This is a genomic window from Paraburkholderia sp. 35.1, from assembly GCF_050436525.1.
GTDB classification, from domain to species: Bacteria; Pseudomonadota; Gammaproteobacteria; order Burkholderiales; family Burkholderiaceae; genus Paraburkholderia; species Paraburkholderia tuberum.
In genome coordinates, this window is the sequence record NZ_JBNDMJ010000003.1 from 1,492,516 (window position 1) to 1,550,186 (window position 57,671).

The 57,671-nt window shown below is 63.4% G+C and carries 47 protein-coding genes, 2 tRNA genes, 3 rRNA genes and 1 pseudogene (2 of these 53 only partly in view); 31 read left to right on the forward strand and 22 right to left on the reverse strand.

From position 1 onward, the window contains the following. Both OKW27_RS26955 and OKW27_RS26960 read right to left on the reverse strand, forming a co-directional pair. Positions 1-1,188: the 5' portion of a long-chain fatty acid--CoA ligase gene (locus OKW27_RS26955; RefSeq protein WP_090801981.1), read on the reverse strand. It extends 486 nt beyond the left edge of the window; only the first 1,188 of its 1,674 coding nucleotides appear in the window; it begins with the start codon at positions 1,186-1,188; its stop codon lies off the left edge, out of view. Between the two features lie 147 nt (positions 1,189-1,335). After that, positions 1,336-3,414, reverse strand: coding sequence for a molybdopterin-containing oxidoreductase family protein (locus tag OKW27_RS26960; RefSeq protein WP_429335357.1), 2,079 nt, complete (start codon positions 3,412-3,414; stop codon positions 1,336-1,338). A 187-nt stretch (positions 3,415-3,601) separates the two neighbouring features. Between OKW27_RS26960 and OKW27_RS26965 the strand changes: the two genes are divergently transcribed. Together OKW27_RS26965 and OKW27_RS26970 are read left to right on the forward strand one after the other, a co-directional pair. Further along, complete coding sequence (locus OKW27_RS26965; RefSeq protein ID WP_090801984.1) at positions 3,602-4,798, forward strand: M20 aminoacylase family protein; 1,197 nt, start codon at positions 3,602-3,604, stop codon at positions 4,796-4,798. Positions 4,799-4,801: 3 nt separating this feature from the next. Next, positions 4,802-5,160 (forward strand): annotated as a pseudogene (locus OKW27_RS26970) (IS3 family transposase); the annotation flags it as partial. A gap of 123 nt (positions 5,161-5,283) precedes the next feature. On the opposite strand, the gene rrf reads toward OKW27_RS26970, so the two are convergent. The 6 genes from rrf to OKW27_RS27000 all read right to left on the reverse strand — a co-directional run bounded on the left by rrf (position 5,284) and on the right by OKW27_RS27000 (position 11,915). Then, positions 5,284-5,397 (reverse strand): 5S ribosomal RNA (gene rrf, locus OKW27_RS26975). Positions 5,398-5,624: 227 nt separating this feature from the next. Next, positions 5,625-8,507, reverse strand: a 23S ribosomal RNA gene (locus tag OKW27_RS26980). Between the two features lie 348 nt (positions 8,508-8,855). Beyond that, positions 8,856-8,931, reverse strand: a tRNA-Ala gene (locus OKW27_RS26985). Positions 8,932-8,984: 53 nt separating this feature from the next. Beyond that, a tRNA-Ile gene (locus tag OKW27_RS26990) sits at positions 8,985-9,061 on the reverse strand. Between the two features lie 75 nt (positions 9,062-9,136). Then, positions 9,137-10,669: ribosomal RNA gene (locus OKW27_RS26995) — 16S ribosomal RNA — on the reverse strand. Together the 16S, 23S and 5S rRNA genes with 2 tRNA genes alongside form the textbook arrangement of a ribosomal RNA operon. Before the next feature lie 469 nt (positions 10,670-11,138). Further along, entirely contained in the window at positions 11,139-11,915 is a 777-nt protein-coding gene (locus OKW27_RS27000; protein ID WP_184036005.1) for an enoyl-CoA hydratase, read from the reverse strand. A gap of 135 nt (positions 11,916-12,050) precedes the next feature. Between OKW27_RS27000 and paaN the strand changes: the two genes are divergently transcribed. The 4 genes from paaN to paaK all read left to right on the forward strand — a co-directional run bounded on the left by paaN (position 12,051) and on the right by paaK (position 16,589). Then, the gene (gene paaN / locus OKW27_RS27005) at positions 12,051-13,751 is read left to right on the forward strand and encodes a phenylacetic acid degradation protein PaaN (RefSeq protein WP_429335358.1); all 1,701 of its coding nucleotides are present in this window, start codon (positions 12,051-12,053) and stop codon (positions 13,749-13,751) included. A gap of 166 nt (positions 13,752-13,917) precedes the next feature. Continuing rightward, positions 13,918-14,709, forward strand: coding sequence for a 2-(1,2-epoxy-1,2-dihydrophenyl)acetyl-CoA isomerase PaaG (gene paaG / locus OKW27_RS27010; protein WP_429335359.1), 792 nt, complete (start codon positions 13,918-13,920; stop codon positions 14,707-14,709). A 1-nt stretch (position 14,710) separates the two neighbouring features. Continuing rightward, positions 14,711-15,172, forward strand: a complete 462-nt coding sequence (paaI, locus tag OKW27_RS27015; RefSeq protein ID WP_090802007.1) for a hydroxyphenylacetyl-CoA thioesterase PaaI — start codon at positions 14,711-14,713, stop codon at positions 15,170-15,172. 112 nt (positions 15,173-15,284) lie between these two features. Beyond that, a complete protein-coding gene (paaK, locus tag OKW27_RS27020; RefSeq protein WP_429335360.1) occupies positions 15,285-16,589 on the forward strand; it encodes a phenylacetate--CoA ligase PaaK in 1,305 nt (434 codons plus the stop codon). Between the two features lie 178 nt (positions 16,590-16,767). Here paaK and mltA read toward each other — a convergent pair whose 3' ends face one another. After that, positions 16,768-17,886 (reverse strand): murein transglycosylase A, encoded by a 1,119-nt coding sequence (gene mltA / locus OKW27_RS27025; RefSeq protein ID WP_429335361.1) that lies wholly within the window; start codon positions 17,884-17,886, stop codon positions 16,768-16,770. Between the two features lie 16 nt (positions 17,887-17,902). Here mltA and OKW27_RS27030 point away from each other — a divergent pair, with 16 nt between their 5' ends. Next, the gene (locus OKW27_RS27030) at positions 17,903-18,076 is read left to right on the forward strand and encodes a hypothetical protein (RefSeq protein WP_167368587.1); all 174 of its coding nucleotides are present in this window, start codon (positions 17,903-17,905) and stop codon (positions 18,074-18,076) included. A 145-nt stretch (positions 18,077-18,221) separates the two neighbouring features. Here the strand turns inward: OKW27_RS27030 and apaG are convergent, their stop codons facing one another. Beyond that, positions 18,222-18,596, reverse strand: coding sequence for a Co2+/Mg2+ efflux protein ApaG (gene apaG, locus OKW27_RS27035; protein ID WP_184009102.1), 375 nt, complete (start codon positions 18,594-18,596; stop codon positions 18,222-18,224). A 329-nt stretch (positions 18,597-18,925) separates the two neighbouring features. On the opposite strand from apaG, the gene rpe reads away from it, so the two are divergent. From rpe to OKW27_RS27075, 8 genes are all read left to right on the forward strand, one after another. Continuing rightward, on the forward strand, positions 18,926-19,609 hold the full coding sequence (gene rpe, locus OKW27_RS27040) for a ribulose-phosphate 3-epimerase (protein ID WP_018420129.1): 684 nt from the start codon (positions 18,926-18,928) through the stop codon (positions 19,607-19,609). A 13-nt stretch (positions 19,610-19,622) separates the two neighbouring features. After that, positions 19,623-20,339, forward strand: coding sequence for a phosphoglycolate phosphatase (locus tag OKW27_RS27045; RefSeq protein WP_184065695.1), 717 nt, complete (start codon positions 19,623-19,625; stop codon positions 20,337-20,339). A gap of 376 nt (positions 20,340-20,715) precedes the next feature. Next, a complete protein-coding gene (locus tag OKW27_RS27050; protein WP_429335362.1) occupies positions 20,716-22,341 on the forward strand; it encodes an anthranilate synthase component I family protein in 1,626 nt (541 codons plus the stop codon). 13 nt (positions 22,342-22,354) lie between these two features. Beyond that, positions 22,355-22,972, forward strand: a complete 618-nt coding sequence (locus OKW27_RS27055; RefSeq protein ID WP_090802015.1) for an aminodeoxychorismate/anthranilate synthase component II — start codon at positions 22,355-22,357, stop codon at positions 22,970-22,972. 19 nt (positions 22,973-22,991) lie between these two features. Further along, on the forward strand, positions 22,992-24,023 hold the full coding sequence (trpD, locus tag OKW27_RS27060; protein WP_090805481.1) for an anthranilate phosphoribosyltransferase: 1,032 nt from the start codon (positions 22,992-22,994) through the stop codon (positions 24,021-24,023). Positions 24,024-24,041: 18 nt separating this feature from the next. Continuing rightward, entirely contained in the window at positions 24,042-24,827 is a 786-nt protein-coding gene (gene trpC / locus OKW27_RS27065) for an indole-3-glycerol phosphate synthase TrpC (protein ID WP_429335363.1), read from the forward strand. Between the two features lie 62 nt (positions 24,828-24,889). Continuing rightward, positions 24,890-25,516 carry a CYTH domain-containing protein gene (locus OKW27_RS27070; RefSeq protein ID WP_429335364.1) on the forward strand — a complete coding sequence of 209 codons (627 nt, stop codon included), beginning with the start codon at positions 24,890-24,892 and terminating at the stop codon, positions 25,514-25,516. A gap of 85 nt (positions 25,517-25,601) precedes the next feature. After that, a complete protein-coding gene (locus tag OKW27_RS27075) occupies positions 25,602-26,417 on the forward strand; it encodes a uracil-DNA glycosylase (protein WP_429335365.1) in 816 nt (271 codons plus the stop codon). Positions 26,418-26,543: 126 nt separating this feature from the next. Here OKW27_RS27075 and OKW27_RS27080 read toward each other — a convergent pair whose 3' ends face one another. From OKW27_RS27080 to OKW27_RS27100, 5 genes are all read right to left on the reverse strand, one after another. Continuing rightward, on the reverse strand, positions 26,544-27,140 hold the full coding sequence (locus OKW27_RS27080; RefSeq protein ID WP_429335366.1) for an FMN-dependent NADH-azoreductase: 597 nt from the start codon (positions 27,138-27,140) through the stop codon (positions 26,544-26,546). A gap of 192 nt (positions 27,141-27,332) precedes the next feature. Continuing rightward, on the reverse strand, positions 27,333-29,123 hold the full coding sequence (locus OKW27_RS27085; RefSeq protein WP_429335367.1) for a M61 family metallopeptidase: 1,791 nt from the start codon (positions 29,121-29,123) through the stop codon (positions 27,333-27,335). A 146-nt stretch (positions 29,124-29,269) separates the two neighbouring features. Further along, positions 29,270-29,995, reverse strand: coding sequence for a DsbC family protein (locus OKW27_RS27090; RefSeq protein ID WP_090802025.1), 726 nt, complete (start codon positions 29,993-29,995; stop codon positions 29,270-29,272). Positions 29,996-30,200: 205 nt separating this feature from the next. Continuing rightward, positions 30,201-31,373: a UbiH/UbiF family hydroxylase gene (locus OKW27_RS27095; RefSeq protein ID WP_429335368.1), complete on the reverse strand. Its 1,173-nt coding sequence runs from the start codon at positions 31,371-31,373 to the stop codon at positions 30,201-30,203. 236 nt (positions 31,374-31,609) lie between these two features. After that, positions 31,610-31,978 (reverse strand): hypothetical protein, encoded by a 369-nt coding sequence (locus OKW27_RS27100; RefSeq protein WP_244144941.1) that lies wholly within the window; start codon positions 31,976-31,978, stop codon positions 31,610-31,612. 268 nt (positions 31,979-32,246) lie between these two features. Between OKW27_RS27100 and ychF the strand changes: the two genes are divergently transcribed. The 7 genes from ychF (at position 32,247) to OKW27_RS27135 (ending at position 41,503) form a co-directional block, all read left to right on the forward strand. After that, on the forward strand, positions 32,247-33,341 hold the full coding sequence (ychF, locus tag OKW27_RS27105; protein ID WP_184009123.1) for a redox-regulated ATPase YchF: 1,095 nt from the start codon (positions 32,247-32,249) through the stop codon (positions 33,339-33,341). A 721-nt stretch (positions 33,342-34,062) separates the two neighbouring features. After that, positions 34,063-35,388 carry a sn-glycerol-3-phosphate ABC transporter substrate-binding protein UgpB gene (gene ugpB, locus OKW27_RS27110; protein ID WP_429335369.1) on the forward strand — a complete coding sequence of 442 codons (1,326 nt, stop codon included), beginning with the start codon at positions 34,063-34,065 and terminating at the stop codon, positions 35,386-35,388. A 72-nt stretch (positions 35,389-35,460) separates the two neighbouring features. Beyond that, the gene (ugpA, locus tag OKW27_RS27115) at positions 35,461-36,345 is read left to right on the forward strand and encodes a sn-glycerol-3-phosphate ABC transporter permease UgpA (protein ID WP_429335370.1); all 885 of its coding nucleotides are present in this window, start codon (positions 35,461-35,463) and stop codon (positions 36,343-36,345) included. Further along, positions 36,342-37,187 carry a sn-glycerol-3-phosphate ABC transporter permease UgpE gene (ugpE, locus tag OKW27_RS27120; protein WP_090802035.1) on the forward strand — a complete coding sequence of 282 codons (846 nt, stop codon included), beginning with the start codon at positions 36,342-36,344 and terminating at the stop codon, positions 37,185-37,187. The genes ugpA and ugpE overlap by 4 nt, the downstream gene beginning before the upstream one ends. A gap of 50 nt (positions 37,188-37,237) precedes the next feature. Next, a complete protein-coding gene (locus tag OKW27_RS27125) occupies positions 37,238-38,326 on the forward strand; it encodes a sn-glycerol-3-phosphate import ATP-binding protein UgpC (RefSeq protein WP_184065664.1) in 1,089 nt (362 codons plus the stop codon). 231 nt (positions 38,327-38,557) lie between these two features. Further along, positions 38,558-40,222, forward strand: a complete 1,665-nt coding sequence (ettA, locus tag OKW27_RS27130; protein WP_429335371.1) for an energy-dependent translational throttle protein EttA — start codon at positions 38,558-38,560, stop codon at positions 40,220-40,222. Between the two features lie 156 nt (positions 40,223-40,378). Continuing rightward, a complete protein-coding gene (locus OKW27_RS27135) occupies positions 40,379-41,503 on the forward strand; it encodes a DUF748 domain-containing protein (RefSeq protein ID WP_429335372.1) in 1,125 nt (374 codons plus the stop codon). Positions 41,504-41,517: 14 nt separating this feature from the next. On the opposite strand, the gene OKW27_RS27140 is transcribed toward OKW27_RS27135, so the two are convergent. The 3 genes from OKW27_RS27140 to OKW27_RS27150 are packed head-to-tail and all read right to left on the reverse strand — an operon-like array spanning position 41,518 to position 44,286. Continuing rightward, on the reverse strand, positions 41,518-42,141 hold the full coding sequence (locus tag OKW27_RS27140; protein WP_090802041.1) for an HAD family hydrolase: 624 nt from the start codon (positions 42,139-42,141) through the stop codon (positions 41,518-41,520). Positions 42,142-42,174: 33 nt separating this feature from the next. Next, complete coding sequence (locus OKW27_RS27145; protein ID WP_429335373.1) at positions 42,175-43,989, reverse strand: aminopeptidase P family protein; 1,815 nt, start codon at positions 43,987-43,989, stop codon at positions 42,175-42,177. A gap of 18 nt (positions 43,990-44,007) precedes the next feature. Then, positions 44,008-44,286, reverse strand: coding sequence for a hypothetical protein (locus tag OKW27_RS27150; protein ID WP_429335374.1), 279 nt, complete (start codon positions 44,284-44,286; stop codon positions 44,008-44,010). Between the two features lie 229 nt (positions 44,287-44,515). Here OKW27_RS27150 and OKW27_RS27155 point away from each other — a divergent pair, with 229 nt between their 5' ends. From OKW27_RS27155 to OKW27_RS27185, 7 genes are all read left to right on the forward strand, one after another. Next, positions 44,516-45,226, forward strand: coding sequence for a response regulator transcription factor (locus OKW27_RS27155; protein ID WP_090802046.1), 711 nt, complete (start codon positions 44,516-44,518; stop codon positions 45,224-45,226). A 79-nt stretch (positions 45,227-45,305) separates the two neighbouring features. After that, positions 45,306-46,592, forward strand: a complete 1,287-nt coding sequence (gene hemA, locus OKW27_RS27160; protein ID WP_429335375.1) for a glutamyl-tRNA reductase — start codon at positions 45,306-45,308, stop codon at positions 46,590-46,592. 121 nt (positions 46,593-46,713) lie between these two features. After that, positions 46,714-47,796: a peptide chain release factor 1 gene (gene prfA / locus OKW27_RS27165; RefSeq protein ID WP_429335376.1), complete on the forward strand. Its 1,083-nt coding sequence runs from the start codon at positions 46,714-46,716 to the stop codon at positions 47,794-47,796. Between the two features lie 10 nt (positions 47,797-47,806). Beyond that, complete coding sequence (prmC, locus tag OKW27_RS27170; protein ID WP_429335377.1) at positions 47,807-48,694, forward strand: peptide chain release factor N(5)-glutamine methyltransferase; 888 nt, start codon at positions 47,807-47,809, stop codon at positions 48,692-48,694. Between the two features lie 112 nt (positions 48,695-48,806). Beyond that, entirely contained in the window at positions 48,807-49,118 is a 312-nt protein-coding gene (grxD, locus tag OKW27_RS27175) for a Grx4 family monothiol glutaredoxin (protein ID WP_018420101.1), read from the forward strand. Between the two features lie 40 nt (positions 49,119-49,158). Continuing rightward, the gene (locus tag OKW27_RS27180) at positions 49,159-49,761 is read left to right on the forward strand and encodes a UbiX family flavin prenyltransferase (RefSeq protein WP_090802052.1); all 603 of its coding nucleotides are present in this window, start codon (positions 49,159-49,161) and stop codon (positions 49,759-49,761) included. Between the two features lie 134 nt (positions 49,762-49,895). Further along, positions 49,896-50,681, forward strand: a complete 786-nt coding sequence (locus OKW27_RS27185) for a DODA-type extradiol aromatic ring-opening family dioxygenase (RefSeq protein WP_429335378.1) — start codon at positions 49,896-49,898, stop codon at positions 50,679-50,681. A gap of 117 nt (positions 50,682-50,798) precedes the next feature. Here OKW27_RS27185 and OKW27_RS27190 read toward each other — a convergent pair whose 3' ends face one another. Then, the gene (locus OKW27_RS27190; RefSeq protein ID WP_429335379.1) at positions 50,799-52,394 is read right to left on the reverse strand and encodes an APC family permease; all 1,596 of its coding nucleotides are present in this window, start codon (positions 52,392-52,394) and stop codon (positions 50,799-50,801) included. A 429-nt stretch (positions 52,395-52,823) separates the two neighbouring features. Here OKW27_RS27190 and OKW27_RS27195 point away from each other — a divergent pair, with 429 nt between their 5' ends. Continuing rightward, a complete protein-coding gene (locus tag OKW27_RS27195; protein ID WP_007180251.1) occupies positions 52,824-53,027 on the forward strand; it encodes a cold-shock protein in 204 nt (67 codons plus the stop codon). A 133-nt stretch (positions 53,028-53,160) separates the two neighbouring features. On the opposite strand, the gene OKW27_RS27200 is transcribed toward OKW27_RS27195, so the two are convergent. After that, positions 53,161-54,411 carry an Hsp70 family protein gene (locus tag OKW27_RS27200; RefSeq protein WP_429335380.1) on the reverse strand — a complete coding sequence of 417 codons (1,251 nt, stop codon included), beginning with the start codon at positions 54,409-54,411 and terminating at the stop codon, positions 53,161-53,163. A 188-nt stretch (positions 54,412-54,599) separates the two neighbouring features. Between OKW27_RS27200 and OKW27_RS27205 the strand changes: the two genes are divergently transcribed. Next, positions 54,600-56,093, forward strand: a complete 1,494-nt coding sequence (locus OKW27_RS27205; RefSeq protein ID WP_429335381.1) for an MFS transporter — start codon at positions 54,600-54,602, stop codon at positions 56,091-56,093. 103 nt (positions 56,094-56,196) lie between these two features. Here the strand turns inward: OKW27_RS27205 and OKW27_RS27210 are convergent, their stop codons facing one another. Together OKW27_RS27210 and OKW27_RS27215 are read right to left on the reverse strand one after the other, a co-directional pair. Beyond that, entirely contained in the window at positions 56,197-56,814 is a 618-nt protein-coding gene (locus tag OKW27_RS27210) for a nitroreductase family protein (protein ID WP_090802060.1), read from the reverse strand. Between the two features lie 169 nt (positions 56,815-56,983). After that, a protein-coding gene (locus tag OKW27_RS27215) for an MFS transporter (protein WP_090802061.1) crosses the window boundary here: on the reverse strand, positions 56,984-57,671 show its 3' portion. 596 nt of this gene lie beyond the right edge of the window; 688 of the gene's 1,284 nt are visible here — the last part of the coding sequence; the start codon falls outside the window, past its right edge; its stop codon occupies positions 56,984-56,986.

The window sequence follows — 57,671 nt, forward strand, 5'->3', positions numbered from 1 at the left end:
GTCGTCGCGGATCGAGACTTCGGTCGACGGCAGTGGCAGGCCGATCGTGCCGTTGTATTCGGTGGCGGTGACCGGATTGCAGGTCACGCACGGCGACGTTTCCGAGAGCCCGTAGCCCTCGACGATCGGCGTGCGCGTCAGCTCGAACCAGCGCTTCGCGACCGCCTCCTGCACCGCCATGCCGCCGCCGTTCGCGGTCAGCAGCTTCGAGAAGTCGAGCTTATGGAAGTCGGGGCTGTTCAACATCGCGTTGTAGAGCGTGTTGACCGCGGGAATCGTCGTGATCGCATACCCCTCGAGCGACTTGATCATGCCGGGGATATCGCGCGGATTCGGAATCAGCACGCCGAGACCGCCGGTGCGGATCGTCAGCAGCCCGCACACGGTCAGCGCGAACACGTGATACAGCGGCAACGCGACGACCGTAATGAACTGATCGATATCCGTGCGGTTCGCGCGCACCGGATTGAGCCAGACCTCCGACTGCAGCACGTTCGCGATCAGGTTCCGGTGCAGCAGCGTCGCGCCCTTGGCCACGCCGGTGGTGCCGCCAGTGTATTGCAGGAACGCGATATCGTCGGGCCCCTGCCGGACCGGCTTGAACGTCAGACGTGCGCCCTCCGAGAGCGTGTCGTTGAACTTGACGTGCCCAGCCAGGCTCCACGCCGGCACCATCTTCTTGACCTTGCGCACGACGAAGTTCACGAGCGGGCCTTTGATGCCCATCAGGTCGCCCATCGCCGCGACGACCACATGCTTGACCGCCGTATTGCGCACGATTGCTTGCAAGGTCCCCGCGAAATTCTCGAGCAGAATGATCGCCTCAGTGCCGCTGTCCTTCAGTTGGTGCTCGAGTTCGCGCGGCGTGTACAGCGGATTCACATTCACGACCACATAGCCCGCGCGCAGAATCGCGGCGAGCGCGACTGGATACTGCAGCACGTTCGGCATCATGATCGCGACACGCGAGCCGCGCGTGAGCCCTTTCGACTGCAGCCACGCTGCAAGATTGCGCGAAAGTTCGTCGAGTTCACCGTAGCTGATCTGCTTGCCCATGCACACGAACGCCGGCTTTGCGCGGTGTTCGCGAAAGGCTTCCTCGAGCAACTCGGCCACCGACGAATAGCGTGTCGGGTCGATCTCTGCTGGAACGCCGGGCGGATAAGATTTCAGCCAGATTTTCTCCATGCAGCGTCTCCTGAATTATTTTCGAATGGTCGTGCTAAAAACGCATCGTAGCATGGGCATATTGCGGCCAATGGGCAAAGCGATGAGGTTAGACGGCAGCCTCGAACTTGCGAGGCTGGGCGCCAGCTTCAATGTGCGGCGCGGCTTTCAGGCCCGCTCGACGTCGACGAGACAGTCGTAAAACGTCGCCGAACCGCCGAAATCGGTGAGTGCCTGGCTCGTCAACTGGTTCGCGTTGCGGCCGTCCGGCGCGAGCTTCTTCCACCAGATCGACAACCCGACGACCAGGCCTTCGCGCGCCCGGTCGGTCACGCGGGCACGCGCTTGCATCGAGCCGCGGTCGTTGAAGATGCGCACCTGATCGCCGTCGCCGATGCCGCGCGCGTGCGCGTCGGCAGGGTGGATGTCCAGATGCGGCTCGCCTTCCGTCGCGCGCAGACTCTCGATGTTGACGAAGGTGCTGTTCAGGAAGTTGCGCGCGGGCGGTGAAATCATCGCGAGCGGATAGCGGACCGCCAGTTCGGGCGCGCCGTCGGCCGATTCGTAGGGCGGCAGGTAGTCCGGCAGCGGGTCGAGGCCCTGTTGCGCAAGGCGCTCGCTGTAGAACTCGCACTTGCCGGATGGCGTGCGAAAACCACCGTCGGCAAATGGCGCGTCAGGCACATTGAGACGGGCCCAGCCGGCTTGCTTCAGCATCGGCCAGTCGACACCGTCCAGCGTCTTGTCGTCCCAGCGAAATGCGGCTTGCGCGACGGCTTCGTCGCTGTCGAAGAGCGCCGGTTCCGTCATGCCCATGCGGCGCGCGAGGCTGCGGAAGATCTCGGTATTCGGCCGTGCGTCGCCGAACGGCGCGATGGCGGGCAGGTTGACCATCACGTGCGTGTGACCGTACGACTTGTGCACGTCGAGATGCTCGAGCTGCGTCGTGGCAGGCAACAGCAGGTCGGCATAATCCGCGGTGTCGGTCTGGAAATGCTCGAGCACGATCGTGAACAGATCCTCGCGCCCAAAACCCGCCGCGACGCGTTCGGAGTCCGGTGCGACCGCGACCGGATTCGAGTTGTAGACCACGATCGCCTCGACCTTGGGGCCGAACGTCGCGTCGCCCGGATGCAGCAACGCGTCGCCGATCGCATTCATATTGATCACGCGGCTCGGCTTCGACGGCCAACCCGGCATCAGGTCGGGACGCTGCAACGCGTGCGAGTCGACCGGTGCCCAACCGCTCGACGACAGCAGCGCCCCGCCCGCGCGCTCGCGCCATGCGCCGGTCAGCGACGGCAGACACGCGATTGCGCGCACTGCATTGCCGCCGCCACGCACCCGCTGCAGACCGTAGTTCAAGCGAATCGCGGCTTTCCGCGTGCTGGCGTAAAGTCGCGCAAGATCGGCGATTTCCTCTTCTTCGACGCTACAAATTTCACTAACCCGAGACAATGGATAGCTGAGCGCACGCACCTTCAAGTCGGCGAAGCCCAGCGTGTGCGCCGCGATGTACTCCTGATCGAGCAGATTCTCGGTAATCAGGACGTTCATGATGCCGAGCGCGAGAGCGCCGTCTGTGCCTGGCTTTAGCGCGATGTGTTGATGGCATTTCTCCGCGGTCAGCGAGCGATACGGATCGATTGCGATCAGCCGGGCGCCGCGACGTTTGGCTTCCTGCGCGCGCGTCCAGAAATGCAGATTCGATGCGATCGGATTCGCTCCCCAGATCAGGATCACCTCGCTCTCGGCGAAAAACTCGGTGTGCATACCGATGCCGGCGCCGTACGTGTATTTGAGGCCGGCAGCGCCGGCCGCCGCGCAAATCGCGCGATCCAGCTGCGAGGCGCCGAGCTTGTGGAAAAAGCGTTGCGCGATGCTATCGCCCTGCACCAGGCCCATCGTGCCCGCGTAGCTGTAAGGCAGAATCGCTTCCGGCGCGCGACGGACAATCTCGCCGAGGCGGCTTGCGGCAAGGTCGAACGCTTCGTCCCAGTTGATTGGCTCGAAACGGCCCTCGCCCTTGCGGCCGACACGCTTCATGGGCGTCGTCAATCGGTTCGGATGGTATACACGCTCCGCGTAACGACTGACCTTTGTGCACAGCACGCCCTGAGTCGGCGGATGGTCGGGATCGCCGGCGACCTTGATCGCCCGTCCATTGTCGATGGTCACGCGCATCGCGCAGGTGTCGGGGCAATCGTGCGGGCACACGGCGCGCGCGAATTCGGTCGGAGCGTTCATCGGCAATGTGTCCTGGCGAGCAGTAAGCGGTCGCGCAAAGTGGAATTTTATTACGTCTATAGGCCGCCGACCTCGGTGGCGCCACCAAAAATGCCTTCGGCGTAGAATGAATTATCCGCAGTGCCCGGGCCGACGTGGTCCGCGGCGATCTCATGCTCGTCAAGCACAAACGCATAATCACTCAATCATGAAACTCATCCCCGAAATTCAGGCCGCTCGCGGCGAAATCCAGACCCTTCGACGAACCATCCATGCCCACCCGGAGCTGCGCTACGAAGAGACGGCGACTGCTGATCTCGTCGCGCGTTCGCTCGAGTCCTGGGGCATCGAGACCCACCGTGGTTTCGGCAAGACGGGCGTGGTCGGCGTATTGAAACGAGGTAACGGCTCGCGCGCGATTGGTCTGCGAGCCGACATGGACGCGCTGCCGATCCAGGAGCTCAACAGCTTCGATCATCGGTCGACGAACGACGGCAAGATGCATGCGTGCGGGCACGACGGGCATACGGCGATGCTGCTCGGTGCCGCGCACTACCTGGCCAAACATGGTGCTTTCGACGGCACGATCGTGTTCATTTTCCAGCCGGCTGAAGAGGGCGGCGCCGGCGCGAAGGCTATGATCGACGACGGCTTGTTCAACAAATTCCCCGTGGACGCCGTGTTTGGCATTCACAACTGGCCGGGCATGCCGGCGGGCCACTTCGGCGTAACCGAAGGCCCGATCATGGCGTCGAGCAATGAATTTCGCATCGAAATCAAGGGCGTCGGCTCGCATGCAGCGCTACCGCACAATGGCCGTGATCCGGTCTTTGCGGCGGTGCAAATTGCCAACGGGCTGCAAAGCATCATCACGCGAAACAAAAAGCCGCTGGATACTGCGGTATTGTCGATAACGCAGATACATGCGGGCGATGCGGTCAATGTGGTACCGGACGACGCTTGGATCGCGGGGACCGTTCGGACCTTCACTACAGAAACGCTCGACCTGATCGAGTCACGCATGCGCAAGATCGCGCACAGTACGGCCGAAGCATACGATTGCTCCGTTCAGGTCCAATTCCACCGGAACTATCCCCCGACGATCAACAGCAGCGAGGAAGCGCGTTTTGCGGCGTCGGTCATGAAAGAGATCGTTGGCGCGGAAAATGTCGATGACGCGGTTGAACCGACCATGGGTGCCGAAGATTTTTCGTTCATGCTGTTGGCGAAACCGGGTTGCTATGCGTTTTTGGGCAACGGCGATGGCGGCCACCGCGAGGCGGGCCACGGCGCGGGCCCTTGTATGCTGCACAACGCGAGTTATGACTTTAACGACGAGTTGTTGCCGGTGGGATCGACGTATTGGGTCCGACTGGCGCAGAAGTTTCTGGCGCAAGGGAAGTAGAGAGTTGATGCGTCGGAGCTGAGGGATGCGCTGAAGCAAATCATGGAACTCCAGCAACTGCTCGGCAAAAAGACAATGGAGAACGAGATTCTCCGTGAGGCGGTGGAGGTGGCGAAGTCGCGAAAATGGATTGCGCGCTCAACCTCATTGCCGGGGGACGAGCAGTGAAGCAGGTCTGCGACGTTCTCGGTGTAGCGCGCTCAAACCTGGCGTCAAGGCTTGCACGTCCAGCCGACTGGCAGGATGGACGCAGCGCCAGGAAGACGGACGATGCCGGGCTGGTCGAAGAAATACGGCTGACCGTCACTGACCTGCCGAGCTATGGTTATCGCCGGGTCTGGGGTATATTGCGTCGGCAGCGGGAGAACCAGTTGAAAAGCGTTGAGGCGGGCGGAGGCGTCGCTTGCTTCAATGCTGTTTGTTAATTTTGGCCGCGTAAACGCAAAAACCCCACCGCGGCGGGTGGGGTTTCTGACTGGGGGGGAGCCTGACGATTACCTACTTTCACACGGGCAATCCGCACTATCATCGGCGTGGAGTCGTTTCACGGTCCTGTTCGGGATGGGAAGGGGTGGGGCCGACTCGCTATGGTCATCAGGCATGACGGGTTGCTGCGTCGCAGGGTTGAAGTCAACCGGTCGCGCCACAGCCAATCGGGAAGAAGCGTAAAGGATTCGAGTGTGGGGGGTTGTGTTGTTTCTGGCACAACACTGAATCCCAACCGGGCGTTTCTGTGAGCTCCCGCGGGAGGTCACACAAATCCCCTTCGGGGATCGGACCCGCGTAAGTGCTGAAGCACTCACGCGGGTCGAGACACACCTGTTATAGGATCAAGCCTTACGGGCAATTAGTATCAGTTAGCTCAGTACATTACTGTACGTGCACACCTGACCTATCAACGTCCTGGTCTTGAACGACCCTTCAAGGGGCTCGAAGCCCCGGGGATATCTCATCTTAAGGCGAGTTTCCCGCTTAGATGCTTTCAGCGGTTATCTCTTCCGAACATAGCTACCCGGCGATGCCACTGGCGTGACAACCGGTACACCAGAGGTTCGTCCACTCCGGTCCTCTCGTACTAGGAGCAGCCCCCTTCAAATATCCAGCGCCCACGGCAGATAGGGACCAAACTGTCTCACGACGTTTTAAACCCAGCTCACGTACCTCTTTAAATGGCGAACAGCCATACCCTTGGGACCGGCTACAGCCCCAGGATGAGATGAGCCGACATCGAGGTGCCAAACACCGCCGTCGATATGAACTCTTGGGCGGTATCAGCCTGTTATCCCCAGAGTACCTTTTATCCGTTGAGCGATGGCCCTTCCATACAGAACCACCGGATCACTATGACCTGCTTTCGCACCTGTTCGACTTGTCAGTCTCACAGTCAAGCACGCTTATGCCATTGCACTATCAGCACGATTTCCGACCGTACCTAGCGTACCTTCGTACTCCTCCGTTACACTTTGGGAGGAGACCGCCCCAGTCAAACTGCCTACCATGCACTGTCCCCGACCCGGATCACGGGCCAAGGTTAGAACCTCAAACAGATCAGGGTGGTATTTCAAGGACGGCTCCATTGAGACTGGCGTCCCAACTTCATAGCCTCCCACCTATCCTACACAGACCGGTTCAAAGTCCAATGCAAAGCTGCAGTAAAGGTTCATGGGGTCTTTCCGTCTAGCCGCGGGGAGATTGCATCATCACAAACACTTCAACTTCGCTGAGTCTCGGGAGGAGACAGTGTGGCCATCGTTACGCCATTCGTGCAGGTCGGAACTTACCCGACAAGGAATTTCGCTACCTTAGGACCGTTATAGTTACGGCCGCCGTTTACCGGGACTTCAATCAGGAGCTTGCACCCCATCATTTAATCTTCCGGCACCGGGCAGGCGTCACACCCTATACGTCCACTTTCGTGTTTGCAGAGTGCTGTGTTTTTATTAAACAGTCGCAGCCACCAGTTTATTGCAACCCTTTCACCCTTCTGGCGCAGGCCAGTCAGGCTATGAGGGCGTACCTTATCCCGAAGTTACGGTACCAATTTGCCGAGTTCCTTCTCCCGAGTTCTCTCAAGCGCCTTAGAATACTCATCTCGCCCACCTGTGTCGGTTTGCGGTACGGTCACTGTGAAACTGAAGCTTAGAGGCTTTTCCTGGAACCCCTTCCAGTTGCTTCGCCACCGAAGTGGCTCGCCTCGCACCCTTGAATTCCGCGCCCGGATTTGCCAAAGCGCCTTCTCCAATGCAAGGACCGGGACTTCCAACACCCGGACAACCTTCCGCGATCCGTCCCCCCATCGCATTTCACAATGGTGCAGAAATATTAATCTGCTTCCCATCAGCTACGCATTTCTGCCTCGCCTTAGGGGCCGACTCACCCTACGCCGATGAACGTTGCGTAGGAAACCTTGGGCTTACGGCGAGGGGGCCTTTCACCCCCTTTATCGCTACTCATGTCAGCATTCGCACTTCCGATACCTCCAGCACACTTTCCAGTGCACCTTCGCAGGCTTACGGAACGCTCTCCTACCATGCACATTACTGTGCATCCGCAGCTTCGGTATATGGCTTAGCCCCGTTACATCTTCCGCGCAGGACGACTCGATCAGTGAGCTATTACGCTTTCTTTAAAGGGCTGGCTGCTTCTAAGCCAACCTCCTGACTGTTTTAGCCTTCCCACTTCGTTTCCCACTTAGCCATATTTGGGGACCTTAGCTGGCGGTCTGGGTTGTTTCCCTCTTGACACCGGACGTTAGCACCCGATGTCTGTCTCCCGTGATTGCACTCTTCGGTATTCGGAGTTTGCTATGGCGTAGTAATCCGCAATGGACCCCACAACCATGACAGTGCTCTACCCCCGAAGGTGATACACGAGGCACTACCTAAATAGTTTTCGGAGAGAACCAGCTATTTCCAGGTTTGTTTAGCCTTTCACCCCTATCCACAGCTCATCCCCTAACTTTTCAACGTTAGTGGGTTCGGTCCTCCAGCACGTGTTACCGTGCCTTCAACCTGGCCATGGATAGATCACCTGGTTTCGGGTCTACACCCAGCGACTGGACGCCCTGTTCGGACTCGCTTTCGCTACGCCTGCCCTAATCGGTTAAGCTCGCCACTGAATGTAAGTCGCTGACCCATTATACAAAAGGTACGCCGTCACCCCTTCGCAGAGGCTCCGACTGTTTGTATGCATGCGGTTTCAGGATCTGTTTCACTCCCCTCCCGGGGTTCTTTTCGCCTTTCCCTCACGGTACTGGTTCACTATCGGTCGATCACGAGTATTTAGCCTTGGAGGATGGTCCCCCCATCTTCAGACAGGATTTCACGTGTCCCGCCCTACTTCTCGTACACCCAGTTCTTCCATGCTGTTTTCGTCTACAGGGCTATCACCTGCTATGGCCGCACTTTCCAGAGCGTTCGACTAACAATACAGATAACGTGTACCGGCTGATCCCATTTCGCTCGCCACTACTCTGGGAATCTCGGTTGATTTCTTTTCCTGCGGTTACTTAGATGTTTCAGTTCACCGCGTTCGCCTCACGCAGCCTATGGATTCAGCTACGGATACTCCATTAGGAGTGGGTTTCCCCATTCGGACATCTCCGGATCAATGCTCGTTTGCCAGCTCCCCGGAGCTTTTCGCAGGCTACCGCGTCCTTCATCGCCTGTGATCGCCAAGGCATCCACCACATGCACTTGTTCGCTTGACCCTATAACGGGTGTGTCTCTGTGTCGACCCACGCTAGCGCTTTAGCGCTTACGTGGGTCCCATCCCCGCAGGGGATAGACGCACTCGCTACAGGTTGAGTATTCGTGTTGCGCCGTATTCCAAAGCAATCTTTCGATCACCTTTAAAATACATCGATACAATCACAACCCTGATTCACCTACTCCGCACCCATCTCCAGGTGCCTTTCGTGAATCTCTTTACTACTTCTTCCTGATTGTTAAAGAACGGCAGCCGGTATGAAGCCTGTGCCTCATACCGCTCTGACTGGCTCAATCGCCAATGCAAAGTACTCAGCATCACTTCGTGCTGAACCCTTGGCATTGAGGATTGGTGGAGGATGACGGGATCGAACCGACGACCCCCTGCTTGCAAAGCAGGTGCTCTCCCAGCTGAGCTAATCCCCCAGTCTCACAGATACTCCAGCGGCCCCAGCCCTTCAGCTCACCAGACAAGACACTGGTGGGTCTGGATGGATTCGAACCATCGACCCCCGCCTTATCAAGACGGTGCTCTAACCGGCTGAGCTACAGACCCCTGAGCCTGTCTGCGTTTCTTCTAACCACAGCCGATAAGCGTGAGCACTTGAGTGCAATGAATGCACAGCTCTGGAAAGGAGGTGATCCAGCCGCACCTTCCGATACGGCTACCTTGTTACGACTTCACCCCAGTCATGAATCCTACCGTGGTGACCGTCCTCCTTGCGGTTAGACTAGCCACTTCTGGTAAAACCCACTCCCATGGTGTGACGGGCGGTGTGTACAAGACCCGGGAACGTATTCACCGCGGCATGCTGATCCGCGATTACTAGCGATTCCAGCTTCACGCACCCGAGTTGCAGAGTGCGATCCGGACTACGATCGGTTTTCTGGGATTGGCTCCACCTCGCGGCTTGGCAACCCTCTGTTCCGACCATTGTATGACGTGTGAAGCCCTACCCATAAGGGCCATGAGGACTTGACGTCATCCCCACCTTCCTCCGGTTTGTCACCGGCAGTCTCCCTGGAGTGCTCTTGCGTAGCAACTAGGGACAAGGGTTGCGCTCGTTGCGGGACTTAACCCAACATCTCACGACACGAGCTGACGACAGCCATGCAGCACCTGTGTTATGGCTCCCTTTCGGGCACTCCCGCCTCTCGGCAGGATTCCATACATGTCAAGGGTAGGTAAGGTTTTTCGCGTTGCATCGAATTAATCCACATCATCCACCGCTTGTGCGGGTCCCCGTCAATTCCTTTGAGTTTTAATCTTGCGACCGTACTCCCCAGGCGGTCAACTTCACGCGTTAGCTACGTTACCAAGCCAATGAAGGCCCGACAACCAGTTGACATCGTTTAGGGCGTGGACTACCAGGGTATCTAATCCTGTTTGCTCCCCACGCTTTCGTGCATGAGCGTCAGTATTGGCCCAGGGGGCTGCCTTCGCCATCGGTGTTCCTCCACATCTCTACGCATTTCACTGCTACACGTGGAATTCCACCCCCCTCTGCCATACTCCAGCGCTGCAGTCACCAATGCAGTTCCCAGGTTAAGCCCGGGGATTTCACATCGGTCTTACAGCACCGCCTGCGCACGCTTTACGCCCAGTAATTCCGATTAACGCTCGCACCCTACGTATTACCGCGGCTGCTGGCACGTAGTTAGCCGGTGCTTATTCTTCCGGTACCGTCATCCCTCACGGATATTAGCCACGAGGTTTTCTTTCCGGACAAAAGTGCTTTACAACCCGAAGGCCTTCTTCACACACGCGGCATTGCTGGATCAGGCTTGCGCCCATTGTCCAAAATTCCCCACTGCTGCCTCCCGTAGGAGTCTGGGCCGTGTCTCAGTCCCAGTGTGGCTGGTCGTCCTCTCAGACCAGCTACAGATCGTCGGCTTGGTAGGCCTTTACCCCACCAACTACCTAATCTGCCATCGGCCGCCCCTTGAGCGCGAGGTCCCGAAAGATCCCCCGCTTTCCTCTCCCGAGCGTATGCGGTATTAATCCGGCTTTCGCCGGGCTATCCCCCACTCCAGGACACGTTCCGATGTATTACTCACCCGTTCGCCACTCGCCACCAGACCGAAGTCCGTGCTGCCGTTCGACTTGCATGTGTAAGGCATGCCGCCAGCGTTCAATCTGAGCCAGGATCAAACTCTTCAGTTCAAACCTGTTACTGTGTTCGGGCTCTCTCGAACCCGGTCGCTCACTCAACGTACTGACGATGATTGATCCGTCTTTCGACAGACAAACCTTCCTCTAATACTGTGTGAGGCTTCTGATACTTCTGCCTGACAGCAGACTCCGGAGAATCCGCCGCCGCATTCCGCATCAAGCGCCCACACTTATCGACTGTTAGTTTTTAAAGATCGGTCCGCCAAACCCGCCGCGCCTGAACCACCACTACCCGGCACCGCTTCGTTTGCGTCGCTGCGTCTGCAGCAGAGAAACGAGATTATGGAGAACTTCCACCGGATCGTCAACAGGTTTTTATCACTCGCCTAACCTGCCCACGCCGCCGAAGCCCACGCCATCAAAGGCTTCCCGCTTCTCCGCACCCCGGCGTCCGGAGCACGAAAGTGCGGAATTCTAGTCGCCGACATCGGGACTTGCAAGCGATATTTTGACAAGCGTATTAACGGTGCTTGAAAACCGGTTTGCGCTTCTCCACGAACGCGGCCATGCCCTCTTTCTGGTCTTCGGTGGCGAAGAGCGAATGGAACAGGCGGCGCTCGAAATGCACGCCCTCCGCGAGCGTCGTTTCAAAGGCTCGGTTGACCGACTCCTTGACCATCAGCACCGCCGGCAGCGGGAATTCCGCAATGGTGGCGGCCGCGCCGACCGCTTCGTCAAGCAGCGATGCCGCCGGGATCACGCGCGAAACCAGTCCGGCGCGCTCCGCTTCGGCGGCATCCATGAAACGGGCGGTCAAACAGAGGTCCATCGCCTTCGCTTTTGACACCGCCCGCGGCAAGCGCTGCGTGCCGCCCGCGCCCGGCATGATCCCGAGCTTGATTTCCGGTTGACCGAACTTCGCCGTGTCGGCGGCAAAAATGATGTCGCACATCATCGCCAGTTCGCAGCCGCCGCCGAGCGCGAAGCCCGCCACCGCGGCAATGATCGGCTTACGGATCGAGCGAACCGTTTCCCAATTGCGCGTGATGTAGTCGCCCTTGTAGACATCCATATAGGAGTACGACGCCATCATCCCGATGTCCGCACCGGCCGCGAACGCTTTCTCGCTGCCCGTCACGACGATTGCGCCAATCGACTCGTCGCCGTCGAACTCGCGCAACGCTGCGCCTAGTTCGTCCATCAGCGCGTCGTTCAGTGCATTCAGAGCCTTCGGACGGTTGAGCGTAATCAGTCCGACCCGTCCCCGCGTCTCAACCAGAATGTTTTCGTAAGCCATGCCGCCTCCATAAGGGTTAATCGCACGCGAAAAACGCTTCGCGCATCGTCTGTGGTGATGCTACCATTCCCCAACCAACCGGTCGGTCAATTATTCGACAGGTATTTCCCCAACGTACAGCCGAGCCTCTTTGCCATGACACATCCGCTATTCACCAAGCACGAAGACACGCTGCACAAAGCGCTCGCCGCGCTCGAAACGCGCGGCTACTGGAGCCCGTTCGTCGAGATGCCCAGTCCGAAAGTGTACGGGGAAACAGCCAACGCGGACGGCGAAGCCGCGTTCAAGGCGCTTCTAGACAAAACGTTCGACCTGGACCAACCGTCGACGGGAGAGACCGTCGGCGCAGAGGTTTCGCCGTTCGGCTTCCAGCTCGGCGTGCGTTACCCGAAAGCCGACCCGAGCGCGCTCATCGCCGCATCTGCCGCGGCGCAACGCGATTGGCGCGCCGCCGGCCCGCAGGCATGGATCGGCGTGAGCCTCGAAATCCTCGCGCGCCTGAATCGCGCCAGCTTCGAGCTCGGCTACAGCGTGATGCACACGACCGGTCAGGCGTTCATGATGGCCTTCCAGGCAGGGGGCCCACACGCGCAGGATCGCGCGCTCGAAGCGGTCGCGTATGCCTGGGATCAACTGCGCCGTATTCCCGCCGACGCGCACTGGGAAAAGCCGCAAGGCAAAAACCCGCCGCTCGCGATGCACAAGCGCTACACCGTCGTGCCGCGCGGCATCGGCCTCGTGCTCGGCTGCTGCACATTCCCGACGTGGAACGGCTATCCGGGCCTGTTCGCCGATCTGGCCACCGGCAACACGGTGATCGTCAAGCCGCATCCGGGCGCGATCCTGCCGCTCGCGCTGACCGTGCGCATCGCGCGTGACGTGTTGCGCGAAGCGGGCTTCGATCCGAACGTCGTCACGCTGCTGGCCACCGCCCCGAACGACGGCGCCCTCGTCCAGCAACTGGCCCAGCGCCCCGAGATCAAACTGATCGACTTCACGGGCAGCACCCAGAACGGCACCTGGCTCGAGCGCAACGCGCACCAGGCGCAGGTCTACACCGAAAAAGCTGGCGTCAATCAGATCGTCATCGACTCGGTCGACGACATCAAGGCGGCCGCGCGCAACATCGCGTTCTCGCTGGCGCTGTACTCAGGCCAGATGTGCACCGCGCCGCAAAATATCTACGTACCGCGAGACGGCATTCGCACCGCGGAAGGCACGCTCAGCTTTGACGATGTCTCCCAGGCGCTTGCCGGCGCGGTGCAAAAGCTCGTCGCCGATCCGGCCCGCGCCGTCGAACTGCTCGGCGCGATCCAGAACGAAGGCGTCGCGCAGCGCATCGACGAAGCCGCCGGGCTCGGCCGCGTTCTCGTCGCGAGCCAGACGCTCGACCATCCGTCCTTTCCGGGCGCTCGCGTGCGCACACCGCTCGTATTGCAACTCGACGCCTCGACCGACCGCGCCCAGTTCACGAGAGAATGGTTCGGGCCGATCTCGTTCGTCATCGCGACGGACTCGACCGCGCAGTCACTCGACCTCGCTGGCGACATTGCTGCCGAGCACGGCGCGCTAACGCTGGCGGTCTACAGCACGGACGACGCCGTGCTCGACGCCGCGCACGAAGCGTCGATCCGCGGCGGCGTCGCACTGTCGATCAACCTGACCGGTGGCGTGTTCGTCAACCAGTCCGCGGCTTTTTCGGACTTTCACGGCACCGGCGCCAACCCGGCCGCGAATGCCGCGCTTGCCGATGCCGCTTTCGTCGCCAACCGCTTCCGCGTCGTTCAAAGCCGCGTTCATGTTGAACCGAAAGCGGCGCCCGCGGTAGCTGGCTGAACGGCATAAGAAGGCTTCAGCACAACGCACGACTTCGTCCTATGCCGTTCGGCGGATGGACCGAGTCGTGCGCTCTGACTAACATCAGACATCGGATCGGCATCACGCGCCGACGCTAGTCGAGCGACCGTGCCCATCGGCCAAAGAGAGTTTGAGGAGACACCCCATGTCATATGAAGCGATCCGGCCGGACATCGACTCATCGAGCCACGTCGCCACCATCACGCTGAACCGCCCGGACAAGCTCAACAGCTTCACGCGCGCGATGCATCAGGAACTCGGCGCGGCACTCGACCAGGTCGAAAAGTCCGGCGCCCGTGCGCTCGTGCTCACCGGCGCGGGACGCGGCTTCTGCGCCGGCCAGGATCTCGCCGACCTCGATTTCACGCCCGGCGCGATGACCGACCTCGGCGCCGTCATCGATGAATACTTCAATCCGTTGATCCGCCGTCTGCAAGCGCTACCGTTTCCGGTGATCGCCGCGGTCAACGGCACGGCCGCCGGCGCGGGCGCCAATCTCGCGTTGGCCTGCGACCTGGTGCTCGCAGCTCGCTCCGCGAGTTTCATCCAAGCGTTCGTGAAGATCGGCCTCGTGCCGGATTCGGGCGGGACGTGGTTCCTGCCGCAACGCGTTGGCATGGCACGCGCGCTCGGCCTCGCGATCACCGGCGACAAGCTCAGCGCCGACACAGCCGAAAGCTGGGGCTTGATCTGGCAAGCGCTCGACGACGCCGAACTGGCTCCGGCCGCGGCAAAACTCGCGGCCCAGCTTGCCCAGCAACCGACGCGCGCGATCGCCGCGATCAAGCAGGCGATGCGTGCCGGCACAACGCAAACGCTCGACCAGCAGCTCGATCTCGAGCGTGATCTGCAGCGCCAACTAGGCGCCTCGCACGATTACGCGGAAGGCGTGCAGGCATTTATCGAAAAGCGCGCGCCGCGCTTCGAGGGGCGTTGAGATGTCCACGCAAACCACCCGCCCCGACCAGATGACTGCCGACGAACTCGCCCGCGCGACAGCTGCCGCGATGTACGAAAACGACGCCTGCAGTCGCGCGCTCGGGCTCGAGATTCTCGAAGTGCGCCCCGGCTATGCGCGGCTGCGCATGGCGGTGCGCGACGACTTCCTGAACGGCCATCAGATCTGCCACGGCGGCCTGATCTTCACGCTCGCCGATTCGACCTTCGCGTTCGCCTGCAACACCTACAACATCAATACGGTTGCCGCCGGCTGCTCGATCGAATACCTCCGGCCGGTTTACGGCGGCGACGTTCTGAGCGCCGAAGCGGTCGAGCAGACATCGAGCGGGCGCACTGGCATCTACGATATTCGCGTCACGAATCGCGCCGGCGAGACCGTCGCGATGTTTCGCGGCAAGTCGGCGCAAATCAGGGGCAACCTGATTCCCACCGGCGACTGACATTGAGCGGCGGCAAGCCAGAGCCGCCCTCGCGGACAACTGTCTGCGTGGCTCTCTGACGCCAACGCGTTACATATCAAACTCAGATACTGAGGCAGCAAGGAGACATTCGATGAGCACCGCTCTTCCGCTCGATCCGATCGAGACCGCCAGCCGCGACGAGCTCGCCGCGCTCCAACTTGAACGGCTCAAATGGTCACTCACCCATGCGTATGAAGATTCGCCGGTGTACCGGCGCAAGTTCGACGAAGCCGGTGTTCATCCGGGCGATGTCAAGTCGCTCGCGGACCTCGCGCGCTTTCCGTTCACGACGAAGAAGGATTTGCGCGACAACTATCCGTTCGGCATGTTCGCGGTGCCGCCGGAGCAGATTTCGCGAATCCATGCATCGTCTGGGACGACCGGCAAGCCGACCGTCGTCGGCTATACGGCGCGCGACATCGACACGTGGGCGAATCTCGTCGCCCGTTCGATACGCGCCGCCGGCGCGAAGCGCGGCGACAAGGTGCACGTGAGCTACGGCTACGGCCTCTTCACGGGCGGCCTCGGCGCGCATTACGGCGCCGAGCGCGCGGGGCTCACCGTGATTCCGTTCGGCGGTGGTCAGACCGAAAAGCAGGTGCAGCTGATCCAGGACTTCCGGCCGGACATCATCATGGTGACACCGAGCTACATGCTGTCGATCGCCGACGAACTCGAGCGCCAGGGTATCGACCCGGCTAGCTGCTCATTACGCATCGGCATCTTCGGCGCTGAGCCGTGGACCAACGAAATGCGCGAGGCGATCGAAAAACGCATGGGCATCGACGCGGTCGACATCTACGGTCTCTCCGAAGTGATGGGCCCGGGCGTCGCCTCGGAGTGCATCGAGACCAAAGACGGCCCGACGATCTGGGAAGACCATTTCTATCCCGAGATCATCGACCCCGAAACGGGGGAGGTGCTGCCCGATGGCGAACTCGGCGAACTCGTGTTCACGTCGCTGACTAAAGAAGCGCTGCCGATCATCCGCTACCGCACGCGCGATCTCACGCGCCTGCTGCCGGGCAGCGCCCGCACGATGCGGCGTATGGAAAAAATCACGGGCCGCTCGGACGACATGATGATCGTCCGTGGCGTCAATGTGTTCCCGACGCAGATCGAAGAGTTGCTGCTCAAGCAGCACGCGCTCGCGCCGCACTATCAGATCGTACTGACGAAGGAAGGGCCGCTCGACGTGTTGACGCTGAACGTCGAACCGTGCCCCGAAAGCGCGCCGGATATTTCCGCGCTAACCACCGCGAAAAACGCGCTGGCGTACGACCTCAAGGCGCTGATTGGCGTAAGCGCGGTGGTGAACGTGCTGGCCGTGAATGGGATCGAGCGCTCGGTGGGCAAGGCGCGGCGGGTGGTCGACAAGCGCAGTTCGGGGCTCTAAGTCAGGCAACGCGCAGCGTAAGAGCCCAACAAAAAACGGCGTCACGCACGGATCCTGATCCGAACGTGACGCCGATTTCCACGACTTCTATTAGCGGCTTCGCGGCAGCCTCCAACCCGCCTCCCGAAAACCGCTGTAACTCAAACGGCAGTCACGCTTCCGCCTGCGCCCCACCGCCTCACGAATTCGGCAGCAGCAACCACATCCGGCCACCCTGCTTCATCTTGCCAGCCAGATCACCGGCACCGTCGCCGAGGCCCCAGAAGTAGTCGGCGCGCACGCCGCCTTTGATCGCGGTGCCCGTGTCCTGCGCGAACACGAGGCGGTTCATCGGCGAGTTCGTCAGCGGCCGTGTGGTCTGCAGGAACACCGGCGTGCCGAGCGGAATCGCGCTCGGGTCGACCGCAATCGAGCGCTCCGGCGTCAGCGGCACGCCGAGCGCGCCGATCGGGCCGTCCGCGCCGCCGCTCGGCATACTTTCGGCCGACGGCATCTCGCGAAAAAACACGAAGCGCGGATTGGTGTCGAGCAATCCATCGACGCGCGTCGGATTCGCGCGTGCCCATGCCTTGATGCCCTGCATCGTCGCCTGCGCGGGTGTGATCTCGCCATGATCGAGCAGCCAGCGCCCGATCGACTTGTACGGCTGATCGTTGGTACCGCCAAAGCCGACGCGCATCACACTGCCGTCTTCCATCACGATGCGCCCGGAGCCCTGCACCTGCAAAAAGAATGCTTCGATCGGGTCGTCGACCCACACGAGTTCGTTGCCGCTGAGCGCGCCCGAGCGTTCGAGTTGGGCACGCGCCGGCAACGGCGCCCCCGCGCGATAGCCGGCGGGCCAGCGGTACAGCGCGGTCTGATATACCCCATGCCGCGTGCGCGAGCCCCGCAGCAGGGGCTCGTAGTAACCGGTGACCAGACCGTCGAGCGTGCCGTCGCTATTCGCGAGCTGGAACGGCGTGAAGTAGGCTTCGAAGAAGGCGCGCGCGCCGGTGACGTCGAGATCGTCGATTTGCGCGGCGGCCGCGCACGCACGCGACCAGTTCGGCTGACGCGCGAGCCTCGTGCAGTTTTGCCGCAACGCGGCCGTCGCGCCGATCAGCGAGTCGTCCTGCCAGCCCGGCACCTGCTGCCACGCAACCGCGGTCAAGCGCGACGACGCGATCTGGCCGGGGATGATCGCCGCGCCGCTCGGCGGCGAAGGCCGGAGCGCGCCGCCGCCGCCGCAGGAGGCAAGCAACACCGCAACCGACAATGCACCGACCCACGCGCCGGCTCGGCGGACAAAACGCATACAATGTTCGTTCTTGATGGAAACCGCCATGTCTGATTTGTTTGACGAATACCCGATGCTCATCTTCGCGCTGGAATCGCTGCTCGCGCTGTTCCTGCTCGTCTTTATCGTTGTGTGGACGTCGTCTGGCAAGAAAAAAGCGCGACGTGCCAAGCCGGCGGAACGGTCCCAACAGCAAAAGCCGCAGTGACCCTGACCGGCGGGTTGCATACGGAACCGCGCAACCCCTCGTGCATCAAGCGCTCGTCTGAGCGCTCATCCAACCACCCACTCAACTGCCCGCTGCGCCGCGCGCCGACACGAACTCATTAAAGACCGCGCAACACCGCGCCGGTTCAATGCAACGTTCGCGGCATGCGCAACACGAACTCCGGCACCGGCGCCTCGAAGCGCTCACCATCCTCCGCCACGCAGAAGTAATCGCCGCGCATCGTGCCGACCGGCGTCGCGATCACTGCCCAACTCGTGTATTCGAAATGCTCGCCCGGCTTGAGCAGCGGCTGATGACCGACCACGCCCAGACCTTTGACTTCCTGGACGGTGTTTTCGCTGTCGGTGATGATCCAGTGACGCGCGATCAACTGTGCGGGCACCTGGCCGGTGTTACGGATGGTCAGCGTGTAGGCAAAGGCGTACTGGCGACGCTCCGGGTCCGATTCTTCGGGCAGGTAGTGCACCTGCGCCGAGACGCTGAATTCGTACTGGCTCATCCTGATTCCGATCTGATCAAACGGGCTGTGAAAAATCGTCGAAGGCCCGAACGCCAATGGTCTGCGGGTGCAGCGGCGATGCGGCGCTCATGGAATGGCATTCTGCTTGATGCGCGACATGGCCGCAACCGGATACGCCTTTCGGCCAGCAGTGTCTAAGACGTTGGGACACGGCTGCTTTGCCGCGCCCAGTCTCCATGTCGTTTTTGCGCCGGCACTTTGCGAAGTTTCATCGCGCGATTCCGCCACGCCAACCGCGCGGCCAGCACCCCGGTCTGCACGCGCAAAACCGGTAAAATGGCGCTTTCCCGCTTGCATCGGCCCCTGTCATGACGCAATTTCGTATCGCCCCCAGCATTCTCTCCGCCGACTTCGCCCGCCTGGGCGAGGAAGTCCGCAACGTCGTCGCCGCCGGCGCCGACTGGATCCACTTCGACGTGATGGACAACCACTACGTGCCGAACCTGACCATCGGCCCGCTCGTATGCGAAGCGATCCGCCCGCACGTGGACGTGCCAATCGACGTGCACCTGATGGTGCGTCCCGTCGACCGCATCGTGCCGGACTTCGCGAAAGCCGGCGCGAACCTGATCAGCTTTCACCCGGAAGCGTCGGATCACATCGACCGCACCCTGTCGCTGATCCGCGACCACGGCTGCAAGGCCGGCCTCGTGTTCAATCCGGCGACGTCGCTGAACTATCTCGATCATGTGATGGACAAGGTCGACCTCGTGCTGATCATGTCGGTGAACCCGGGCTTCGGCGGCCAGTCGTTCATCCCCGAGGCGCTCAACAAGTTGCGCGAAGCGCGCAAACGCATCGACGCGTACACCGAGCGCACCGGCCGCGACATCCACCTCGAAGTGGACGGCGGCGTGAAGGTCGACAACATCGCGGAAATCGCGGCGGCCGGCGCGGACACGTTCGTGGCCGGCTCGGCGATCTTTGGCCAGCCCGATCACAAGGTCGTGATCGACAAGATGCGCGCCGCCCTCGCGACCGTCCAGCGTTAAAAACCAGCGCCTCATGACCACTTCGTATCCCGCCCCGACGTTTACCGGCGCGCGCCTCGAAGCCGCGATCATCGACCTCGACGGCACGATGATCGACACGGCCGACGACTTCACCGCCGGCCTGAACGGTATGCTCGCTCAGCTCGACGCGGAGGAAACGACGCGCGAGGAAGTGGTCGGCTACGTCGGCAAGGGTTCGGAGCATCTGATCCGCAGCGTGCTTGCGCCGCGCTTCGAAGCCGAGCACGCGCAAGAGCGCTTCGACGAAGCGCTCGCGATCTATCAGGCCGAGTACGCGAAGATCAACGGCGTGCACACGCGGCTTTATCCAGACGTCGAGGCCGGTCTGCGCGCGCTGCGCGACGCGGGCCTGAAGCTCGCCTGCGTGACCAACAAGCCGCACCGCTTCGCGCTCGAATTGCTGCAGCAGTACCGGCTTGCACCGTATTTCAGCGTCGTGCTCGGCGGCGACAGTCTCGCGAAAAAGAAACCGGACCCGCTTCCGATGCTGACCGCCGCCGCGCAGCTCGGCGTCGAGCCGAGCGCCACGGTGGCGATCGGCGACTCGGAAAACGACGCGCTGGCGGGCCGCGCGGCCGGCATGGCGACGCTGACCGTGCCCTACGGGTACAACCACGGCCAAGCTATACAAACGATAAAATCCGATGGTATAGTTGCCTCGCTGCTCGACGCCGCCAGGGCGATCGCAGCGCATCAATCCACGACTTAACAGTCCTTCATCCTCATGTTTCTGAATAAAAAACGGAGTCTGATTAGCATCGACCGGGGAGCCTGGCCCTGGCGTCGCTGGTCGCGCTAACCTCGCCTGAGGTACGCTGAAGCTCGTCTTCGGCAACCGTTTTTTACTTCGCTGCGCTCACGCGCTTTTTCCATCGATCTGTTTTTGCGCAGCTGCATCGGCTGATTGAGCCTGCGCGTACCCGCAAGGTACCGTTGCTCACCCGCACCGCTAGCGCGCGCCGATGGAAGACCCGCGCCGGTCGGTATCATTGTGTCGAGAACGTCGACCCACGCCCTGACCGGAGGCGCTTAGCCCCGCTTTGCCCGACGCTTGCTGCCGCCGGACCACCGTACAGGATCGGAACATGACCGAACTCGAATTCCAGTCCCTCGCCAACGAGGGTTTCAACCGCATCCCGCTGATCGCCGAAGCGCTCGCCGACCTCGAGACGCCGCTGTCGCTGTACCTGAAGCTCGCGCAGACCGAGCGCAACGGCGCGAACTCGTTCCTGCTGGAGTCGGTGGTCGGCGGCGAACGCTTCGGGCGTTATTCGTTCATCGGCCTGCCGGCGCGGACTCTCATGCGCACGCGCAACGGCGTGTCGGAAGTGGTCCGCGACGGCAAGGTCGTCGAGACGCACGACGGCGATCCGCTCGCGTTCATCCAGCAATTCCAGGCGCGCTTCAAGGTCGCGCAACGCCCGGGGCTGCCGCGCTTCACGGGCGGTCTCGCCGGCTATTTCGGCTATGACGCCGTGCGCTATATCGAGAAGAAGCTCGCGCACAGCGCGCCGAAAGACGACCTCAATCTGCCCGACATCCAGCTGCTGCTGACCGAGGAAGTCGCCGTCATCGACAACCTCGCCGGCAAGCTCTATCTGGTGGTCTACGCAGACCCGACCCAGGCTGAGGCCTACACGAAAGCGAAGCACCGTCTGCGCGAACTGCGCCAGCGGCTGCGCGTCACCGTCGAGCCGCCCGTCGTGTCGGCCAGCGTACGCACCGAGATCTACCGCGAGTTCGCGAAAGACGATTACCTGGCGGCCGTGCGCAAGGCGAAGGAATACGTCGCCGCCGGCGAACTGATGCAGGTGCAGGTCGGCCAGCGCCTGATCAAGCCGTACCGCGACAATCCGCTGTCGCTGTATCGCGCGCTGCGCTCGCTGAATCCGTCGCCGTACATGTACTACTACAACTTCGGCAACTTCCACGTGGTCGGTGCGTCGCCGGAGATTCTGGTGCGCCAGGAAAAGCGCGGCGAGGACCGTATCGTCACGATCCGCCCGCTGGCCGGCACCCGTGCGCGCGGCAACACGCCCGAGCGCGATGCCGCGCTTGCTACCGAGCTGCTGAACGATCCGAAGGAAATCGCCGAGCATGTGATGCTGATCGACCTCGCGCGCAACGACGTCGGCCGCATCGCGCAGATCGGCTCGGTGGTCGTGACCGACAAGATGGTGATCGAGAAGTACTCGCACGTGCAGCACATCGTCAGCTCGGTCGAAGGCAAGCTCAAGAACGACATGACCAATTTCGACGTGCTGCGCGCCACCTTCCCGGCCGGCACGCTGTCGGGCGCGCCGAAGGTCCGCGCGATGGAGCTGATCGACGAGCTCGAGCCCGTCAAGCGCGGCCTGTACGGCGGGGCGGTCGGCTATCTGTCGTTCACCGGCGAGATGGATCTGGCCATCACGATCCGCACCGGCGTGATCGCGAACGGCAATCTGTATGTGATCGCCGATTCGGTGCCCGAATCCGAATGGCAGGAGACCGAGAACAAGGCACGCGCGGTGATGCGCGCCGCCGAGCATCTCGACAACTACGCTATCCGCACCGGCGTGATCGCGAACGGCAATCTGTATGTGCAGGCGGCCGCGGGCGTGGTCGCCGATTCGGTGCCCGAATCCGAATGGCAGGAGACCGAGAACAAGGCACGCGCGGTGATGCGCGCCGCCGAGCAGGTCCAGGACGGCCTCGATAGCGACTTCTGACCGGAGACACACCATGCTGCTCATGATCGACAACTACGACTCGTTCACCTACAACCTGGTGCAGTACTTCGGCGAACTCGGCGAAGACGTGTGCACCTATCGCAACGACGAAATCACGCTCGACGAAATCGCCAGGCTGAACCCCGAGCGCATCTGCCTGTCGCCGGGCCCGAGCAATCCGCAACACGCGGGCATCACGCTCGACGTGCTGCGCGAATTCGCCGGCAAGACGCCGATTCTCGGCGTGTGCCTCGGCCATCAGGCGATCGGCGAGGCGTTCGGCGGCCGCGTCGTGCGCGCGCAGACCATCATGCATGGCAAGGTCAGCACGATCGAAACCGACTGCAAGGGCGTATTCGAAGACCTGCCGAAGCATTTCACGGTGACGCGCTACCACTCGCTCGCGATCGAACGCGAATCGCTGCCCGACTGCCTCGAAGTATCGGCATGGACTGAAGACGGCGAAATCATGGGCGTGCGCCACAAGGAACTGGCCGTGGAAGGCGTGCAGTTCCACCCGGAATCGATCCTGTCCGAACACGGCCACGCGCTGCTCGAAAACTTCGTCAAGCAGTCGAAGCTCGCCGTCGCCGGCAAGGCCTCGAGTCACGCGGCGTCCCGCAATGCCTGACACAAAGGGAGACGAGATCATGTCCATTACGCCCCAGGAAGCCTTGCAGCGGACCATCGAGCACCGCGAGATTTTTCACGACGAAATGCTGCACCTGATGCGCCTCATCATGCGCGGCGAACTCTCGCCCGTGATGTCGGCGGCGATCATCACCGGCCTGCGCGTCAAAAAAGAGACCATCGGCGAAATCACCGCGGCCGCCACGGTGATGCGTGAATTTGCCCGGCACGTCGACGTGCAGGACAACTCGAACTTCGTCGATATCGTCGGCACCGGCGGCGACGGCGCGCACACGTTCAACATTTCCACCGCGACGATGTTCGTGTCGGCCGCGGCGGGCGCGAAGGTCGCAAAGCACGGCAATCGCGGCGTATCGAGCAAGTCGGGCAGCGCGGACGTGCTCGAAGCGCTCGGCGTCAACATCGATCTGCAGCCGGAGCAGGTCGCGGCATCGATTGCGGAAACGGGCATGGGCTTCATGTTCGCGCCGAACCATCATCCGGCGATGAAAAACGTCGCGCCGGTACGCCGGGAACTCGGCATCCGCACGATCTTCAATATCCTCGGGCCCCTCACCAATCCGGCCGGCGCGCCGAATCAGCTGATGGGCGTGTTTCACCCCGACCTCGTCGGCATTCAGGTGCGCGTGATGCAGCGCCTCGGCGCCAAACACGTGCTCGTCGTGTACGGGATGGACGGCATGGACGAAGTGTCGCTCGGCGGCGCCACGCTGGTCGGCGAGTTGCGCGACGGCGAAATCCGCGAGTACGAGATCCATCCGGAAGACTTCGGCATGCAGATGGTGTCGAACCGCACGCTCAAAGTCGCCGACGCGGGCGAGTCGAAGGTCATGCTGCTCGACGCGCTCAGCAACAAGCCCGGCGTCGCGCGGGAAATCGTCACGCTGAACGCCGGCACGGCACTCTATTCGGCGAACGTCGCGGCCACGATCGCGGACGGCATCGAGCTCGCGCGCGAAGCGATCGCGAGCGGCAAGGCACGCGCGAAGGTCGACGAACTGGTGCGCTTCACCCAGCAATTCAAGCAGTAATCACGTAGCGAGACATTTATGAGCGACATCCTCGACCGCATCATCGCGGTCAAACGCGAAGAAGTCCGGGCGGCCGAGCAAAGCGTGCCGCTCGAAGAACTGCGGCTCGAAGCGTCGTCGCGCGATCTCCGCGACTTCGTCGGCGCATTGCGCGCCAAGCACACGGCGGGTCTCGCCGCGGTGATCTCCGAAGTGAAGAAGGCGAGCCCGTCGAAGGGCGTGCTGCGCGAGCACTTCGTGCCGGCCGACATCGCGCGTTCGTATGAGAAGCACGGCGCGGCGTGTCTGTCCGTGCTGACCGACGTGCAGTTCTTCCAGGGCAGCGTCGCCTATCTGCAGCAAGCGCGCGCCGCGTGCCGGTTGCCGGTGATACGCAAGGACTTCATCGTCGATCCGTATCAGGTTGTCGAAGCACGCGCGATGGGGGCCGACGCGATCCTGCTGATCGCCGCCGCGCTCGAAACCGCCGAGATGCAGGACCTCGAAGCGCTCGCGCATTCGCTGGGGCTCGCGGTGCTCGTCGAAGTGCACGACAGCGATGAACTCAAGGAAGCGCTGACGCTGAAGACGCCACTGATCGGCATCAACAACCGCAATCTGCGCACCTTCGAAACCTCGCTCGACGCGACGCTCGGCATGCTCGACGCGATTCCCGACGATCGCATCGTCGTGACCGAATCGGGCATCCTGTCGCGCGACGACGTCGAGCGCATGCGCGCGCGGAACGTGCATACCTTCCTCGTCGGCGAAGCGTTCATGCGCGCGGACGAGCCGGGCGTGGAACTCGCGCGGATGTTTTTCTGAGCGTCGTATCGACGTATCCGCGTATCGGGCGCAGAGAAATCCACGCAACGAGGACACCCAGCATGGGCATGGAACGCGAAATCAAGCTGGCGCTGCCGGCTTCGCAGGTGCAGGCGGCGACGCAGTGGTTCGCCGCGCGCGCCGGCAAGAACGGACGCGCGATCAAGCTCGTGAACATTTACTTCGATACGCCGCAGTTGACGCTGGCGTCGTCAAAGAGCGCGCTGCGTCTACGGCAGACCCCGGACGGCTGGCTGCAGACCTTCAAGACGGTCGGCACGGCGACGAACGGCTTGCATAGCCGGCACGAATGGGAATTGCCGGTCGCGGGCGCGAAGCTCGAAATCGAATCGTTGCTGAGCGCTTGCGACGAACCCGCCGCCGCGGATGCACTGAAACAGGCCGCGCCTGCGCTGATCGAGCTGTTCCACACCAATTTCACGCGCACGCTATGGCTGCTCGACTCCGACGGCGCTCAGATCGAGGCGGCGATCGATCAGGGCGACGTGCTTGCCGAAGTTGACGATGAAGCGCGCCGCGCGCCGATCTCGGAGATCGAGCTCGAACTGAAATCGGGCGACGAAGCGGCGCTTCACACGCTCGCCGCCGAACTCGGCAAACGGATTGCCGGCCTCGCGCCGGATGACATCAGCAAGGCGCAGCGCGGGTATCGGTTGCGCGCCACGTGAGCGCGTTGCCCGAAACCCGCGGCACCTCATGCGCTCGCTTGCCGCAACTTGAGCTAGTCCGCGTTTGCTGCGACACTTCCCCGCCATGACCTCCGCTTCCCGCACCCGCTCCAGTTTGCCGCAGGCATCGCTGTTCGACGATGTCGCGCCCGCCCCGGCCTCCGCCGACCCAACCGCCGCCCCGCCCACGCTCGAAGCACAATTCGCCGCGCTACCCGCGGCCTGGCGCGCGCACCTGAAGCCCTTCATCGACAGCGACACCTACGCGCCGCTGTGCCGCTTCGTCGACGATGAGCGTGCCGCCGGCAAAACGATCTATCCGGCCGACGTGTTCCGCGCGCTCCGCCTGACGAGCCCCGACGAAGTGAAAGTCGTCATCCTCGGCCAGGACCCGTACCACGGCGAAGACCGCGGCACGCCGCAGGCGCACGGTCTCGCGTTTTCGGTCGCGCCGCACGTGCGGCCGCCACCGTCGCTGCGCAACATCTTCAAGGAAATCGCCGCGAGTCTCGGTCACCAGACGCCGCAGCACGGTTGCCTCGACAGCTGGGCCAAACAGGGCGTGCTGCTGCTGAACACGGTGCTGACCGTCGAGCGCGACAGCGCCGCGAGCCACGCGAAACGCGGCTGGGAGAAATGTACCGACACGCTGATCCACGAACTCGCGACGCGGCATCAGAACCTCGTCTTCATGTTGTGGGGCGCGCATGCGCAGGCGAAGCGCGCGCTACTCGGCGGCAAGTCGCACTATGTGCTGGAGGCGCCGCATCCGTCGCCGCTGTCCGCGCATCGCGGCTTTCTCGGTTGCGGGCATTTCGCGAAGGCGAACGAATATCTGTTGCAGCACGGCCGGGAGCCGATCGACTGGCGTCTACCGGACGACGCGCAAATGCTTGCGTAAGAGCGTCGTCGTCAGAAGATTGCGATACACAACGAAAACGCCACGGAGGGTGAACCCATCCGTGGCGTTATTCTTTTCACCGCTCGCGCCGCATCGAAGCTGCGCAATGCGGCAGGACAAACCCGCTTAAACCGCGGCGATCGCTTCGCGTGCCGAGCTCAGCGCGGCGTTCGCGGCGTCCGGGCCCAAGTTCAGGCCTTCGGCGTAGATGAAGTTCACGTCGGTCAGGCCGAGGAAGCCAAGGAAGCTCTTCAGGTACGGCGTCTGGCTATCGTTCGGCGTGCCGAGATACTTGCCGCCGCGCGCCGACACGACGTGGACCTTCTTGCCCGTCACGAGGCCTTCCGGGCCGTTCGCGGTGTAACGGAACGTGATGCCCGCACGTGCGATGAAGTCGAAGTACGTCTTCAGTTGCGACGAGATGCCGAAGTTGTACATCGGCGCACCGATCACGATGACGTCGGCGGCTTGCAGTTCGGCGATCAGCGCTTCGCTGCGTGCGGCGATGGCGGCCTGTTCCGGGGTGCGCTGGTCGGCCGGCGTGAAGAACGCGCCGAGCACGGCGTCGTCGAGGTGCGGCAGCGGTTCGGCTTGCAGATTACGGACGACGACTTGCGCGCCCGGATTCGACTGTTGCAGCTTTTCCGTCAGCTCGTTGACGAGAAGCGTCGAGTTCGCGCCTTGCGAACGGGCTGCCGAGTTGATTTGCAGGATCGTGGTCATGGTTGACTCCAGTAGGGGGCGCGCAGTGTTGCGCGAGTGAAGTCATTGTGTTTTTTTACCGGCCGGCGAAAAAGCCGTCCGGCGGCGAAGGATTGTTGCATGGGTAGAACAATCAACCGCCCTCCTCCGCCGATTGACGACGGGACAGGCGACGATCGGTGGACCGCCCGGTGCGGCCCACCACCACGCCGATCACTTCGTCAGCCAGCGCTCAAGGGCTTTGCGCGCGCCGGGACGGTGATCGCTGACCGTGAGCTTGTAGCGGGCCACTTCGGGACCGTCGAGCTTCACCTGCGTGACGCGCAGCTCGTCGCGGCGGAACGCGTGCACGTCGACTTTCGCGCCCGGCTGATAGCGCGACAGCAGAGCATCGATATTCCCGCCGGTCACGCGCAGACCATCGATCGCGATCAGCACGTCGCCAGCGGAGAGGCCGGCCTTCTGCGCGGCGCTGCCCTCGTGCACGGTCGCGAGCGCGCAATCCGCGCCGCCGCGTAGCCGCACGCCGAGCGACGGCTTGCCGTTTTTGTCGACGTCCGGCGCGAGCGCCACGCCGAACGGCGCGAGCAGCGCGTCGAGCGGCAGATCGCGCGTGCCGCGCACGCCCTCGGCGAACAGTTCGGCCAGTTGCGCGCCGCTCGCTTCCGCGAAAATCGCCTCGATCTCGCTTTCGTCGACGCCGACCGGCTTGCCTCGATAAAAGTCACGGCCAAAGCGCTTCCACAGCAGACGCATCACGTCGTCGAGCGATTTCTGGTTGCCGGTCTGCGCGCGGATCGTCAGGTCGAAGGCGAGCGCGATCAGCGAGCCCTTCGTGTAATAGCTGACGATCGCGTTCGGCGCGTTCTCGTCCTGCCGGTAGTACTTGACCCACGCATCGAACGAGCTTTCGGCGACGCTCTGCTTGAGGCGCCCGCTGCCGCGCTGCACCCCGCCGATCACCTTGCCGACCAGGCCGAAATAGTCGTCCTGCGAGATCACGCCGCTGCGTACGAGAATCAGGTCGTCGTAATACGATGTGAAGCCCTCGAACAGCCACAGCATCGACGTGTAGTTTTCGACGCCGAGGTCATACGGCGCGAACTCGGCCGGCTTGATCCGCTTCACATTCCACGTGTGGAAATACTCGTGGCTGCACAGACCGAGATAGGTCCGGTAGCCCTCGCTCATCGGCTCGCGGCCCTGCACCGGCAGATCGGTGCGATTGCAGATCAGCGCGGTCGACGCGCGATGCTCGAGCCCGCCGTAACCGTCGGTGACAGCCTGCGTCATGAACACGTAGCGCTCGACCGGCGCCTTCTTCGACTTCGGTTCGAACAACGCGATCTGCGCTTCGCAGATGCGCTTCAGATCCTTGCACAGACGCTCCATGTCGAGCCCGATCACGCGACCGCCGATCACGACGTCGTGCGGCACGCCGTGCGCCTTGAACGTCGCGAGCGCGAATTCCCCGAGCGTCACAGGATGGTCGATCAGTTCGTCGTAGTTCTGCGCGCGGTATTCGCCGAAGCCGTAGCGCTTCGTGCCGCGCGCTTCCGGCAGCGCGGTCGCGACGCGCCAGCCGCGATACGCGGCGCCCTGCGGCTTCTGGATATCGACCACACACTGCGCGTCCTCATGGCCGAGCGGCGACAGGAACACGCTGGTGCCGTTGAAAAAGCCGATCGTGTCGTCCAGATGCGCGGCGCGCACCGACAGGTCCCATGCGTACACCTCGTAGCGCAGCGTCAAGGCTCCCTTGACCGGCGCGGCCTGCCACGTGTGCTTGTCGATCTTCTCGACGCGCACCTTGCGGCCCGCGTCGTTCACCGCGCGCAGCGTGACGATGTTGCGCGCGAACTCGCGCACCATGTAGCTGCCCGGAATCCACACCGGCAGCATGAAACGCTGGCCGGCCGGATCGGGATCGGCGACGGTCACGGTGACTTCGAACAGGTGGGCGGCGGGGTTACAAGGAACGATGGTGTAGCGGATCGGCTTCATCGGCGGCGCTTGGGAGTGTCAGGAGAGTGAGGCGGAGAAGTTCGGGGCTCGATGCGAAAGGAGGCGCTGCGTGCGCCTCCTTCAGTTTGAACGTTGCATCTGTTGCGCGCCCGGGGGCGGGCGTGGCGCTGTGGCCAGCGCGCTGTTCAGTGCACGGCCGACAGTTCCTTGTCGAGCCGATCTGCCGGCACCGCGCCGGGCAGGCGGCGACCGTCGGCGAGAAACACCGTCGGCGTGCCTTCGACGTTCATCGAACGGCCGAGCGCGAGGTTCTTGTCGATCGCGGCGGTGTCGCAGGTGGCGGCGGCGGTCGGCGCCTGACGGTCCTGCATCCACGATTCCCACGCCTTCGCGCGATCGGCCGAGCACCAGATCGACTTCGACTTGGCCGTCGAATCGGGCGACAGCACCGGGTACAGGAACGTGTAGACCGTCACGTTGTCGATCGACAGCAGCGTTTTTTCGAGCTGCTTGCAGTACGGGCAGTTCGGATCGGAGAACACCGCGATCTTGCGCGCGCCGTTGCCGCGCACGACCTTCACCGCGTTGCCGAACGGCAGGCTCGCGAAGTCGATGCGGTTGGTTTCCGACAGGCGTGCCTCGGTCAGATTCTTGCGCGTCTTCGAGTCCACCATGTCGCCGAGCATCAGGTAGTCGCCGCTCGCATCGCTGTAGACGATCTGCGTGCCGAGATTCACTTCGTACAGGCCCGCGATCGGCGTCTTCGACACGCTTTTGATCGTCACGTCGGAAAGACGGGTTTGCAAGGTGGCCTTGAGCTTGTCGGTGGTCTGGTCGGCCTGCGCCGAGCAGCCGAGCATAGCGGCACCGATCGCGAGCGCAGCGGCGGCGATGCGGAAGGTCTTTTTCATGCTGGAGTCCTGGAGTCAGTCGCGCACCTGCGCGTTTTTTACGTTCCGGCCGCGAGTTTCGGCCGCCTATCTGTTCAATCAGGCTCGATCAGGTTCGATCGGGGGTCGGATAAGGGGCGGATCGCAGCGCTTCGATCCGGTCATGATACCTGTCCCGGGCGCCGGTGACCGGCCATCGGCTATTCGCCCGACGCCTCGTCGCGGTTTACCCCAGCGCGGCCGACACGAGCCAGCGCTTGATGAATGGCTGCGCGCCGACGAACGCCATGCCAGTATTGCGCACGGCGCGCGCGAGCGGACCGGGCACCGAGAACAGTTTCTGCAGGCCGTCGGTGGCGATCATCAGCGCGCGAATGTCTTCGCGGCGCGCGCGTTCGTAGCGACGCAGCAGCACCATGTCGCCGAGATCGCGGAACGACTCCTTGCCGCCGATCGTGCTCGCGAGCGCGGCGACGTCGCGCAAGCCGAGGTTCATGCCCTGTCCTGCCAACGGATGGATCAGATGTGCGGCATCGCCGACCAGCGCGACCCGCGGGGCGACGAGCCGGTCCACGGTCTGCAACGCGAGCGCGAAGCCCTGCGCGGGCGTCACGCAGTCGAGCGCACCGAACTGTTCACCGCTCACGTGCTCGACTTCGGCGGCGAGCCGCTCGGGATCGAGCGCGAGCAACTGCTCGGCGTGTTCGGTGCGCGCCGACCAGACCAGCGACACGTGGCCGTCCGGCATCGGCAGCAACGCGATGATCTCGCCGTCGCGGAACCACTGATACGCGGTTTCGCCGTGCGGCTTCGCAGCCTTGAAATTGGCGACCACACCGATCTGTCTGTAGTCGCGGCGCACCATCTTCGAGCCGATCTGCGCGCGCACCCACGAGTGCGCGCCGTCCGCGCCGACTACCAGATCCGCTTCGAGCACGCTGCCGTTCGCGAGGCCGACGCTCGCGTTGTCGACGGAGAAATCGAGCGCCTGCGCGCGCGCGTCGAACCACGTGAGGTTCGGCTGGAAGCGCAGCGCGGCATCGAGCGCGCGCTCGATCACCGACGACTCGACGATCCACGCAAGCTGCGGCACCGATGCCTGAAACGCCGAGAAATGCAGCTCGGCGTGCGCGTCGCCATAGACGCGCATGTCGTAGACGGGACCGAGCCGTGTGTGATCGAGCGCCTGCCAGACCCGCAGCCGTTCGAACAAGGCCTGCGAACTCGACGACAACGCATAGACGCGCGAGTCGAAGACGGCACCGGCGGGCAGCGCCGCGCAAGGCTGCGCGAGCAGTGCGACGCGCAGTCCGGCTTGCGTGAGCGCGAGCGCCGCGGTCTTGCCGACGAGCCCGCCGCCGATCACGGCGGCATCAAAGGTCTGGTGGTGTGCGTTCATGCGCGCATTATAGCCGCGGGGGGTACGGGGGACGGATCGACGGGCGCGGCCGTTGGGCGCTGTGCGCGGGGCCTCGCGGGCTCGTGCCGGACATGGTGTCTGGGGGCAGAGCCTGAAGTTGTTGGCGGGACTGTGCGAGTCTGATGCCGACCGCTCGCGCAACCCGCACTTCATGCGTTGGCGGCCACGCGCATTTGAGTCCCGGGCCGGTGGCCGCGCGGCCTCGATGCGTCGTGCTAATGCGTCGCGGCGCTTGCCGCGAGCGCCGCGTTCGCCTCGCGCATGCGCATGAAGTCGCGATTGGACGAGAGGTTGCGCCACGCGGCCGCCTCGAGCTCCGCCTTGCGATCGCGCTGATCGCTGCGGACCGCGCAGTCGGGGAACACGCGGTCGAACACGCGCCACAGCGAGTCGTAGTCGTTCTTATCGGCGAACCGCGCGATGTCGGCGTGATCTTCGTGCGACAGGCGGGTCGTCAAACAATCGATGGTCTGCCGGTCCGTGGTGGCCTGCGCTTCGTCGAAATTCGGCGCGACCCATGTCGCGACCGAGCCCACCACGACCGCGGCGACGACGCCGATCCCAACCCATCTGATGAGTCCCACGTTGCTCCCCCGGAAATTGAGCTCTGCCGGCTTTGAACTGACGATTCTACAGTGGCTTCGGGCCAATGCGCCGGCGGGTCCGCGCGGGCGAACGGGTTACAATTGCGCTTTCCGTGAAAACTCGCACTCAATCGTCGAGCCAACGCCCCGATTCGGTGTTTTGTCCGCTCCGCTGAGCCTGCCGCGCCCCACCTTACGCGAAGGCTTTCCGAATCCGCGCGCAGCGTCGAGCGCATCACGCAACCTACTGATTCACTGAAGGATTTCCATGAGCCTCAAATGCGGCATCGTCGGCCTGCCCAACGTCGGCAAGTCCACCCTGTTCAACGCGCTGACCAAGGCGGGAATCGCCGCCGAAAACTATCCGTTCTGCACGATCGAGCCGAACGTCGGCATCGTCGAGGTGCCGGACGCGCGGCTGAAGGCGCTCGCCGAAATCGTCAAGCCGGAGCGCATCCTGCCGGCCGTGGTCGAGTTCGTCGACATCGCCGGTCTGGTGGCCGGCGCAAGCAAGGGCGAGGGCCTCGGCAACCAGTTCCTCGCGAACATCCGCGAAACCGACGCGATCACGCACGTCGTACGCTGCTTCGAAGACGACAACGTGATTCACGTCGCGAACAAGATCGATCCGCTGTCGGACATCGAGGTGATCAACACCGAGCTCGCGCTTGCCGACCTCGCCACCGTCGAGAAGGCGCTCGCCCGCTATTCCAAGGCGGCCAAGTCGGGTAACGACAAGGAAGCCGCGAAGAACGCGGCGGTGCTGGAGAAGGTCCGCGCGCAGCTCGACCAGGCGAAGCCGGTCCGCGCGCTCGATCTGACCGATGAAGAAAAGGCTACCCTCAAGCCGTTCTGCCTGATCACCGCCAAGCCCACGATGTACGTCGCCAACGTGAAGGAAAACGGCTTCGAGAACAACCCGCACCTCGACGCGATCACGAAGTTCGCGGCTGCTGAAGGCGCGCCGGTCGTGGCCGTGTGCGCGGCGGTCGAAGCGGAAATCGCCGACCTCGACGAAGCCGACATGGAAGTCTTCCTCGCCGACATGGGCATGCATGAGCCGGGCTTGAACCGCGTGATCCGCGCGGGCTTCAAGCTGCTCGGCCTGCAGACCTACTTCACGGCCGGCGTGAAGGAAGTGCGCGCGTGGACGATCCACGTCGGCGATACGGCGCCGAAGGCGGCCGGCGCGATCCACACCGACTTCGAGCGCGGCTTCATTCGCGCGCAGACGATCAGCTTCGACGACTACATCACCTACAAGGGTGAACAAGGCGCGAAGGAAGCCGGCAAGATGCGCGCGGAAGGCAAGGAGTACGTCGTGCATGATGGCGACGTGATGAACTTTTTGTTCAACGTGTAAGCGCGAAGCAGCGCAAACTGCGCTGCGCGATTAAGGCCCGCGAACCCTCAGGGGTTGCGGGCTTTTTTGTTTGCGCGCTACGACTTCCGCAACGCGTCGAGACAACGGGCCTTGATGTGCGGATTTGCAGTCGTGACCGCCGAAACAGCGTGCAACGCTTTGGCCTTGTAGTTTTTCGGCGCATCGTCAATAAACGGAATGCCGCATACACGCGATATCGCGAGAATGTGACTGTCGCCTTCGACAGGGTCTACGACCTTCAGCAAAGCTGCGGGATTTCTCGGCAACGCATAGGCAAGAGCGATTCCCAAACCTTCCGCGGCCGCGCCCGTCGGCCCCTATGGCCAGGCTACCCGGATGACTCTAGCTGTCGCCATGCATGAAGAAGGCGTCCCTGCCGAAAGTGTGCGTTCCCGGATTAGGCGTCAATGGCATGCCGAAAGCTCCGACATGATGGGAATGCCTTGGCGACCCAATCGTGTACGAACCTTCAGGTATCGGCCCGACCGATCGGACGTGTTGCATGAGGCGATTGCTTTTGCCCGCGCCGTGGCCCGAGTTGCATCACCTGTGATCTTCCCGAATAGATTCCCGTTTATTTCCTTTCCGTGACAGCCAATGCTAAATTTCGGCTTCCGGCGCGCCGACGCCGGAATGTCATCGAACACAACTAGAATCGCGCGATTCGCGTCCGCGCCCCTTCCGAACCGGAGACAAATCGATGAATTACAAGCCGCTGTTCCGCTCACTTTCCGTCGCCGCTGTATTGAGCATCGGCGTCAGCCAGGCGGCTCACGCCGCGACCGAAATCCAGTTCTGGCACGCCATGGAAGCCGCACTGGGTGAACGTCTGAACGACATCGCGAACGACTTCAACAAATCGCAAAACGACTACAAGATCGTGCCCGTGTTCAAGGGCACCTACGACCAGACCCTCGCCGCCGGCATCGCCGCCTATCGCAGCGGCAATGCGCCGGCCATCCTGCAGGTCTACGAAGTCGGCACCGCGACGATGATGCAGGCGAAGAAAGCCATCGTCCCGGTCACGCAGGTATTCAAGGACGCGGGCCTGCCGCTCGATCAGAAAGCCTTCGTGCCGACCATCGCGAGCTATTACAGCGACTCGAAAACCGGCGAACTGATCTCGATGCCGTTCAACAGCTCGACCCCGGTGCTGTACTACAACAAGGATGCGTTCAAGAAGGCTGGCCTCGATCCCAACCAGCCGCCGAAGACCTGGGCCGAGTTGCACACCGATGCGCAGAAGCTGAAGGCCTCGGGCATGTCGTGCGGCTACTCGTCGGGCTGGCAAAGCTGGATTCAGCTCGAGAACTACAGCGCGTGGCATGCGGCGCCGTTCGCGTCGCGTAACAACGGCTTCGACGGCATGGACGCGCAGCTCGAATTCAACAAGCCGCTGCAGGTCGCGCACATCCAGTTCCTGCAGAACATGGCGAAGGACGGCACGTTCACCTATGTCGGCCGCAAGGACGAACCGGTGTCGAAGTTCTATAGCGGCGACTGCGGCATCATCACGAACTCGTCAGGCTCGCTCGCGACGATCAAGAAATACGCGAAGTTCAACTTCGGCACCGGCATGATGCCGTACGACGACAGCGCGAAGGGCGCGCCGCAGAACGCGATCATCGGCGGGGCGAGCCTGTGGGTGCTGTCGGGCAAGGACCCGGCCGTCTACAAGGGCGTCGCGAAGTTCCTCGCCTATCTGGCCACGGCGCCAGTCGCCGCGAAGTGGCATCAGGACACCGGCTATCTGCCGATCACGACCGCCGCGTATGACCTGACGCGCCAGCAGGGCTTCTACGACAAGAACCCCGGCAGCGACACCGCGATCCGCCAGATGCTGAACAAGCCGCCGCTGCCGTTCACGAAGGGTCTGCGTCTGGGCAACATGCCGCAGATCCGCACCGTGATCGACGAAGAACTCGAACAGGTGTGGGCGGACAAGAAGACGCCGCAACAGGCGCTCGACTCGTCCGTCGCGCGCGGCGACGACCTGCTGCGCCGCTTCGAAAAGGCCAGCAACTAAGCATCGCCTGCAGGCAGGGTTCCGGCGCTCCCGCGCGGGAACCCGTCGTTGCAGCACACTCTGGACATTCCGATGGAAAAGCGCTCCTACTTCGGCACCAGCGTGCTGCCCTACCTGCTCGTCGCGCCGCAGCTGCTCATCACGCTCGTGTTCTTCCTCTGGCCGGCGGGCGTCGCGCTCTGGCAATCGACGCAAACCCAGGACGCGTTCGGTACGTCGAGCGCGTTCGTCGGACTCGCGAACTTCAAACAGTTGTTCGCCGACCCGCTTTATCTGGCGTCGGTCAACACGACGATCGTGTTCTGCACGCTCGTCACCGTGTCGGGCCTCGTGATCTCGCTGATGCTCGCGGTCTGCGCGAATCGCGTGACGCGCGGCGCGAAGGCCTATCAAACGCTGCTGATCTGGCCGTACGCGGTCGCGCCCGCGATCGCCGCGGTGCTGTGGTCGTTCCTGTTCAACCCGAGCATCGGCCTCGTCACGTATGCGCTCGCGAAACACGGCATCGTGTGGAATCACGCGCTGAACCCCGGTCAGGCGATGTTCCTCGTCGTGCTCGCGTCGGTCTGGCAGCAGATCAGCTATAACTTCCTGTTCTTCTATGCGGGCCTGCAGGCGATTCCGCGCTCGCTGATCGAAGCGGCCGCGATCGACGGCGCCGGTCCGGTGCGCCGCTTCTTCGGCATCGCGCTGCCGCTGCTGTCGCCGACCACGTTCTTTCTGCTGGTGATCAACATCACCTACGCGTTCTTCGACACCTTTCCCGTGATCGACGCGGCGACCGGAGGCGGCCCAGGCCAGGCCACCCGCACGCTGATCTACAAGATTTTCGCCGAAGGCTTCCAGGGGCTCGACATCGGCAGCTCGGGCGCGCAGTCGGTCGTGCTGATGATCATCGTCGTGGCGCTGACCGTCGTGCAATTCCGCTTCATCGAACGCAGGGTTCAATACTCATGATCGAGAACCGACGCGGTTTCGACCTGTTCTGTCACGCGGTGCTGATCATCGGCGTCGCGCTGGTGGTGTTTCCGGTGTACGTCGCGTTCTGCGCGGCGACGATGAGCGAGCACGAGGTGTTCACGGTGCCGCTGTCGCTCGTGCCGAGCACGCATCTGTTCGAGAACATCGTCACGATCTGGACGCAGGGCACCGGCAACGCCGCGGCGCCGTTCAATCGCATGCTGGTCAACAGCCTCGTGATGGCGCTCGTCATCGCGATCGGCAAGATCGCCGTGTCGATGATCTCCGCGTACGCGATCGTCTACTTCCGCTTTCCGTTTCGCACGCTCGCGTTCTGGCTGATCTTCATCACGCTGATGCTGCCGGTCGAAGTGCGGATTTTCCCGACCGTGCAGGTGGTGTCGTCGATGCATCTGAGCAATACGTACACCGGTTTGACGCTGCCGCTGATCGCGTCGGCGACCGCGACGTTCCTGTTCCGCCAGTTCTTCAAGACGCTGCCGGACGAGCTGATGGAAGCCGCGCGCATCGACGGCGCGGGCGCGCTGCGCTTCTTCTGGGACGTCGTGCTGCCGCTGTCGCGGACCACGATGGCGGCGCTCTTCGTGATCACGTTCATCTACGGCTGGAACCAGTATCTGTGGCCGATCCTGATCACCAGCCAGCAGTCGCTGATCACCGCGGTGATCGGCATCAAGGGAATGATCGCCTCGGGCGATACCGCGACCGAATGGCATCTGGTGATGACGGCCACGCTGCTCGCGATGCTGCCCCCGCTCGCCGTCGTGCTGACTATGCAGCGCTGGTTCGTGCGCGGCCTCGTGGATTCGGAAAAATGATCCGGTATGGCGGACTGCGACAAGCACTCAAAATCAAAGGCTAGAACGGCATGGCTGCACTGACTCTGCAAAGCGTTAAGAAAACCTACGACGGCAAACAGTTCGTGTTGCACGGCATCGACGTCGACGTCGCCGACGGCGAATTCGTCGTCATGGTCGGGCCGTCCGGCTGCGGCAAATCGACCTTGCTGCGAATGGTCGCCGGGCTCGAGCGCATCTCCGACGGCAGCATTTCGATCGCCGGCAAGGTCGTCAACGAACTGGAGCCGAAGGATCGCAACATCGCGATGGTGTTCCAGAACTACGCGCTGTATCCGCATATGAGCGTGGCCGAGAACATGGGTTACGCGCTGAAGATCGCGGGCGTCGATCGTGCGCAGATCGCGAAACGCGTCGAAGCCGCCGCGCAGATTCTCGAGCTCGGCGCGCTGCTGCAGCGCAAGCCGCGCGAGTTGTCGGGCGGGCAGCGGCAGCGCGTCGCGATGGGCCGCGCGATCGTGCGCGAGCCGGCGGTGTTTCTGTTCGACGAGCCGCTGTCGAATCTCGACGCGCGTCTGCGCGTGCAGATGCGCCTCGAAATCCAGCGCCTGCATGCGCGCCTCAAGACCACGAGTCTGTACGTCACGCACGATCAGATCGAAGCGATGACGCTGGCGCAGCGCGTGATCGTGATGAACCAGGGCCACGCCGAGCAGATCGGCGCGCCGACCGAAGTCTACGAGCGGCCGGCCACGGTGTTCGTCGCGAGCTTCATCGGCTCGCCGGGGATGAACCTGCTCGAAGGCCGTGTCGCGGACGACGGCTCGACCTTCGACGTTGCGGGCAACGGCCCGAAGCTGCCGCTCGCGGGCGTGCCGTCGATCGGCCGCGAAGTCGCGACAGGCCGCGAGTGGACGCTCGGCATTCGCCCCGAGCATCTGAGCCCGGGCACGGCCAACGCACCGTTCGCGACACTGAGCGTCGATTCTTGCGAAATTCTCGGCGCGGACAATCTCGCGCACGGCCGCTGGGGCAAGCACGATGTGACCGCGCGGCTGCCGCACGCGCATCGTCCCGCGGCCGGCGAGGCGCTGCAGGTCGTGCTGCCCGCGCAGCATCTGCACTTCTTCGATCCGGCGACTGGACGGCGCGCGAACTGAGACGCCCGCGGCGCGCCGCGACGGCGGCCCGCCGCCGGAACCCCCTGCCGCCCGGCCCTCGCCGCGAAGTACAATGCCACCTGAACCACATGCCGCGCGCGGCAGCGTCGTCGAATCCGACGCCGCGCCGGCCGGCGCCGGGTGTTCCGCCCGGCCCTCACACCGATTACCCATTCACCCCCGACTGCCCGCCCGCACGCGGCCGGCGTCGTCAACGTCTACTGCAAGCTAATGGCCCAATACGTTTTCACCATGAACCGGGTCGGCAAAATCGTGCCGCCCAAGCGCCAGATCCTGAAAGACATTTCGCTATCGTTCTTCCCCGGCGCGAAGATCGGCCTGCTCGGCCTGAACGGCTCGGGCAAGTCGACCCTGATCCGCATCATGGCCGGTGTGGACACGGAGATCGAAGGCGAAGCGACACCGATGCCGAACCTGAACATCGGCTATCTGCCGCAGGAGCCGCAACTCGATCCGCAGAAAACCGTGCGTGAAGCGGTCGAGGAAGGCCTCGGCGACGTGTTCAACGCGCAGAAGAAGCTCGACGAAATCTACGCGGCCTACGCGGAGCCGGACGCCGACTTCGACGCGCTGGCCGCCGAGCAGGCGAAGTACGAAGCGATCCTCGCAACGACCGACGGCAGCGCCGAGCAGCAGATCGAAATCGCCGCCGACGCACTGCGCCTGCCGGCATGGGACGCGAAGATCGAGCATCTGTCGGGCGGCGAAAAGCGCCGCGTCGCGCTGTGCAAGCTGCTGCTGCAAAAGCCCGACATGCTGCTGCTCGACGAGCCGACCAACCACCTCGACGCGGAATCGGTCGAATGGCTCGAGCAGTTCCTGACGCGCTTCCCGGGTACCGTGGTCGCCGTCACCCACGATCGCTACTTCCTCGACAACGCCGCCGAGTGGATTCTCGAACTCGACCGCGGTCACGGCATTCCGTGGAAGGGCAACTACAGCAGCTGGCTCGATCAGAAGGAAGAGCGTCTGAAGCAGGAAGAAGCGTCGGAGTCCGCGCGCCAGAAGGCGATCAAGAAAGAACTTGAGTGGGTGCGCCAGAACCCGAAGGGCCGCCAGGCGAAGTCGAAGGCGCGTATCGCGCGCTTCGAGGAGCTGAACAGCCAGGACTACCAGAAGCGCAACGAAACGCAGGAAATCTTCATTCCGGTCGGCGACCGCCTCGGCAATGAAGTGATCGAGTTCAAGAACGTCACCAAGTCGTACGGCGACCGGCTGCTGCTCGATAACGTCAGCTTCAAGATCCCGGCCGGCGCGATCGTCGGCATCATCGGTCCGAACGGCGCCGGCAAATCGACGCTGTTCCGTATGCTGACCGGCCGCGAGCAACCGGATTCGGGCGAAATCGTGCAGGGTCCGACCGTCAAGCTCGCGTACGTGGACCAGAGCCGCGAAGCGCTCGCAGGCACCAAGACCGTGTTCGAGGAAATCTCGGGCGGCGCGGACGTGCTGACGGTCGGCAGGTACGAAACACCATCGCGCGCGTATATCGGCCGCTTCAATTTCAAGGGCGGCGACCAGCAGAAGATCGTCGGCAATCTGTCCGGCGGCGAGCGCGGTCGTCTGCATCTGGCGAAGACGCTGATCGCGGGCGGCAACGTACTGCTGCTCGACGAACCGTCGAACGACCTCGACGTCGAAACGCTGCGCGCGCTCGAAGACGCGCTGCTCGAATTCGCGGGCTCGGTGCTCGTGATTTCGCACGATCGCTGGTTCCTCGATCGCATCGCGACGCATATCCTCGCGTTCGAAGGCGACTCGCAAGTCACGTTCTTCGACGGCAACTACCAGGAATACGAAGCGGACAAGCGCGCGCGTCTCGGCGAGGAAGGCGCGCGGCCGAAGCGCCTGCGCTACAAGCCGATCTCGCGTTAAGAAGCGGGCGGGCGACGGTCCGTCTGGCGCGATGCCGGACGGGCCGCGGGGCATGCGCGTTGCTAATCGTCGCTAGACGGAGGCGCGCGTGAAAGTCTCGCGCACGCGACAGACGGTCAACACAGCGCCGCGCGACGCGGCAACGAGGAGACAGGCATGGCGATGTCGAAGGGCAGGCGCTGGATCGTCATCGTGGGCGGAACGCTTTTGGCGTTGGTTCTGATCGCGATCGGCGCGATGCAATTCGCGCAACAGGAAGTCAAGAATCGCGTCAGCGCGGCGCTCGGGCCGCTCGGCAGCGCCGACAGTATCGACGTCGGCCTCACCTCGGTACACCTCACCCACGTCGTGCTAAAAGCGCCGCCTGACTGGCCAGCGGGTGAACCGCTACGCGCCGACGAAATCACGATCACCCCCGACGTGCGCGATCTGATCGCGCGGCGCATGCATATACGCGAGGTCGTCGTGCGCGGCTTCGACATGGCCGTGTTACGCACGAAGGACGGCTCGCTGAATCTCCTGCCGAACCTGCGCGAATCGCTGAACCGCGGCGATCAGCCGGGCAACGCCGGCACGGCGCCGCCGATCCCGCGCGAAAAGCTGGTCGACCATATCCGCTTCGAACACGGCAACTTCCATTTCTACGACATGACTGTCGGGCCGCCGCCGTTCAAGGTCACGCTCAGCAACGCGAACGCGAGCGTCGACCATCTGCATCTGCCGGCGCTTACCGAACCGACCCATGTCAGCGTTCGCGGCGCGATGAAGGGGCCGGCGCATACGGGCACCGTGACGTTCGACGGCTGGATCAAAATCGCCAGCCGCGATTCGCAGACGACGAGCACGCTGCACGGCGTCGATATTGCGATGCTCGATCCGTATCTGCTGAAGAAGGCCGGCACGCGCGCACAGGTGACGGGCGGCACCGTCGATCTGACGATCGAATCGACGGTGCGGAATTATCATCTCCATGCGCCCGGCACGGTGACAGTCCACAATCTGCAGCTCGCCGAATCCGACAATCCGCTCGAGACGTTCATGTCGATTCCGACCCGCGCCGCCGTCGCGGCGCTGAAGACGCATAACGGCAATATCACGCTGCATTTCGTGCTCGACGGCGATCTGCGCGATCCGAAGTTCTCGGTGCGCGAAGGGATCCTCGCGCGCATCGGCGCGGGGTTTGCGCAGGCGCTCGGGGTCAGCGTCGAAGGCGTCGCGAAGGGTGCGGGCGAGACCGTCAAGGGTCTCGGCAATGCGCTGAAGAATCTGCTGGGGCAGTAGCGGCGGCGGTCAGCTCATACCGGCAAGCCCAACTCGCGCAGCTTGGCTTCCGTTTGCGCGGCGCTCGTGTGATGCACGCCGTGCCAGCCGAGCGCCTTCGCGGCTTCGGCGTTCTTCGCGTTGTCGTCGATGAAGACGAGTTCGGCCGGCTCGACACCGGGCATTTGCAGTTCGATGCGCCGGCGCATCTCCGCGAAGATCGCCGGGTCGGGCTTCACGAGCTTCACGCGCCCCGACACGACGACGTCGCGAAACCGCCGCAGCACCGGATAATGCTCCCACGCGTACGGAAACGTCTCGGCCGACCAGTTGGTCAGCCCGAAGAGCGGCACCTCGGCCGCTTCGAGCTTTTCCATCAGCGCGATGCCGTCGTCGAGCACACCCGCCACCATCTGGTGCCAGCGCTCATAGAACGCGCGGATCAGCGGTTCGTGATCGGGAAACCGCGCGATCAGCTCGTCGGTGGCTTCGACGATCGGCTGGCCGCCATCCTGGCGGATCACCCAGTCCATCGAGCAGACGTGCGTGAGGAACCAGCGGCGCTCGAGTTCGTCGGGAATCAGCTCGCGGTACAGGTACTCGGGACTCCAGTCGATCAGCACACCGCCGAAATCGAACACCACTGCCTTGATCGCCATGCACCACGCTCCTTTGGAAGGTCGTCGCTATGCTCAGATGGGTTGCGTGCGCAGTTCCAGCCACGCTTTCGCGTCGCCCGATACATGCGGCGCGAGTCGCGCGCGCACCGTCTCGTGATACGCGTTGAGCCACGCGCGCTCGTCGTCGCGCAGCAGCGACAGCTCGATGCAGCGCGCGTCGATCGGGCACAGCGTCAGCGTTTCGAACTTCAGGAAGTCGCCGAATTCGGTTTTTTCCGCGGCCACGTTCAGCACGAGGTTTTCGATTCGCACGCCCCACTTGCCCGACCGATACAGACCCGGCTCGTTCGACGTGATCATGCCCTCCTCCATCGCGGTCCACGGTTCGGCCGGTGCGTAGTGCGAGATCACCTGCGGGCCTTCGTGCACGTTCAGGAAGTAGCCGACCCCGTGACCGGTGCCGTGGCCATAGTCGGCGCCGGCCTGCCAGATCGGCGCGCGCGCGATCGCGTCGAGCATCGGCGAGCGGATGCCGCGCGGGAATTGCGCGCGTGACAGCGCGATCATGCCCTTCAGCACGACGGTGAAATCGCGGCGCTGTTCGCTGCTCGGCGTGCCGACCGGGACGACGCGTGTAATGTCGGTCGTGCCGCTCAGATACTGGCCGCCCGAATCGATCAGCAGCAGGCCGTTGCCTTCGATCACCGCATGCGACTCCTCGGTCGCGCGATAGTGCGGCATCGCGCCGTTCGCATTGAAGCCCGCGATCGTCGCGAAGCTCAGCGACACGAAGCCGGGACGGCGCGCGCGAGCTGCCGTCAGACGCTCGTCGATCGTCAGCTCGGTGATGCGCTCGCGGCCCAGCGCGCTTTCGAACCACGCGAAGAATTCGGCGAGCGCGGCGCCGTCCTGCTCCATCGTCTCACGCACGTGCGCGGCATCGGCGGCGGTCTTGCACGACTTCATGAAAGTGGACGGATTGACCGCCTCGACCACCTTGACCGACGACGGCACCGCCTGCAGCGAGCCGTACGTGATGCGGCGCGGATCGATCAGCAGTGTGCTGCCGGCTGGCAGCGCAGCAAGCGCGGCGGCGGTTTTCGCGTACGGCTCGACGCTGATGCCGTCGCGCCCGAGCACTTCGGCGAGCGCCGGCGACACCTTGCCGTCGGCGATAAATAGCGACACCCGATCCACGCCGATCAGCGCGTGCGCGACGAACACCGGGTTGTAGCTGACGTCGGCGCCGCGCAGATTCAGCAGCCAGGCGAGGTCGTCGAGCGTCGAGATGAAGTGCCACTGCGCGCCTTTCTCGACCATCGCGCGACGCACCTGCGCAAGCTTGTCCGCACGTGTGACGCCCGCTTGCGGCGCGGCGTGCTCGAAGACGGCGTCGGCGGGCAGCGCCGGGCGCTGCGCCCAGATCGCGTCGAACAGGTCGAGGTCGGTGCGCAATTGCACGCCGCGCGCGTTCAGTGCGGCGCTCAACGCGCGCGCGGCCGCGACGCCCAGCACCGCGCCGTCCACACCGACCGTGCCGCCGCTCGCGACGTTCTGCGCGAGCCATTCGAAATGCGGCGTCGTGAGCTGGCCGCCGGTCATCTTCATCAGCTCGACACCGCTGCCGGCGAGCTCCGCACTCGCCTGCTCCCAGTAGCGGCTGTCGGTCCAGACGCCGGCGAAATCGGCGGTGACGATCAGCGTGCCGGCCGAGCCGGTGAAGCCCGACAGCCACTGGCGGCCTTGCCAGCGCCCTGGCAGATACTCGGACAGATGCGGATCCGCCGACGGCACGAGGTAAGCGGCAATGCCCTCGCGCGCCATCGCGGCGCGCAGGTTCGCGAGGCGCTCGGGAATGAAGGAGGTTTCGGGAAGTCGGGCGTTCATGGAGTTACCTGCAAGGATTCATCGACGGATGGACCGGCGCGTTGATTGACGCGACAAGAGGCCGACCGTCACGGCGACGGCGACGAGCGCGACGGCGGTGCATACCGGCCATTCGAGCATGTCGCCGTCATGGAAGAGACTTGTCACGTTGCCGGCCATCCGCGCGACGCTCGTGCCGAGCACACCGGCCAACAGCGCGGCCCACCAGCGGGCGCGGCTCGCGCGGCGCTGCGGATGCAACCACCAGCCCGCGAGGCCGATCACCGCGCCGAGTACGAGAATGCCTGGCCAACCCATCAGGCGTCGACTCCAGACTGGGCGCTCAAACACGGCAAGATCAATTTCGGATTCGTCTCATAGGCGAAAGGAGCCGCCAACGCTAGCATTTTTGCCTCCTCAACTATACAAGTTCAGCACGGCGCTTTCCGCATAGCGGTTGAGTTTAGGGATCGGGGTGTGCTTAGGCAAGTTGTAAGTCTGACGAAAACGCCTCATGCTTCGCCCGTTGCCAGGCTGACGCAGCGCCATGCGCATCGCCCTTATCGAACCCGACCTGCAACACGCCAAACTGGTTGACCGGCTCATTTTCGCCGGCGGCCACGCGTGCCAGCACTTCACCACTAGCGCCACCTTCCTGCAGCGCGCTACCGACGAATTTTTCGACCTGTTGATCACCGAAAGTTGGGCCGGCGACCATTGCGCCGAAGACGTGATCCCGCGCGCGCGCTCCATTCTGCCGGGCCTGCCCGTCATGATGCTGCTGAGCGCACCGCGCGAATGCCAGATCGTCGCCGCGCTGCATGCCGGCGCCGACGACTGTCTCAGCAAGCCAGTGCGCGGCCCCGAAATGCTCGCGCGTGTCGAGGCGCTGCAGCGCCGTGCGGGCCTGCGGCGGCCGCCCAACCGTCGACGCGACGTGATCGGCGGCTATACGTTCGACGCGGCGAATTTGGCCGTGACATTCCGCGACCTGACCGTGATCCTGACGCCGAAGGAATTCCGCCTCGCGCTGGTGCTGTTCAACAATCTCGCGCGGCCGGTGTCGCGCGCGCATATTCTCGAAACCGTGTGGGCCCGCCGCCGTGACGTAAATTCGCGCACCATCGACACCCACGCGTCGCGCGTGCGCAGCAAGTTGCAACTGCGCCCGGAGCTTGGCTACACGCTGACGCCGATCTATGGTTACGGTTACCAGCTCGACGCGATCCCGCCGGAGAGCCTGACAGGCGCGAACTGACGCATGCGGGATATATGGCGGGCAGAATGTGAGTATCGTGGAAACGCTATAATATAGGGCTGAACGATAGCTCCCCCAAATGCAGCTTCTAACGATCGGAATCAACCATCACACTGCGCCTGTCGCCTTGCGCGAACGCGTGGCGTTTCCGCTCGAACAGATAAAGCCCGCTCTGAATACGTTCAAAGGCATCTGGCTGGGCCACATGGCCCCCAACGCGCCCGAGGCGGCAATTCTGTCCACCTGCAACCGCACCGAACTGTACTGCGCGACCGACGACCTCGCCGCGCGCGAAGCCTCGGTGCAGTGGCTGTCGAAGTACCACAACCTCCCGATCGATGAACTCGCGCCGCACGTCTATGCGCTGCCGCAGTCCGAAGCCGTGCGCCATGCGTTCCGCGTCGCGTCAGGGCTCGATTCGATGGTGCTCGGCGAAACGCAGATCGTCGGACAAATGAAGGAGGCGGTGCGCACCGCCTCCGAAGCCGGCGCCCTCGGCACCTACCTGAATCAGCTATTCCAGCGCACCTTCGCCGTCGCGAAGGAAGTGCGCAGCACCACCGAGATCGGCGCGCAGTCGGTGTCGATGGCCGCCGCCGCGGTACGCCTCGCCCAACGCATTTTCGATAAGATCGCGAACCAGCGCGTGCTGTTCATCGGTGCTGGCGAAATGATCGAGCTTTGCGCGACGCACTTCGCGGCGCAGCATCCGCGGGAACTCGTCGTCGCGAACCGAACCGCCGAGCGCGGCATGCGGCTCGCCGAGCGCTTCAACGGCCGCGCCATTCCGCTCTCCGAGCTCCCCGCGCGGATGCACGAATTCGACATCATCGTGTCGTGCACGGCGTCCACGTTGCCGATCATCGGTCTTGGCGCAGTCGAGCGCGCGGTCAAGGCGCGCCGTCACCGGCCGATTTTCATGGTCGACCTCGCGGTGCCGCGTGACATCGAACCCGAAGCCGGCCAGCTCGAAGACGTGTTCCTGTACACCGTCGACGACCTCGGTGCGATCGTCCGCGAAGGCAATGCGTCGCGCCAGGCCGCGGTCGCGCAGGCCGAAGCGATCATCGAAACGCGCGTGCAGAACTTCATGCAGTGGCTTGATGCGCGCAGCATCGTGCCGGTCATCCGCCACATGCACACGCAGGCCGACACGCTGCGCCGCGCAGAGGTCGAACGCGCGCAGAAAATGCTCGCGCGCGGCGACGATCCGGCCGCAGTCCTCGAGGCACTGTCGCAATCGCTCACCAACAAGCTGATCCATGGTCCTACGCACGCGCTGAATCGCGCGAGCACCGACAACCGCGACAAGCTGATCGAGCTGATGAGCGGCTTCTACAAACACCCCGGCTCTACCGAGCGTTAGCGGCGCAGTGCTCGCCGCACCTCCGCGCGCCACCGCCGTGGCTCGCAAAGTGCTTCCGCCCCGGGCATTCGCCCGTTCCCCTGGCCGCATCCATTCCGGAGTCCGCTCCGCTACCCGCCCGATGAAAACGAGCATGCAACGCAAGCTCGACCAGCTGACCACCCGGCTGGCCGAACTGAACGACCTGTTGAGCCGCGAGGACATCACCGCCAACCTCGACCAGTACCGCAAGCTGACGCGCGAACACGCGGAGCTCGACCCGGTCGTCGAGCATTACGGGCTGTGGCGCCAGGCGCAAAACGACGCCGCCACCGCGCAGGACCTGCTCGCCGACGCGTCGATGCGCGATTTCGCCGAAGAGGAAATCCGCGCAGCACGCGATCGTATGGAGACGCTCGGCGTCGAACTGCAGAAAATGCTGCTGCCGAAAGACCCGAACGACGAGCGCAACATTTTCCTCGAAATCCGCGCGGGCACCGGCGGCGACGAATCCGCACTGTTCGCGGGCGATCTGCTGCGCATGTATCTGCGCTATGCCGAGCGCAACCGCTGGCAGGTCGAGATGATGTCGGCGAGCGAATCGGACCTCGGGGGCTATCGCGAAGTGATCGTGCGAATTGCCGGCGATGCCGCGTATTCGAAGCTGAAGTTCGAGTCGGGCGGGCATCGCGTGCAGCGCGTGCCGGCCACCGAAACGCAGGGCCGCATCCATACCTCGGCGTGCACGGTCGCGGTGATGCCGGAAGCGGACGAGATCGGCGAAGTCGAGATCAATTCGGCCGATCTGCGTATCGACACGTTCCGCGCGTCGGGCGCGGGCGGCCAGCACATCAACAAGACCGACTCGGCGGTGCGCGTCACGCACTTGCCGACGGGCATCGTCGTCGAATGTCAGGACGACCGCTCGCAGCACAAGAACAAGGATCGCGCGCTGAAGGTGCTCGCCGCGCGCATCAAGGACAAGCAGGCGCACGAGCAGCAGGCGAAGGAAGCGGCGACGCGCAAGAACCTGATCGGCTCGGGCGACCGTTCGGAGCGCATCCGCACGTACAACTTCCCGCAGGGGCGCCTCACCGATCACCGCATCAACCTGACGCTGTATCGCCTCGACGCGATCATGGACGGCGATCTCGAAGAACTGATCGCGGCGCTCGTCAGCGAGCATCAGGCCGAACTGCTGGCTTCGCTCGGCGACGCGGACTAACGCCCCGACAATGACCGACGCCTCCCCGGCTCCGCTCGACCCCACCGCTCTGCCCGCCACGGCCGAGGCGCTAATGCGCGCATCGCCGCTGCCGCCGCTCGAAGCGCGGATTCTGCTCACGCATGTGCTCGGTTGGCGGCGCACGCAGCTGATCACGCGCGGCGAGGAGCCGCTCGAACGCGCAAGCGTCGAGCGTTATCGCACGCTCGAGGCGCGGCGCATGGCCGGCGAGCCGGTCGCGCAGCTCGTCGGTGCGCGCGAGTTCTTCGGGCTCGAATTCGAAGTGACGCCGCATGTTCTGATTCCGCGTCCTGAGACCGAGCTGCTGGTGGAGACCGCGCTCGCGGCGATCGAACCTCGGCCGCGCCCACGTGTGCTCGATCTCGGCACCGGGACCGGCGCAATCGCGGTGGCGATCGCGTCGATGCGGCCCGACGCGCAGGTCTGGGCGCTCGACCGCTCGGCCGACGCGCTCGCCGTCGCCGCGCGCAACGGCGCGCGCCTGCTCGACGTGAAACGCCCGGGGGGCGCCGTCGTTTTCCTTCCCAGCGACTGGTACGGCTCGCTCGACGCCGCGTTGCGCTTCGATGCGATCGTCAGCAATCCGCCGTATATCGCGAGCGGCGACCCGCATCTGCGTGAGGGCGATCTGCGCTTCGAGCCGCGCGGCGCGCTCACCGACGAGGCCGACGGCCTCAGCGCGATCCGCACGATCGTCGCCGGCGCCCCCGAGCGTCTCGCCGCCGACGGCACGCTTTGGATCGAACATGGCTACGACCAGGCCGAAGCCGTGCGCGCATTGTTGAGCGAACGCGGTTTTGCCGAGGTCCGCTCGGCGCGCGATCTCGCCGACATCGAGCGGATCAGCGGCGGCGTGCTGCGCGCCGCTGCGGCCTGAGCGCGGTCGCCGAGGCTAAAACCCCAGGCGCGACGTGGCTGCGGCCGCCGGTAGCGAAATCCGCTATCATTTCAGCCTATTCCCATCCTTTATCGGAACCGCAAGGTCAGTCATGGATACGCAACAACGCATCAAGCAAATCGTCGACGGCAACAACGTCGTTCTCTTCATGAAGGGCACGGCCCAGTTCCCGATGTGCGGTTTTTCCGGCCGCGCCATCCAGATCCTGAAGGCGTGCGGTGCCGGTGAAATCAAGACCGTCAACGTGCTCGAAGACGACGAAATCCGTCAGGGCATCAAGGTGTTCTCGAACTGGCCGACCATTCCGCAGCTTTACGTGAAGGGGGAATTCATCGGCGGCTCGGACATCATGATGGAGATGTACGAATCGGGCGAACTGCAGCAGCTGTTCGCCGCGGCCTGAGCGTTCTACGCTTCGTTCGCTTCGTCAGGCGCCGCAAGCCATGCAGCAAGCACGCACCGCGGTGCCTCGCCGGCTGATCGTCGCGATCACCGGCGCCTCCGGCGCGATCTACGGCATCCGGCTGCTCGAGACGCTGCGGCGGCTCGGCGGCGTCGAGAGCCACCTGCTGATTTCGAGCGCGGGTTGGCTCAACATCCAGCATGAACTCGAGTTGGGCAAGGAAGACGTGCATCCGCTCGCGGATGTCGTCCATTCGGTGCGCGATGTCGGCGCGAGCATCGCGTCCGGCTCGTTCGCGACCGACGGCATGATCGTCGCGCCCTGCTCGATGAAAACACTCGCGAGCATCGCGCACGGTTTCGCCGACAACCTGATCACCCGCGCCGCCGACGTCACACTGAAGGAGCGTCGCCGTCTCGTGCTGCTGGTGCGCGAAACGCCGTTCAATCTCGCGCATCTGCGCAATATGACGGCCGTCACCGAAATGGGCGGAGTGATCTTCCCGCCGCTGCCCGCGTTCTATAACCGGCCTGCTTCGATCGACGAGATGGTCGACCACACTGTCGCACGCGTGCTCGATCTGTTTGCGCTGGGGCCGGCGTTGTCGCCGGCGTGGGAAGGATTGCGGGGCGCGCAGGATTAACCGCGTCAACGCGGATTAACAACGGCCGCGACGCAATCAATTCCCACCGAACCCATTTATCAAGCTGGCGTGCGGACCTATATTGGTAGCAACCCAATTTCTCCGTGCCGTGCTTACACGGCCGCGTTGCTGTCATGAACCGCTTACCTTCGCTTTTCCTGTCTCACGGCGCACCCACGTTGCCGATCGATCCGTCGATGCCGTCCGCCGAGTTCGGCGCGCTCGCCACGCAACTGCCGCGTCCCGAGGCAATCCTGATGTTGTCGGCGCACTGGGGCACCGCGCAGCCACTCGCGAGCATCGCGATGGCGCCTGAAACCATCCACGATTTCTATGGTTTTCCGCGCCAGCTCTACGAAATCCAATATCCGGCGCCGGGCGCGCCCGACATCGCACGTAGCGCCGCCGCGCTGCTCGGCGCGAGCGGCATCGTCGCGGACGTGCAGCCGCACGGACTCGACCACGGCGCATGGGTGCCGATGCTGCTGATGTTTCCGCGAGCGGACGTGCCGATCGCGCAACTGTCGATCCAACCGCACAAGGACGCCGCGCATCATTTCCGCGTCGGCCGCGCGCTGCGCGCGCTAAAAGACGAAGGCGTGATGGTGATCGGCTCCGGCCAGATCACCCATAACCTGCGCGCCGCCGATTTCTCCGCGCGCCCGGAAGACGCCGATCCGCGCGTGGCCGAATTCACCGACTGGTTCGAGGACAAGCTCGTCGCGCGCGATACCGACGCGCTGCTCGACTATCGCCGCCAGGCGCCGCACGCGGTGTTGATGCATCCGACCGACGAGCATCTGTTGCCGGTATTCGCCGCGCTCGGTGCCGCCGACGACGAGTATTCGCTCGCGATCCAGTCGCTCGGCACCTACCAACGCTCGCTCGCGATGACGAACTACGTGTTCGGGACCGCCTGATCCGGCTCGGGGTCGCGCACAAAGGTCAACAAAAAGCCCGCCTGATCATCGATCGGGCGGGCTTTTTATCGGCCCCGAAAGACCCGCGTCGAGCGGATCTTCGGTTTCGACCGGCGCTCAATGCGCGCCGATAACTTCGAGCACTTCGTCGTGCACGAGCTGCTCGTCCAGATACTCCGAACGATAGCCGCTGTTCACGCCCCAGAAGTAGAACACCAACGAGAAGGCGATCACGACGAGCATGTCCCAGCCGTACGGCAGAATGCCGAAGCCGCCAAACTCCTTGCTGCCGATCAGCGACAGGATCGCCATGATCGGCAGATACGCGACCAGCCACCAGGCAGCCTTCAGGTCACGGCCCCAGCCCTCGAAGCCCGACTTCGCCTGAAAGTAGAAATACACCGGCAGCGCGACGACCATCAGCAGAATGATTTCGCCGGTCAGCGGCCACCTCGCCCAGTACAGGATCAGCGACGCGCAGACGAACGCGAACGGCGCGATCACCTTCATGCCGGCGATGTGCAGCGGGCGCTCGAGATCGGTTGCCGCGCGGCGCAGTGCCATCAGGCTGATCGGGCCGGTCAGGTACGAGATCACGGTCGCGACCGAAATCACCGCCGCGAGCGAACTCCAGCCGCGGAAGAAGAACAGGAAGATGAACGAGACGAGCAGGTTGAACCACATCGCGTTGCGCGGAACGCCATAGAACGGGTGCACGTTACCGAACATCTTCGGCATCGTGTTGTTGCGCTCCATCGCGTAGATCATGCGCGAGGTGGTTGCCATGTAGGTCGTACCGGTGCCGCTCGGGCTCACGAACGCGTCGACGTACAGCAGGATCGCCAGCCAGTTCAGGTTCAGCGCAATCGCCAGTTCCGCGAACGGCGAAGCAAAGCTGAAGTGGCTCCAGCCCTTCATCACGTCGGCCGGATTCACGGCGCCGATGTATGCGATCTGCAGCAACACGTAGATCACGAGCGCGAGCAGGATCGAGCCGATCACCGCGAACGGCACGCTCCTGGCCGGATTTCGCGCTTCACCGGCCAGGTTGATCGGGCTCTGGAAACCGTTGAATGCGAACACGATGCCGCTCGTCGCGACTGCGGTCAGCACCGCCGACCAGCCGTACGGCGCGAACGTGGTCGTCTGACCAAAGTTCTCGGTGTGGACGCCTGTCATCATCAGGCCGACGATCGTTGCGCCCGGGATCAGGAACTTGAAGATCGTGATCGCCGAGTTGGCGCGCGCGAACAGCTTGACGCCCCAGTAGTTGAGCAGGAAATAGATGATGACGAGCCCGGCGGACAACAGCAGGCCGTTGGTCGTCAACGACCCGTCGACGAACAGCGCATGCGCCCAAGGATAGGGCCAGGTACTCATATATTGGATCGATGCTTCGGCCTCGATCGGGATCACCGACACGATCGCGATCCAGTTGGCCCACGCGCTGATGAAACCGACCAGCGCGCCGTGCGAGTAGCGCGCATAGCGCACCATCCCGCCAGATTCCGGAAACATCGCGCCAAGTTCCGCGTAGGTCAGGGCAATCGCGAGAATCACGACCGCACCGATGATCCATGCGCAAATCGCAGCCGGACCGGCAATTTTTGCAGCCTTCCACGCGCCGAACAGCCAACCCGAACCGATGATCGAGCCCAGACCGGTCAGCATCAGCGCGAATGGCCCGATGTTCCGTTGTATAGAACTTTTCAAGTCTTCTCCTAAATCAGAACCATGTCGGCACCGCGTGACATCGCTTGTGGCGGTGGGGACGGGGTGACGCGCATGTAAGCGCGTCCAGATGCGGAATAGGTGCAACCGACGCGCGGCGCGTAGTTTAACGGTTGCACCGTGTTACTGCAGCGAAACCGCAGCCGAACTAAGGGTTCTCCCTACAAAAAGTTGTCCCCATGCGCAAGCTTTGTAAGAAAATTTCGGATCTGTCCGGCAAAGTTTCGTCTAGACTGTTGACCTTCGTCCGAATTCGCCGTATAACGTTCGGGCAGGATTTCAAGTGGCGAGTGAAGTGGTTCTTTCGTAGTTCGCCCATCAACGGTACTCCGGTTGGTCCCATTACCCCCTTCCTTGATTTTCATGCACCCCGGGCTTCGGCCTTATTCACCATTTTTAGGAAAAAGTAATATGGAAACCGGTACCGTCAAGTGGTTCAACGACGCTAAGGGCTTTGGCTTCATCACTCCGGACGGCGGCGGTGAAGATCTGTTCGCGCATTTCTCGGAAATTCGCACTGAAGGCTTCAAGACGCTGCAAGAAAACCAGAAGGTCACGTTTGAAGTGAAGACGGGCCCGAAGGGTAAGCAAGCGGCTAACATCAAGCCGGTGTAAGCTCCGCGCTTCCTTCTGGACGCAAAAAACCCCGCCTCGGCGGGGTTTTTTATTACGGCGGCCAATCTGAATGCGCCGATTAACTTCGCGTTACTTCGCAATCCGCGGCGGATTATTTATTGATTATTCGGGATTATCCGAATACACGCCGCGCATGAATACCGAGGCCAGTCGCCACGCTCGCGAGACGATCGCCGAATACCGCTTGCGCGTCTGGAAACGCCGCGGCCAACGCGCCCGACAGAAACGCGAGGCCGGTCGACCCGCCGGTGAAATAGATCGCGTCGACATCGCGCGGCGCGACGCCGGCCGCCTGCACCGTATCGCGCGCGGCCTGCACGATGCGTCGCGTTTCTTCCTCGCCTGCTTTGACGAGCTGCGCTTCGTCGAACGCGAGACGCAGATCCTCTTCCACCTGCTCGAGATCGATCACGGTCTCGCCGCCCGCCGCCACGCCGATCTTCGCCTCTTCCGCGTGGGCGGCGAGCGCGTGCCCGAAACGCTGCTCGACCACGCGCATCAGCCGGTCGTGGTGCTTCGTCTCCGTGAAAAGGTGCCGCATCAGCGCGAGTTCGCTGACGCGCTTTGGCGTGTAGACGGTGTTGATCAGGTGCCAGGTCGCGAGATCGAAATAAATCCGGTTCGGGATTTCGCGCCCTTGCGGATCGAGCGACTGGTAGCCGAGTTCGCGCAGTATCGTGGCGAGTTCGACGCGGCGGTCGAAGTCCGTACCCGCGACGTGCACGCCATGGTGCGCGAGCACATCGTCCTTGCGCTCGACGCGCTTCATCCGTTCCGGCCCCACTCGCACGAGCGAAAAGTCCGACGTACCGCCGCCGATGTCCGCCACCAGCACGAGCCCCTCGGCGCTCAGGTGCGATTCGTAGTCGAACGCAGCCGCGATCGGTTCATACTGAAAGTGGATGTCGCGCAAGCCGGCGGTGCGCGCGGCGGCTTCGAGCTGTTGCTGCGCCATCTGGTCGGCGCGCGGGTCGTCGTCGACGAAGAACACCGGGCGGCCCAGCACCGCGCGGTCAATCGCGCCGCCGGCGCTCGCCTCGGCCGCGCGCTTCAGGTGAGTCAGGAACGTCGCGATCACGTCGGTGTACTTGATCGCACTGCCGTCGCCGAGATCGGTCGTATTCTCGGCGAGCGGCGAGCCGAGAATGCTTTTCATCGAGCGCATCAGCCTGCCGTCGAAACCGTCGATGTAAGCAGCGAGCGCCGCGCGCCCGAATTCGCTGGTGTGTTCGTCGGTATTGAAGAAGACCGCGGTGGGCAGCGTCGTGTACGCGCCTTCGACCGGCGCCAGCTTCAGCTGCGGGCCGAGCGGAACCGCGACGGCCGAATTGGAAGTACCGAAGTCAATCGCGCAATAGTTCATGGCAGGAATGGCCGCTCACGGCTGGCGCGCAAAGAAAGGGGAGCGGCTTTGTATCACGAAAACTCCGGCAGCATCAACTGAAGCTGCCGGGACGGCCGCAAGATCGATTGAAATCATGGCGCGGAATGCATCTTGCTGCGTCCGACCGGATATGCCGCCCCATTTCGCCATCGAGGAGACTTCGCGTCATGAGCGTGCCGCCCACCGCCGCCGTCGATGACCAGCACGCCACGCTGATCGAAACCGATCTGCCGTCGCGGCTAGACCGTCTGCCGTGGGGCCGCTTTCATACGCTGATCGTGGTTGCGCTCGGCGTGACGTGGCTGCTCGACGGCCTCGAGGTGACGCTTGCCGGCGCGGTCGCGAGCGCGCTGAAAACCAGCCCGGCGCTGCGCTTTTCGAATGCCGAGGTCGGCCTCGCGGGCAGCGCATACATTGCCGGCGCGGTGCTCGGTGCGCTCGGTTTCGGCTGGCTGACCGACCGGCTCGGCCGCCGCAAGCTGTTTTTCGTCACGCTGACGCTGTATCTGGCCGCGACCGCGGCGACCGCGCTGTCGTGGAATCTGATGAGCTTCATGCTGTTCCGCTTCCTGACCGGCGCGGGTATCGGCGGCGAATACACGGCGATCAATTCGACGATCCAGGAATTCACGCCGGCACGCGTGCGCGGCTGGACCGACCTCGGCATCAACGGCACGTTCTGGGTGGGCGCGGGGCTCGGCGCCGCGGGCTCGCTGGTGCTGCTCGATCCGCACCTGCTGCCTTCCGACTGGGGCTGGCGCGCGTGTTTTTTCATCGGCGCGGTGCTCGCGCTGGTGATCCTGCCGATGCGCATCTGGATACCCGAAAGCCCGCGCTGGCTACTCACGCACGGCGACGAGCGCGACGCCCGCACGATCGTCGAGGGCATCGAGACGCGTTTTCGCAACGCCGGCCACACGCTCGCCGACGACGCCCTCACGCGGCTGCGCCTGCGCGCGCGCGACCATACGCCGTTGCGCGAGGTATTCCACACGCTGTTCAACGTGCACCGGCGCCGCGCGCTGGTCGGTCTCACGATGATGACCGCGCAGGCATTCTTCTACAACGCGATCTTTTTCACCTACGCGCTCGTCCTCACCGACTTCTATCACGTGCCGGGCGACGACATCGGCTGGTATCTGCTGCCTTTCGCGCTCGGCAATTTCCTGGGGCCGCTCGTGCTCGGGCGACTGTTCGACGTGATCGGCCGACGCAAGATGATCGCCGCGACCTACGCGATGTCGGCGATCCTGCTGACGCTGTCCGGCTATCTGTTCGAGCAGCAACTGCTGAGCGTCGTCACGCAGACGGTCGCCTGGATGGTCATTTTCTTCTTTGCGTCGGCGGCCGCGAGTTCCGCGTATCTGACCGTGAGCGAATCGTTTCCGCTCGAAATCCGCGCGCTCGCGATCGCGGTTTTCTATGCGTTCGGCACCGCGCTCGGCGGCATCATCGGGCCGGCGTTTTTCGGTCGGCTGATCGATACGCATCAGCGCAGCGAGGTGTTTTCGGGCTATCTGGTCGGCTCGGCGTTGATGCTCGCGGCGGCGCTCGTCGCGGCGATCTGGGGTGTCGACGCGGAGCGCAAGTCGCTCGAGCATGTGGCCGCGCCGCTGTCCAGCGTGACGGATGGCGAGAACGGCATGGACGGCGCTGCATGAAAAACGCGCGGACCGTGCCGCGCGTGCCTGACTGCTTCGTTGCTCATCGACTGCTTTCTTCGCTTTACGCGAAATCGCGCGGCAAGCGCGGCGAATCCGTCGCTCAGAACGCCTTCTTCCAGGCGCCGGCGTACGCGATATCCGCGAGCGCCGCGCGTTGACGCGGCGCCTTCTCGCGTTCGCGCAGGACCGGGTCCAGTTTGTCGACGTCGCCGTAATGGCCGAGCGAGATCATCGCGATCGGCTCGACGTCCTTTGGTAGTTCGAAGGTGGTACGGAACGCGTTCACGTCGAAGCCGCTCATCTGGTGCGCGGCGAGGCCGAGCGCGTGCGCCTGCAGCACCAGCGACATCGCCGCCGCGCCGGCGTCGTAGAACGCGCAGCGGTTTACCTCGCCCTTGTTGGTCAGTGTGTGCGCGGTCACCGCGATCAGCACTGGCGCAAGCGCATTCCAGCCCTGGTTGAACGGCACCAGCGTGGCGAAAGCCTTCTTGAACGCGACTTCGTCGACGCTGCGATCGAATACCACAAAACGCCAGGGCTGCACGTTATATGAAGACGGCGCCCAGCGCGCCGCTTCGAGCACGGCGCGCAACTGATCGCGGCTCACCGGCTCGCTCGAATACGCGCGAGGGCTCCAACGGCCTGCAATCAGCTCGTGAATGGCAACTTCGGTTGAGGCGGGTTTGGTGGCCATGCGCTTCTCTCGGTAGATATTCATGTTCTCCGGGCGGCTGCCCGAGGCCACATAGCATAACGGGCTTTCGGTGCGCGCTCCAAGTTGCGGCGCGGCGCTATGCGTGCTGGCTGAGAAAACGCGCACGGCCCCGTTATGAGGCCGTGCGTCGTTGCTTCGCTGACGGTGAATCCGCGCGGCTCGCGAGGGCGCCTCAGATTGCCTGCGGCGTCGGCACCTTGGCCGGGCGGTTGATGCGCAGCACGATCACCGCGGCGATCAGACACAAGCCGCCGGAAATCATCGATGCGACCGTGTAGGTGCCAAGACTCGCGCGCAGCATGCCCGCGCCGAGCGCCGCGAACGCCGCGCCGAGCTGGTGGCCCGCGACCACCCAGCCGAACACGATCGGCGCCGATTCCTTGCCGTAGACGTCGGTCGCAAGACGCACGGTCGGCGGCACGGTGGCGATCCAGTCGAGACCGTAGAACACCGCGAACAGCGGCAGTCCGAAAAAGTCGATGCCGAACGCGTGCGGCAGATACATCAGCGACAGCCCCCGCAGCCCGTAATACCAGAACAGCAGCACGCGGCTATTGAAGCGGTCCGACAGCCAGCCCGACATCGTCGTGCCGAACAGGTCGAACACGCCCATCGCCGCGAGCAACGACGCGCCCTGCACTTCGGTCATCCCGTAGTCGCCGCACATCGCGATCAGATGGGTGCCGACATAGCCATTGGTGCTCGCGCCGCAAATGAAGAAGCTGAAGAACAGCAGCCAGAAGTCGCGCGTTTTGCTCGCCGACGCGAGCGTGCCGAATGCGATCGCGAGCGGATTCTGCCTGGTGACGGTCGTCGTGATGGGCGCGTCATGGGGTTCGCCGTACGGGCGCAGCTGCATG

What these genes read in the sequence shown, in the direction of transcription:
- OKW27_RS26960 (WP_429335357.1), bottom strand. Translation starts at nt 3,414, where the DNA reads ATGAACGCTCCGACCGAATTCGCGCGCGCCGTGTGCCCGCACGATTGC.
- OKW27_RS26965 (WP_090801984.1), top strand. Translation starts at nt 3,602, where the DNA reads ATGAAACTCATCCCCGAAATTCAGGCCGCTCGCGGCGAAATCCAGACC.
- OKW27_RS27000 (WP_184036005.1), bottom strand. Translation starts at nt 11,915, where the DNA reads ATGGCTTACGAAAACATTCTGGTTGAGACGCGGGGACGGGTCGGACTG.
- paaN (WP_429335358.1), top strand. Translation starts at nt 12,051, where the DNA reads ATGACACATCCGCTATTCACCAAGCACGAAGACACGCTGCACAAAGCG.
- paaG (WP_429335359.1), top strand. Translation starts at nt 13,918, where the DNA reads ATGTCATATGAAGCGATCCGGCCGGACATCGACTCATCGAGCCACGTC.
- paaI (WP_090802007.1), top strand. Translation starts at nt 14,711, where the DNA reads ATGTCCACGCAAACCACCCGCCCCGACCAGATGACTGCCGACGAACTC.
- paaK (WP_429335360.1), top strand. Translation starts at nt 15,285, where the DNA reads ATGAGCACCGCTCTTCCGCTCGATCCGATCGAGACCGCCAGCCGCGAC.
- mltA (WP_429335361.1), bottom strand. Translation starts at nt 17,886, where the DNA reads ATGCGTTTTGTCCGCCGAGCCGGCGCGTGGGTCGGTGCATTGTCGGTT.
- OKW27_RS27030 (WP_167368587.1), top strand. Translation starts at nt 17,903, where the DNA reads ATGGAAACCGCCATGTCTGATTTGTTTGACGAATACCCGATGCTCATC.
- apaG (WP_184009102.1), bottom strand. Translation starts at nt 18,596, where the DNA reads ATGAGCCAGTACGAATTCAGCGTCTCGGCGCAGGTGCACTACCTGCCC.
- rpe (WP_018420129.1), top strand. Translation starts at nt 18,926, where the DNA reads ATGACGCAATTTCGTATCGCCCCCAGCATTCTCTCCGCCGACTTCGCC.
- OKW27_RS27045 (WP_184065695.1), top strand. Translation starts at nt 19,623, where the DNA reads ATGACCACTTCGTATCCCGCCCCGACGTTTACCGGCGCGCGCCTCGAA.
- OKW27_RS27050 (WP_429335362.1), top strand. Translation starts at nt 20,716, where the DNA reads ATGACCGAACTCGAATTCCAGTCCCTCGCCAACGAGGGTTTCAACCGC.
- OKW27_RS27055 (WP_090802015.1), top strand. Translation starts at nt 22,355, where the DNA reads ATGCTGCTCATGATCGACAACTACGACTCGTTCACCTACAACCTGGTG.
- trpD (WP_090805481.1), top strand. Translation starts at nt 22,992, where the DNA reads ATGTCCATTACGCCCCAGGAAGCCTTGCAGCGGACCATCGAGCACCGC.
- trpC (WP_429335363.1), top strand. Translation starts at nt 24,042, where the DNA reads ATGAGCGACATCCTCGACCGCATCATCGCGGTCAAACGCGAAGAAGTC.
- OKW27_RS27070 (WP_429335364.1), top strand. Translation starts at nt 24,890, where the DNA reads ATGGGCATGGAACGCGAAATCAAGCTGGCGCTGCCGGCTTCGCAGGTG.
- OKW27_RS27075 (WP_429335365.1), top strand. Translation starts at nt 25,602, where the DNA reads ATGACCTCCGCTTCCCGCACCCGCTCCAGTTTGCCGCAGGCATCGCTG.
- OKW27_RS27080 (WP_429335366.1), bottom strand. Translation starts at nt 27,140, where the DNA reads ATGACCACGATCCTGCAAATCAACTCGGCAGCCCGTTCGCAAGGCGCG.
- OKW27_RS27085 (WP_429335367.1), bottom strand. Translation starts at nt 29,123, where the DNA reads ATGAAGCCGATCCGCTACACCATCGTTCCTTGTAACCCCGCCGCCCAC.
- OKW27_RS27090 (WP_090802025.1), bottom strand. Translation starts at nt 29,995, where the DNA reads ATGAAAAAGACCTTCCGCATCGCCGCCGCTGCGCTCGCGATCGGTGCC.
- OKW27_RS27095 (WP_429335368.1), bottom strand. Translation starts at nt 31,373, where the DNA reads ATGAACGCACACCACCAGACCTTTGATGCCGCCGTGATCGGCGGCGGG.
- ychF (WP_184009123.1), top strand. Translation starts at nt 32,247, where the DNA reads ATGAGCCTCAAATGCGGCATCGTCGGCCTGCCCAACGTCGGCAAGTCC.
- ugpB (WP_429335369.1), top strand. Translation starts at nt 34,063, where the DNA reads ATGAATTACAAGCCGCTGTTCCGCTCACTTTCCGTCGCCGCTGTATTG.
- ugpA (WP_429335370.1), top strand. Translation starts at nt 35,461, where the DNA reads ATGGAAAAGCGCTCCTACTTCGGCACCAGCGTGCTGCCCTACCTGCTC.
- ugpE (WP_090802035.1), top strand. Translation starts at nt 36,342, where the DNA reads ATGATCGAGAACCGACGCGGTTTCGACCTGTTCTGTCACGCGGTGCTG.
- OKW27_RS27125 (WP_184065664.1), top strand. Translation starts at nt 37,238, where the DNA reads ATGGCTGCACTGACTCTGCAAAGCGTTAAGAAAACCTACGACGGCAAA.
- ettA (WP_429335371.1), top strand. Translation starts at nt 38,558, where the DNA reads ATGGCCCAATACGTTTTCACCATGAACCGGGTCGGCAAAATCGTGCCG.
- OKW27_RS27135 (WP_429335372.1), top strand. Translation starts at nt 40,379, where the DNA reads ATGGCGATGTCGAAGGGCAGGCGCTGGATCGTCATCGTGGGCGGAACG.
- OKW27_RS27140 (WP_090802041.1), bottom strand. Translation starts at nt 42,141, where the DNA reads ATGGCGATCAAGGCAGTGGTGTTCGATTTCGGCGGTGTGCTGATCGAC.
- OKW27_RS27145 (WP_429335373.1), bottom strand. Translation starts at nt 43,989, where the DNA reads ATGAACGCCCGACTTCCCGAAACCTCCTTCATTCCCGAGCGCCTCGCG.
- OKW27_RS27150 (WP_429335374.1), bottom strand. Translation starts at nt 44,286, where the DNA reads ATGGGTTGGCCAGGCATTCTCGTACTCGGCGCGGTGATCGGCCTCGCG.
- OKW27_RS27155 (WP_090802046.1), top strand. Translation starts at nt 44,516, where the DNA reads ATGCGCATCGCCCTTATCGAACCCGACCTGCAACACGCCAAACTGGTT.
- hemA (WP_429335375.1), top strand. Translation starts at nt 45,306, where the DNA reads ATGCAGCTTCTAACGATCGGAATCAACCATCACACTGCGCCTGTCGCC.
- prfA (WP_429335376.1), top strand. Translation starts at nt 46,714, where the DNA reads ATGAAAACGAGCATGCAACGCAAGCTCGACCAGCTGACCACCCGGCTG.
- prmC (WP_429335377.1), top strand. Translation starts at nt 47,807, where the DNA reads ATGACCGACGCCTCCCCGGCTCCGCTCGACCCCACCGCTCTGCCCGCC.
- grxD (WP_018420101.1), top strand. Translation starts at nt 48,807, where the DNA reads ATGGATACGCAACAACGCATCAAGCAAATCGTCGACGGCAACAACGTC.
- OKW27_RS27180 (WP_090802052.1), top strand. Translation starts at nt 49,159, where the DNA reads ATGCAGCAAGCACGCACCGCGGTGCCTCGCCGGCTGATCGTCGCGATC.
- OKW27_RS27185 (WP_429335378.1), top strand. Translation starts at nt 49,896, where the DNA reads ATGAACCGCTTACCTTCGCTTTTCCTGTCTCACGGCGCACCCACGTTG.
- OKW27_RS27195 (WP_007180251.1), top strand. Translation starts at nt 52,824, where the DNA reads ATGGAAACCGGTACCGTCAAGTGGTTCAACGACGCTAAGGGCTTTGGC.
- OKW27_RS27200 (WP_429335380.1), bottom strand. Translation starts at nt 54,411, where the DNA reads ATGAACTATTGCGCGATTGACTTCGGTACTTCCAATTCGGCCGTCGCG.
- OKW27_RS27205 (WP_429335381.1), top strand. Translation starts at nt 54,600, where the DNA reads ATGAGCGTGCCGCCCACCGCCGCCGTCGATGACCAGCACGCCACGCTG.
- OKW27_RS27210 (WP_090802060.1), bottom strand. Translation starts at nt 56,814, where the DNA reads ATGAATATCTACCGAGAGAAGCGCATGGCCACCAAACCCGCCTCAACC.